This is a genomic window from Streptomyces sp. NBC_01298 (genome assembly GCF_035978755.1).
In the GTDB taxonomy this organism is placed as follows: Bacteria; Actinomycetota; Actinomycetes; order Streptomycetales; family Streptomycetaceae; genus Streptomyces.
Window position 1 is genome coordinate 8,758,081 of sequence record NZ_CP108414.1, and the last position, 57,051, is coordinate 8,815,131.

The 57,051-nt window shown below is 71.1% G+C and carries 50 protein-coding genes and 1 pseudogene (2 of these 51 cut by a window edge); 30 read left to right on the plus strand and 21 right to left on the minus strand.

Annotated features, from left to right (window positions below; genetic code table 11):
• Positions 1 to 88, plus strand: partial view of a PRD domain-containing protein gene (locus tag OG730_RS39985; protein ID WP_327308901.1) — the 3' end only. It extends 764 nt beyond the left edge of the window; the window shows 88 of its 852 coding nt (coding positions 765-852); its start codon lies off the left edge, out of view; the stop codon is at positions 86 to 88.
• Between the two features lie 140 nt (positions 89 to 228).
• Here the strand turns inward: OG730_RS39985 and OG730_RS39990 are convergent, their stop codons facing one another.
• Positions 229 to 975 (minus strand): dienelactone hydrolase family protein, encoded by a 747-nt coding sequence (locus OG730_RS39990; protein WP_327308902.1) that lies wholly within the window; start codon positions 973 to 975, stop codon positions 229 to 231.
• 298 nt (positions 976 to 1,273) lie between these two features.
• Between OG730_RS39990 and OG730_RS39995 the strand changes: the two genes are divergently transcribed.
• Together OG730_RS39995 and OG730_RS40000 are read left to right on the plus strand one after the other, a co-directional pair.
• Positions 1,274 to 1,726, plus strand: a complete 453-nt coding sequence (locus OG730_RS39995) for a hypothetical protein (RefSeq protein WP_327308903.1) — start codon at positions 1,274 to 1,276, stop codon at positions 1,724 to 1,726.
• Positions 1,727 to 2,034: 308 nt separating this feature from the next.
• The gene (locus tag OG730_RS40000; RefSeq protein ID WP_327308904.1) at positions 2,035 to 2,901 is read left to right on the plus strand and encodes a TolB family protein; all 867 of its coding nucleotides are present in this window, start codon (positions 2,035 to 2,037) and stop codon (positions 2,899 to 2,901) included.
• Between the two features lie 82 nt (positions 2,902 to 2,983).
• Here OG730_RS40000 and OG730_RS40005 read toward each other — a convergent pair whose 3' ends face one another.
• A complete protein-coding gene (locus tag OG730_RS40005) occupies positions 2,984 to 5,323 on the minus strand; it encodes a M9 family metallopeptidase (RefSeq protein WP_327308905.1) in 2,340 nt (779 codons plus the stop codon).
• A gap of 696 nt (positions 5,324 to 6,019) precedes the next feature.
• On the opposite strand from OG730_RS40005, the gene OG730_RS40010 reads away from it, so the two are divergent.
• Positions 6,020 to 8,947: a hypothetical protein gene (locus tag OG730_RS40010; RefSeq protein WP_327308906.1), complete on the plus strand. Its 2,928-nt coding sequence runs from the start codon at positions 6,020 to 6,022 to the stop codon at positions 8,945 to 8,947.
• A gap of 514 nt (positions 8,948 to 9,461) precedes the next feature.
• On the opposite strand, the gene OG730_RS40015 is transcribed toward OG730_RS40010, so the two are convergent.
• Positions 9,462 to 9,746 (minus strand): hypothetical protein, encoded by a 285-nt coding sequence (locus OG730_RS40015; protein WP_327308907.1) that lies wholly within the window; start codon positions 9,744 to 9,746, stop codon positions 9,462 to 9,464.
• Positions 9,747 to 9,796: 50 nt separating this feature from the next.
• On the opposite strand from OG730_RS40015, the gene OG730_RS40020 reads away from it, so the two are divergent.
• Together OG730_RS40020 and OG730_RS40025 are read left to right on the plus strand one after the other, a co-directional pair.
• Positions 9,797 to 10,504, plus strand: coding sequence for a helix-turn-helix transcriptional regulator (locus tag OG730_RS40020; RefSeq protein ID WP_327308908.1), 708 nt, complete (start codon positions 9,797 to 9,799; stop codon positions 10,502 to 10,504).
• A 32-nt stretch (positions 10,505 to 10,536) separates the two neighbouring features.
• Positions 10,537 to 11,070 carry a DUF3291 domain-containing protein gene (locus tag OG730_RS40025; RefSeq protein WP_327308909.1) on the plus strand — a complete coding sequence of 178 codons (534 nt, stop codon included), beginning with the start codon at positions 10,537 to 10,539 and terminating at the stop codon, positions 11,068 to 11,070.
• Between the two features lie 134 nt (positions 11,071 to 11,204).
• Here OG730_RS40025 and OG730_RS40030 read toward each other — a convergent pair whose 3' ends face one another.
• Entirely contained in the window at positions 11,205 to 11,339 is a 135-nt protein-coding gene (locus OG730_RS40030) for a hypothetical protein (protein ID WP_327308910.1), read from the minus strand.
• 274 nt (positions 11,340 to 11,613) lie between these two features.
• On the opposite strand from OG730_RS40030, the gene OG730_RS40035 reads away from it, so the two are divergent.
• Together OG730_RS40035 and OG730_RS40040 are read left to right on the plus strand one after the other, a co-directional pair.
• The gene (locus OG730_RS40035; protein ID WP_327308911.1) at positions 11,614 to 12,537 is read left to right on the plus strand and encodes an LLM class F420-dependent oxidoreductase; all 924 of its coding nucleotides are present in this window, start codon (positions 11,614 to 11,616) and stop codon (positions 12,535 to 12,537) included.
• Between the two features lie 90 nt (positions 12,538 to 12,627).
• Positions 12,628 to 13,128, plus strand: coding sequence for an SRPBCC family protein (locus OG730_RS40040; RefSeq protein WP_327308912.1), 501 nt, complete (start codon positions 12,628 to 12,630; stop codon positions 13,126 to 13,128).
• A 15-nt stretch (positions 13,129 to 13,143) separates the two neighbouring features.
• On the opposite strand, the gene OG730_RS40045 is transcribed toward OG730_RS40040, so the two are convergent.
• The 3 genes from OG730_RS40045 to OG730_RS40055 are packed head-to-tail and all read right to left on the minus strand — an operon-like array spanning position 13,144 to position 15,580.
• Positions 13,144 to 13,848, minus strand: coding sequence for a response regulator (locus tag OG730_RS40045; protein ID WP_327308913.1), 705 nt, complete (start codon positions 13,846 to 13,848; stop codon positions 13,144 to 13,146).
• Positions 13,845 to 15,038 (minus strand): sensor histidine kinase, encoded by a 1,194-nt coding sequence (locus tag OG730_RS40050; protein WP_327308914.1) that lies wholly within the window; start codon positions 15,036 to 15,038, stop codon positions 13,845 to 13,847. Before OG730_RS40050 ends, OG730_RS40045 begins: the two co-directional genes overlap by 4 nt.
• A gap of 20 nt (positions 15,039 to 15,058) precedes the next feature.
• Positions 15,059 to 15,580, minus strand: a complete 522-nt coding sequence (locus OG730_RS40055; RefSeq protein ID WP_327308915.1) for a hypothetical protein — start codon at positions 15,578 to 15,580, stop codon at positions 15,059 to 15,061.
• A 271-nt stretch (positions 15,581 to 15,851) separates the two neighbouring features.
• Between OG730_RS40055 and OG730_RS40060 the strand changes: the two genes are divergently transcribed.
• From OG730_RS40060 to OG730_RS40070, 3 genes are all read left to right on the plus strand, one after another.
• Positions 15,852 to 16,985, plus strand: coding sequence for a hypothetical protein (locus OG730_RS40060; RefSeq protein WP_327308916.1), 1,134 nt, complete (start codon positions 15,852 to 15,854; stop codon positions 16,983 to 16,985).
• Positions 16,986 to 17,044: 59 nt separating this feature from the next.
• A complete protein-coding gene (locus OG730_RS40065) occupies positions 17,045 to 18,094 on the plus strand; it encodes a Rieske 2Fe-2S domain-containing protein (RefSeq protein WP_327308917.1) in 1,050 nt (349 codons plus the stop codon).
• A gap of 122 nt (positions 18,095 to 18,216) precedes the next feature.
• Positions 18,217 to 18,741, plus strand: a complete 525-nt coding sequence (locus OG730_RS40070; protein WP_327309606.1) for a DUF3291 domain-containing protein — start codon at positions 18,217 to 18,219, stop codon at positions 18,739 to 18,741.
• Here OG730_RS40070 and OG730_RS40075 read toward each other — a convergent pair.
• The 5 genes from OG730_RS40075 to OG730_RS40095 form a co-directional block, all read right to left on the minus strand.
• A complete protein-coding gene (locus OG730_RS40075) occupies positions 18,738 to 20,774 on the minus strand; it encodes a SpoIIE family protein phosphatase (RefSeq protein ID WP_327308918.1) in 2,037 nt (678 codons plus the stop codon). The genes OG730_RS40070 and OG730_RS40075 overlap by 4 nt on opposite strands.
• 148 nt (positions 20,775 to 20,922) lie before the next feature.
• Positions 20,923 to 22,974 carry a CASTOR/POLLUX-related putative ion channel gene (locus OG730_RS40080; protein WP_327308919.1) on the minus strand — a complete coding sequence of 684 codons (2,052 nt, stop codon included), beginning with the start codon at positions 22,972 to 22,974 and terminating at the stop codon, positions 20,923 to 20,925.
• A 142-nt stretch (positions 22,975 to 23,116) separates the two neighbouring features.
• Positions 23,117 to 24,748 carry a hypothetical protein gene (locus tag OG730_RS40085; RefSeq protein ID WP_327308920.1) on the minus strand — a complete coding sequence of 544 codons (1,632 nt, stop codon included), beginning with the start codon at positions 24,746 to 24,748 and terminating at the stop codon, positions 23,117 to 23,119.
• A gap of 160 nt (positions 24,749 to 24,908) precedes the next feature.
• The gene (locus tag OG730_RS40090) at positions 24,909 to 25,538 is read right to left on the minus strand and encodes a class I SAM-dependent methyltransferase (protein WP_327308921.1); all 630 of its coding nucleotides are present in this window, start codon (positions 25,536 to 25,538) and stop codon (positions 24,909 to 24,911) included.
• Positions 25,539 to 25,585: 47 nt separating this feature from the next.
• A complete protein-coding gene (locus OG730_RS40095) occupies positions 25,586 to 27,580 on the minus strand; it encodes a discoidin domain-containing protein (RefSeq protein WP_327308922.1) in 1,995 nt (664 codons plus the stop codon).
• 335 nt (positions 27,581 to 27,915) lie between these two features.
• On the opposite strand from OG730_RS40095, the gene OG730_RS40100 reads away from it, so the two are divergent.
• From OG730_RS40100 to OG730_RS40110, 3 genes are all read left to right on the plus strand, one after another.
• The gene (locus tag OG730_RS40100; RefSeq protein WP_327308923.1) at positions 27,916 to 29,034 is read left to right on the plus strand and encodes a sialidase family protein; all 1,119 of its coding nucleotides are present in this window, start codon (positions 27,916 to 27,918) and stop codon (positions 29,032 to 29,034) included.
• Between the two features lie 144 nt (positions 29,035 to 29,178).
• Positions 29,179 to 30,675 carry an MFS transporter gene (locus OG730_RS40105; protein WP_327308924.1) on the plus strand — a complete coding sequence of 499 codons (1,497 nt, stop codon included), beginning with the start codon at positions 29,179 to 29,181 and terminating at the stop codon, positions 30,673 to 30,675.
• 226 nt (positions 30,676 to 30,901) lie between these two features.
• Positions 30,902 to 31,999 carry a MerR family transcriptional regulator gene (locus OG730_RS40110; protein ID WP_327309607.1) on the plus strand — a complete coding sequence of 366 codons (1,098 nt, stop codon included), beginning with the start codon at positions 30,902 to 30,904 and terminating at the stop codon, positions 31,997 to 31,999.
• A gap of 54 nt (positions 32,000 to 32,053) precedes the next feature.
• On the opposite strand, the gene OG730_RS40115 is transcribed toward OG730_RS40110, so the two are convergent.
• The gene (locus OG730_RS40115) at positions 32,054 to 32,785 is read right to left on the minus strand and encodes an SDR family oxidoreductase (protein ID WP_327308925.1); all 732 of its coding nucleotides are present in this window, start codon (positions 32,783 to 32,785) and stop codon (positions 32,054 to 32,056) included.
• A gap of 103 nt (positions 32,786 to 32,888) precedes the next feature.
• Between OG730_RS40115 and OG730_RS40120 the strand changes: the two genes are divergently transcribed.
• From OG730_RS40120 to OG730_RS40150, 7 genes are all read left to right on the plus strand, one after another.
• The gene (locus OG730_RS40120; protein WP_327308926.1) at positions 32,889 to 33,386 is read left to right on the plus strand and encodes an RrF2 family transcriptional regulator; all 498 of its coding nucleotides are present in this window, start codon (positions 32,889 to 32,891) and stop codon (positions 33,384 to 33,386) included.
• A gap of 223 nt (positions 33,387 to 33,609) precedes the next feature.
• On the plus strand, positions 33,610 to 34,188 hold the full coding sequence (locus OG730_RS40125) for a hypothetical protein (protein ID WP_327308927.1): 579 nt from the start codon (positions 33,610 to 33,612) through the stop codon (positions 34,186 to 34,188).
• Positions 34,189 to 34,440: 252 nt separating this feature from the next.
• The gene (locus OG730_RS40130; RefSeq protein WP_327308928.1) at positions 34,441 to 34,641 is read left to right on the plus strand and encodes a hypothetical protein; all 201 of its coding nucleotides are present in this window, start codon (positions 34,441 to 34,443) and stop codon (positions 34,639 to 34,641) included.
• A 53-nt stretch (positions 34,642 to 34,694) separates the two neighbouring features.
• Positions 34,695 to 35,486 (plus strand): class I SAM-dependent methyltransferase, encoded by a 792-nt coding sequence (locus OG730_RS40135; RefSeq protein ID WP_327308929.1) that lies wholly within the window; start codon positions 34,695 to 34,697, stop codon positions 35,484 to 35,486.
• A 186-nt stretch (positions 35,487 to 35,672) separates the two neighbouring features.
• Entirely contained in the window at positions 35,673 to 37,742 is a 2,070-nt protein-coding gene (locus tag OG730_RS40140) for an MMPL family transporter (protein ID WP_327308930.1), read from the plus strand.
• Positions 37,743 to 37,862: 120 nt separating this feature from the next.
• On the plus strand, positions 37,863 to 39,029 hold the full coding sequence (locus OG730_RS40145) for a sensor histidine kinase (protein WP_327309608.1): 1,167 nt from the start codon (positions 37,863 to 37,865) through the stop codon (positions 39,027 to 39,029).
• Positions 39,026 to 39,688, plus strand: coding sequence for a response regulator transcription factor (locus tag OG730_RS40150; RefSeq protein ID WP_327308931.1), 663 nt, complete (start codon positions 39,026 to 39,028; stop codon positions 39,686 to 39,688). Before OG730_RS40145 ends, OG730_RS40150 begins: the two co-directional genes overlap by 4 nt.
• Before the next feature lie 42 nt (positions 39,689 to 39,730).
• Here OG730_RS40150 and OG730_RS40155 read toward each other — a convergent pair whose 3' ends face one another.
• The 4 genes from OG730_RS40155 to OG730_RS40170 form a co-directional block, all read right to left on the minus strand.
• Entirely contained in the window at positions 39,731 to 40,906 is a 1,176-nt protein-coding gene (locus tag OG730_RS40155; protein WP_327308932.1) for a hypothetical protein, read from the minus strand.
• Between the two features lie 179 nt (positions 40,907 to 41,085).
• The gene (locus OG730_RS40160) at positions 41,086 to 42,693 is read right to left on the minus strand and encodes a phospholipase D-like domain-containing protein (RefSeq protein WP_327308933.1); all 1,608 of its coding nucleotides are present in this window, start codon (positions 42,691 to 42,693) and stop codon (positions 41,086 to 41,088) included.
• Between the two features lie 196 nt (positions 42,694 to 42,889).
• Positions 42,890 to 43,507, minus strand: coding sequence for a nucleoside/nucleotide kinase family protein (locus tag OG730_RS40165; protein ID WP_327308934.1), 618 nt, complete (start codon positions 43,505 to 43,507; stop codon positions 42,890 to 42,892).
• A gap of 20 nt (positions 43,508 to 43,527) precedes the next feature.
• Positions 43,528 to 44,445, minus strand: coding sequence for a hypothetical protein (locus OG730_RS40170; RefSeq protein WP_327308935.1), 918 nt, complete (start codon positions 44,443 to 44,445; stop codon positions 43,528 to 43,530).
• 289 nt (positions 44,446 to 44,734) lie between these two features.
• Between OG730_RS40170 and OG730_RS40175 the strand changes: the two genes are divergently transcribed.
• Both OG730_RS40175 and OG730_RS40180 read left to right on the plus strand, forming a co-directional pair.
• Positions 44,735 to 45,895 carry a sensor histidine kinase gene (locus tag OG730_RS40175; protein WP_327308936.1) on the plus strand — a complete coding sequence of 387 codons (1,161 nt, stop codon included), beginning with the start codon at positions 44,735 to 44,737 and terminating at the stop codon, positions 45,893 to 45,895.
• On the plus strand, positions 45,892 to 46,599 hold the full coding sequence (locus OG730_RS40180) for a response regulator (protein WP_327308937.1): 708 nt from the start codon (positions 45,892 to 45,894) through the stop codon (positions 46,597 to 46,599). Before OG730_RS40175 ends, OG730_RS40180 begins: the two co-directional genes overlap by 4 nt.
• A 179-nt stretch (positions 46,600 to 46,778) precedes the next feature.
• Here OG730_RS40180 and OG730_RS40185 read toward each other — a convergent pair whose 3' ends face one another.
• Positions 46,779 to 47,306 carry an NUDIX hydrolase family protein gene (locus OG730_RS40185; protein ID WP_327309609.1) on the minus strand — a complete coding sequence of 176 codons (528 nt, stop codon included), beginning with the start codon at positions 47,304 to 47,306 and terminating at the stop codon, positions 46,779 to 46,781.
• A 233-nt stretch (positions 47,307 to 47,539) separates the two neighbouring features.
• Positions 47,540 to 50,017 (minus strand): MFS transporter, encoded by a 2,478-nt coding sequence (locus OG730_RS40190; protein WP_327308938.1) that lies wholly within the window; start codon positions 50,015 to 50,017, stop codon positions 47,540 to 47,542.
• 376 nt (positions 50,018 to 50,393) lie between these two features.
• On the opposite strand from OG730_RS40190, the gene OG730_RS40195 reads away from it, so the two are divergent.
• The 5 genes from OG730_RS40195 (at position 50,394) to OG730_RS40215 (ending at position 55,272) form a co-directional block, all read left to right on the plus strand.
• Entirely contained in the window at positions 50,394 to 50,846 is a 453-nt protein-coding gene (locus tag OG730_RS40195; RefSeq protein ID WP_442815158.1) for a hypothetical protein, read from the plus strand.
• Positions 50,847 to 50,874: 28 nt separating this feature from the next.
• Positions 50,875 to 52,275 (plus strand): SMI1/KNR4 family protein, encoded by a 1,401-nt coding sequence (locus OG730_RS40200; RefSeq protein ID WP_327308940.1) that lies wholly within the window; start codon positions 50,875 to 50,877, stop codon positions 52,273 to 52,275.
• Positions 52,276 to 52,980: 705 nt separating this feature from the next.
• Positions 52,981 to 53,793, plus strand: a complete 813-nt coding sequence (locus OG730_RS40205; protein ID WP_327308941.1) for a hypothetical protein — start codon at positions 52,981 to 52,983, stop codon at positions 53,791 to 53,793.
• Between the two features lie 151 nt (positions 53,794 to 53,944).
• Positions 53,945 to 54,952, plus strand: a complete 1,008-nt coding sequence (locus tag OG730_RS40210; RefSeq protein WP_327308942.1) for a hypothetical protein — start codon at positions 53,945 to 53,947, stop codon at positions 54,950 to 54,952.
• A 167-nt stretch (positions 54,953 to 55,119) separates the two neighbouring features.
• Complete coding sequence (locus tag OG730_RS40215; RefSeq protein ID WP_327308943.1) at positions 55,120 to 55,272, plus strand: hypothetical protein; 153 nt, start codon at positions 55,120 to 55,122, stop codon at positions 55,270 to 55,272.
• Between the two features lie 82 nt (positions 55,273 to 55,354).
• Here the strand turns inward: OG730_RS40215 and OG730_RS40220 are convergent, their stop codons facing one another.
• Positions 55,355 to 56,164, minus strand: a complete 810-nt coding sequence (locus OG730_RS40220) for a class I SAM-dependent methyltransferase (protein ID WP_327308944.1) — start codon at positions 56,162 to 56,164, stop codon at positions 55,355 to 55,357.
• 125 nt (positions 56,165 to 56,289) lie between these two features.
• Here OG730_RS40220 and OG730_RS40225 point away from each other — a divergent pair.
• Positions 56,290 to 56,553, plus strand: a pseudogene (locus OG730_RS40225) (transposase); the annotation flags it as partial.
• Between the two features lie 36 nt (positions 56,554 to 56,589).
• On the opposite strand, the gene OG730_RS40230 reads toward OG730_RS40225, so the two are convergent.
• Positions 56,590 to 56,949: a MerR family transcriptional regulator gene (locus tag OG730_RS40230; RefSeq protein ID WP_327308945.1), complete on the minus strand. Its 360-nt coding sequence runs from the start codon at positions 56,947 to 56,949 to the stop codon at positions 56,590 to 56,592.
• A gap of 59 nt (positions 56,950 to 57,008) precedes the next feature.
• Here OG730_RS40230 and OG730_RS40235 point away from each other — a divergent pair, with 59 nt between their 5' ends.
• A protein-coding gene (locus tag OG730_RS40235) for a putative quinol monooxygenase (protein WP_327308946.1) crosses the window boundary here: on the plus strand, positions 57,009 to 57,051 show its beginning. It continues 290 nt past the right edge of the window; only the first 43 of its 333 coding nucleotides appear in the window; it begins with the start codon at positions 57,009 to 57,011; the stop codon falls past the right edge of the window.

Consider the following 57,051-nt stretch of genomic DNA (forward strand, 5'->3'; position numbering starts at 1 on the left):
GGGGCAGCACCTGAGCGAGGACGAGGTCTCCTACCTGGCGCTCCACGTGGCCCGTATGACCACGGAGCCGGACGGCGCCGCCGTGTAGGACCGGCGTGACCGCACCACGCGCGCGGTTCGGGTACCGCGACCATGCCCCTGCCGGGAGTTCGGCAGGGGCATGGTCGCTGTGGAGGGAGCCGCGGAGGGCCGGCGGCTACCGTTCGCCGTCGCTCGGACGGCTCGGCCTCACTTCAGGTGCCGGGTGAAGAACCGGGCCACGGCGTCCCCCGCGAACTGCGGGACGCCGGTGTGTCCACCCATGTTGGCGTGCAAGGACTTCTCCTCGGAGCCGAAGGCGTCGAACAGGTCCAGGGCCGCCTGCCGGTCGTTCCCCTCGTCGTCCCACTGCAGCAGGACGTGCAGCGGAACGGTGACCTGCCGGGCCTCCTCGAACATGGCGCGAGGCACGAGGCTTCCGGCGAAGAGACCGGCGGCCACGATGCGCGGCTCGACCACCGCCAACCGGATGCCGATGGAGATCACTCCTCCCGAGTACCCGACGGGGCCGCCGATCTCGGGCAGCGACAGGAGGGCGTCCAGGGCGGCCCGCCATTCCGGGACCGCCTCGTCGACCAGGGGGAGGACGAGGGCGTCGACGATCTCGTCGCCGACCGGCTCGCCGGCTTCCATCGCCCGGCGCAGGTCGGCGCGGGCCCGCTCGATGGCGGGCCGGCGGGGCCGGTCGCCGCTTCCGGGAAGCTCGATGGTGGCGGTGGCGAAGCCGTCCGCCGCGGAACGCCGGGCCCGGTCCACCAGCCGGGGGTACATCCTGCGCAGCCCCAGGGGAGGGTGGCCGAGCAGGATCAGCGGCGCCGGGGTGGAGGGGGACGCGGCCGCCGACGCGGGTGTCCACAGGATGCCGGGGATCTCCCCGAGGGTGAACTCGCGTTCGAGGACGCCGTCGTCGAGGCGCTGCGTGGAAGTGAAATGCATGGTCGTGCCTTTCGGGAGTGCACTGGAACGGCGCTCCCGGACGACCTGTCTACCGTCCGACCGTGACCCCGGAGGGGAGCACCCATGTCGATACTGCGTTCACGGGTACCACCTCCTCGATCTTTCACACGGCCTCCGGGACCGTAACAGCGGCCGCCCCCGTCCGACAACGTGTTTTCGCCCGGGGGAGTTCACACGGCGAACATCTCCCGTTCCAATAACATGTGAAATATCACATACCATAAGACCTGACCGGGAATCCCCGGACGGTGCTCCATCACGAGGAGAACGAACCACGATGAACCGCTTAGCCCTGCTCGCAGCCAGTGCCCTGGGTCTGCTCGTCTGCACGATCACCCCGGCCGTCGCAGCCCCGTCGGCCGACACGATCGAGACGGTCACCTCCTGCGGGAGCTCCGGCCTCCAGGCGGGTCTGGCCACACGGGTGTGCGCGGAGATCACCGGTACGTCCGTCACGTTCTACGGGAAGGTGGGACTGGCCGGCCCGCCCTCCCCGGGCAGCCCGCTGCCCGTGACCAAGGAGCTGCTCACCACCCTGACCGTGGAGGTCGTCGGGTCCGCCGCACCGCAGACCCAGGTCAAGCCGGTCCTCTTCACCGCCGCCACCGTCGAGGTACGGGCTCCCGCCGGCAGCGCTCCGTGCGGCTCGACCGTCCGTGGCACCTTCGGCGTGGCCTCGTACCCCCGCGCGGCCAGTCCCGTGGTCCACGAGATCACCCTCACCTGCTGAGACCTCCCGCGCGCACGACGCCGAAGCCCCGGGCCGCGGGCCCGGGGCTTCGGCCGGACCGGAGCCCGGTCGTCGCCGTCCTGCCGCCGGGTGCCCGGTCGCTTCCCCCCTGGCCCCGGCGGTGGGATGTTTACGGGCTGGAGCGGCCCGCAGTCGCAGCAGGGCCTCGGAGAGGGAGCGAAGTGGACACCTCGATACGCCGGCAACGCCACACGGGCGACGGCAGAACCGCCGGAACAGCGCGGAGGGCCGGCGTACCCGGCGCGGCACGGCGCCGCTGGGCCGCGGTGACCGCCGCGGTGGCCGTCATGACGGTACCGCTGACCCTCGGGGCGGCCGCGGACGCGGGTGCGGCGGGCGACCGCTCGATCGTCTTCGCCCGCTACACGGCGACGGCGCCCACGGAAGACCTGTACGCGATCTCCCCGGGCGGCGGCACCTCCGTCAAGCTCACCCACACCCCGACCGTCAGCGACGTGATGCCGAGTTGGTCCCCGGACGGCAAGCGCGTGGCCTTCCTCCGCTACGGATCAGGTGGAGCCATCGACGGCATATGGACGATGACGGCCGCGGGCGGCGACCTGAAGGCCGTCCCCGGCACCAAGGGCGCCTCCGATCCGGCGTGGTCCCCGGACGGCAAGCGGATCGCGTACGCCAAGCCGGTCGGTTCCCAGCGCGAGATCTACGTGGCGTCGGTCGCGGGCACGTCCGCCACCCGGCTCACCCACACCGCGGCGGACGACCTCCACCCGACGTGGTCCCCGGACGGGAAGTACCTGGCGTTCAACCGCGCGGACGCGAGCGGCCACAGCAGGGTGATGCGGATCCGGCTGTCCACCCTGACCGAGACCGCGGTCACGGGTGCGAGCTCCCACGACTGGACGCCCGACTGGTCGGCGGCCGGCCGGATCGCCTTCAGCCGTCGGGACTCCTCCGGCTTCGCGCGCCTCTACCTCGTCCGCCCCGACGGCACCGGAGTCCACCGCATCACCGCGGCCCGTTTCAACGACAAGAACCCGTCCTGGTCCCCGGACGGCAGCCGGCTGGTCTTCACCAGGGGCGGAGGGGACGACGCGGATCCCGAACACCTCTACCTGGTGAACTCGGACGGCACCGCACTCACCCGGCTGACCAAGACCGCCTCCCATGACCTGGAGGCCGACTGGCGTCCGTAAGGCACCCGCCGGGCCGTCCTCGCCGTCCGCGATCCGGAGGGCAAGGACGGCCGTCACGTGCGGGATCCGGTGGTGAACCGGCCTACTTGGACTGCGTGGAGACGCTCACCCCGCTGAAGTCCTGCGCGGCGGCGAGGCTGAAGTACACCCACCCGGAAGGCGGGTTGTCCACCGTCAGGGTCTCGGCGTTGCCGGCGTTGGTGGACTTCGCCAGGTAGCCGCTCGTGGTGGCCCAGCTGCCGCCGCCGTAGTACAGGTCGGCGTTGCCGGAGCCGCCGGCGCTGGTGATGGTCAGCTGCTTGACGCCGGCCGGCAGGTACACGAAGTGGTAGCTGTAGTTCCCGGTGTTGGCGGCGAGGTTGTCCCGGCGGCAGTTCCCGTCGAACTGGCGGGGGTCGCTGATGGTGCACAGCGGGGTGGACGGCGCCTCCGGCAGGGGACCGCAGTCACCGGTCGCGCAGGCGGTCGTCAGCCAGGTGGCGAAGCCGGCGTCGTAGCTGGTGCCGATGGTCTGCTTCAGGACGGCGCGAGCACCGTTCCAGTCACCGGCGCGGTACTTGCCCAGCACGGTCTGCACGTCGGCGGGGTGGGCCTGGAGCATGTAGCGGACCGCGAGCCAGCCCCAGCGGTAGACCCGGTTCGAGTTGACCTCGGGGTCCGCGTCCTGGCCGTAGACGGTGTCGAAGAGCTCGCTGAGCTTGTAGGTCCGCTTGCCGGCCTCGGCGATCGCGTCGGCGTTGCGCTCGCCCCGGTAGCCGTACGAGATGTTCTCGGCGATGCCCTCGACCCACCAGATGGTCGGCGTGGTCAGGCTGGCCTCGAAATCGCCGGCCATGTTGTAGCGGCCGTCGAGGTAGTGGGTGTACTCGTGGTTGAGGTTCCAGATCTGGAACTCCGGGCGTAGCCAGTGCGCCTCGTGGGCGATGAAGCGGGCCTGGTTGCCGGCGACGGCCGGGTTGCCCTCCTCGTACATCCCTCCGTTGTCGACGTCGATGTCGTAGATGGCCCAGGCGTACAGCGAGTAGTTGGTGTAGTCGTCGAAGACGACGACCTCGAGGCTGGTGTTCACGTCGCCGGGGATCGCGCCCTTGTCGCCGATGACCCGGTGGAAGTAGGCGTCCTGGTTGACCAGGCTGGTGCAAGTGCCCTCGAGCTGCCCGGGGGACATGTCCTGGGCGCGGATCTTCAGGCCCGGGGTGCACGTGTGCTGGATCGGCAGGATGGCCGGGAGCACGCGTGCGCCCAGGTCGCAGATGGCGTAGGTCGCGCAGTTGTTCCTGTCGTACTGGCGCGTGTACCAGCCCAGGTTCATGGTGATCGGCGCGGTGGGGCCGACGTTCGGGTAGCGGTTGATCAGGTCCTTCAGCAGCGGACGGACCCGCTCCTTGAGCTCGGGGACGTCCAGGGCGTATCCGAGGAAGCGGCCGACGTTGCTGACCACGTCCAGGCGGTTGAGCTGCGCGCTGTTGCGCGTGATGAATCCGGCCCAGGTGTTCAGGATGGCGGGGTCGGCCTTGAGGGCGGCCCGCCAGCCGCGGTCGTCGTTCTTCGCCTTGAAGCCGTTCTCGACGACCCACTCGACGTGCTGCATCGCCAGGTTCATCTGGCCGGGCCACGTGCCGTCGTAGCTGCCGAGCATCCACTTGACGACGCCGGCGTAGCGGCCGGCCTCGTGGGTGCTGTCGATCAGGGTGACGACCTCGTTGAAGATCTCACCGTTGGCGTCCGTGACGTCCTTGCTGCGCGGGGAGGCGAAGAAGGCGTCCAGCGCGCCGCGCGCGGCACCGTCGAGCGCCGTGCCGTAGGGGCCGACGACGTCCCCGTTGTTGTCCTGCACGTAGTAGCCGGCCCGCAGGAACAGCACCAGCTGCCCGACGGCCGCGCTGTTGCTGCCCGAGTAGGTGGCGGAGGCGTCGCGCAGCGCGTTGGCGACGGTCACCATCTGGGCTTCGTTGAAGGCTCTGCGGGCGTTCTCTCCGGTGAGGCTGAACAGCGGGTACGTACAGGAGATCCGGGGGAGCGCCTTGAGTTGCTGGACCAGGGCGCCGCCGGTCGCGTTGATCACGCCGGAGAGGTCGCCGCACTCGTCGCCGGCGGCGGCCGAGGACTGCGCGCGGTCCTTGCCGGACTTGGCCGGCTGTACGGGCTTCACGGTCGGGGCGGCGGCGGCGGACTCCTCGGTGCTGTCCTGCGAGGAGATCCGGAACCGGGCGCCGTTGCTCATCGCGTCGGGCGACTTGGGGACCGGGATCGACCGGGGTGCCTGGGCCGTGGCTTTACGTGCGTGCGCGGCGGCCGGGGTCGTGGCGCCGGCGGAGGCGGCCTGGCTCTGCGGCGCGAGCAGGCCGAGCGCAAGGAAGGCGGCTGCGCCCAGCGCGGGAAGTCTGCGCGTATTGGCCTTCGATATCCGGAAGGGATGCATCTGCGGGGGCCTCCGGGGCCGTTGTGGCCACGTGTGGGAAACACGGGCGTTTGATGTGTGACATGTAAAATTTCACATGTCGCACCGCACCGGAAGTCTTTTGGCCAGATTGGCACCTGGCGCGATGAGAACGTTGCCGGCCGCCGACCACCCTGACGTTCCGACAGCTCCGTGCAGGCGGTGTTCTGCCTGGTGAGCGGGGGTGGCCGTGCGGGGCCCGTCCCGAGCTGACCGTAAAGTGTGACGCCCGTGTGGACGTCCACATCGGAAACATCGCTCCGGGGGGAACGAAATGCTCAACTCCGCGCGTCCGCGCGTCGGGTCCAGATCCGCGAGACGGATGCTGGTCCCCGCTCTACTGGCGGCCCTGTTGGTGCCCGTCGTACCGGCCGGGAACGCGCTCGCCGCGACGCCGCCGGTCACCGCACCCACGATCACGGCACCCGCACCTGCGCCCGTGGCAGTGCCCGCACCCGCACCCGTGCCAGTGCCCGCACCCGTGCCGAAGGCCGAACCGGCCCGGCCCGCGGCGAGCCCCGCCCGCGCGGACAAGGCGGCGGAGAAGGCGCCGGCCCCGGCAGTCGCGGCCGCCGGACCCTGCGCGCCGCTCGCGCTCGCGCCCCTCGGTGATCCGGGCGGCGCGGTGTCGGCAGCGCCACCATCGAGCCCCAGGGCACAGCCTGCTTCGAGGTCGTCGTGAAGAAGCCGGGCCTGCACCGGCTCCTCGTCTCGGACCAGTACGCCTACGCTTCGCTCACCTCCGGTGGGAGCCAGGCCGAGTGCGGGGACGGCTCCTGGTGCGAGCTCGCGGCCGGAACGTACACGCTCTCGGTCTACAACAGCTTCTGGGAGCCCATCCAGAACCGGGTCTCCCTCGTCCCGCTGATGGCCGGCCCCGGGTGCCCGGCCGTCGTAGGCACCGGCTACGACTCCGCCCCGACCACGGGGCTCGCCGTGGACCGCCTGGGCATCGTCTGCCACGCGTTCACCGCCGCTCCCGGCGACCGGATCACCGCCGACTTCCAGCTGACCGAGTACGGAGACTTCTGGCACTGGATCACCGACGGCACCGGCAAGCGCCTCTGTGACGGTTCCGACTGCGTCCTGCCCGCAGGGGAGGGCGGCTACCGCGTCCTCGCCGAGGTCCGCAACCCCACCGGCGGCTTCCCGGCCGCGTACGGCCTGAAGGTCCGGCGCCTGTCGAACCCCGCGGGCTGTGTGCCCGTCACCATGACGGCCTACGGCTCCGCTCCCGCCCCGGCCGCTCCGCAGGCCGGGTGCAGGACGTTCACCCCGACCGCGACCGGCCGTTACGACGCCCACGGCGTCGATGCCGAGGGCGGCGTCTCCGGCATCGCGGTGTACGCGGCGGACGGATCCACCGTCTGCGCGAACGGGCAGGACTGCTCGCTCGTCGCCGGCACCCCGTACACCCTGCTCACGGACAGGGCCGTGCGCATCCTGTCCCGCACCGCCACGGCGGGCTGCGAGAACGTGATCACGCTCGCGCGCGACCACAAGGGCACGTTCGCCGTCCCGGGCGAGGTCCACTGCCTGAACCTGCCGGTGCCCCAGGGCGCCCACGTCGCCGTCCTGTCCGACGGTGCCGCGTCGATCACCGTCGTAGACGCCAAGGGGACCGCCTTCTGCGCGGACCAGCTGACGGACGGCACCTGCGTCCTGGGCGGCACGGCCCCGTACCGCGCCCTGGTCACCAAGGCGGACCCGTCCGACGAGGGTGACGTCTACCGGCTGGTCGTCCACCGCACGGACGCGCCGAGCGCCTGCCGCACCTTCCTGCCCGGCGACTTCACGGGCAAGCCGGTCCGGATGAGCGTGAAGAGCAGCACGGAGGTCTTCGCCGACTGCCTGTCCATCGCGGCCGGCGACCACTCCGCGCGCGAGATCTTCCAGATCCAGCGGATCTCGGGCGACTCGCACGCGACGGTCTACGTCCTGGACGAGAAGGGCAAGCCGGTCTGCTCCGTCAGTACGGCCTACGGCTCCTTCGCCACCTGCGCCCTGACGGGCAACGCCGCGCACACCGTCCTCGTCCGGGGCCGGAACGCGCCCGCCGAGTTCGCCCTGACCCGCCTCGACGTCACCTCCACCGCGCGCGGCTGCGTCCCGACCGCGGCCGTAGCGGTGGGCGGCCCGTCCACCGGCGGCGTACCGGCCAAGCCCGGCACCTTCCTGTGCCATCAGGTGACCACGGCCGCCGCCGGGGACACCCTGCACCTGAACGCCCGTGACGCGCAGGGCTCCGCCCGGCTCCTGGCGTACCGGGCGAACGGCGACGTGGTCTGCGACTACTTCGCCGCGGGTTGCGCCGTCACCGGCTCCACCCGCTACCAGGTCCTCATCCAGGTTCCGGAGGGCAAGACCGCGGCACCCGCCTACCGGCTGGACGCACTGCGCATCGGCACGGCGGCCGGGCCCGCCCCGGAGTGCGTCAAGGTCCCGAACGTCAGCTACGGGTTCGGGCCGTTGACCGACACCCTCAGCGAGCGGAAGACGGCGATCTGCGCCGTGCTCCCGACCGCGACGGGCGACCGCTTCGACCTGCGGTTCACGCCCGCCGGGACCTTCGAGCAGTCGCCGACACCCTGGCTGTACGACCAGGCCGGTCTGGCGAACGGCTGTTCGGGGTGGTATTCCAGCGAGGGTCAGACCTACACCTGTTCCCTGCCGAACGCCTCCCCGAAGACCTCCCGGCCGAGCGTGTTCGTGATCGGCCTTCCGGAGAAGCCCGCACAGGCCACCACCGCGGTACGGGCCGAGGCGACGTGTGACGCCCTCCTGTGCGGTCCCGACGAGCGGACCGTCGGCACGGTGGGCCCGTCCACGGTAGGCCGGGGCAAGATCACCATGACCGTCACGGGCAGCGCCCTGCGCGAGGACGGCGTGGTCGAGTTGACCAACGGCGGCTTCAAGGCCCGCTCGACGAAGACCTTCGTAGCTCCCGACCGGCGCCGCATGACGGTCTCCCTGGACCTCACGAACGCCCCGCTCGGCCCGCTGTCCGTGAGCGTGTTCGCGCACGGCATGCAGTACGGCATGGGCTCGGTCACCGTCGTCGCCCCGATCCGTTCCACCGCCGCACCCACCGTCGGCGGTACCGCGGTCGTCGGCGGCAAGGTCACGGCCACGACCGGTTCCTGGTCGCCGGTCGCCGACTCCCACACCTACCAGTGGCAGGCGGACGGGAAGACGATCACCGGGGCCACCTCCGCCTCGTACACCCTGCCCTCCACCCTCCAGGGCAAGCAGCTCACCGTGGTCGTGACGGCCCGCAAGGCCGGACACCCGACGGTGAAGGCCACCAGCGCCGCCGTGCTCGTCAAGGGCGTCGCACCCAAGGCGACGACGGCCCCGACCCTCACGGGAACGGCCAAGGTCGGGCGCGTCCTGACCCTGAGCCGCGGGACCTGGACTCCGACGCCGACCTCGTACACCTACAAGTGGTACGCGGACGGCAAGCTCATCACCGGCGCGACCAAGTCCACCTTCACCCTGACCAGCGCACAGCGCGGCAAGCGCATCACCGTGAAGGTAACGGCCACCCGAACCGGCCACCTGACCGGCACCGCGACCACCCGCGCGACGGCAACGGTCGCCGCCTGACCCACCCGCACGAAGCAAAGCCCCTGGGGCGGCCGCCCGGCCGCCCCGGGGGCTTTTCCGGTGTTGCCATCCGCATCGCTCCGTTCCTCGCCACGGTCTGGCCGCTCTTCGCCCGGCGACAGCGGACCTTCCGTCACCGGTGCCGCCGTCGCGGTGGGTGCCGCGGGCCTCATCACGGCGGGTGCGTGCGTGATGTTCGGCAACGTCCACGCGGGCCCGGCGGGTTATTCCGTCGAGTTCGCCGGGGCGCGAACGACATCACGGGGGGAGAGAGACGGCCTGAGCGCAGCGACGAGCGTCAGCAGCGGCCCCTCGGGAACCCCGGGCCGGACCCGGCTGACGATCACGTACCACACCAGCCTTTTCGGTGACGAGCGCAGGGAGCTGCGCGAGTACCCGGAGAGCCTCCCCGACGCGGGCCCGTCGAGGACTGCGGCCGCGGCCCCTGCCGCTGAGCCCCGGCTCGTCGTCGGTGACGTAGGCCCTGGCGGAACGGCGGACGCCCTGACGCGGTTCACGTCCGGGGCAGGTGGAAGTCCAGCCAGTCGACGGGACCGTCGCCTTTCTCCCGGACCGCCATGCGACCGCAGGCCACGATGTGCCCGGTCGGGAGCCGGACCCGCCCCAGTACGTGCCCGAACTCCGTCAGCGATGAGACCGTGCACGTCACGGCATCCTGCTCCCCGGGCGCGCGCCGCATGTCGCCGTAACAGCCCCGGACGCCCGCCGCGGACCACACCGCCGTCAGGGCCCGCCGCAGCCGCACTTCGCCGGTGGGGCGCCGGGCCGCCGGGACCATGGGCGGCCCGCACTTCTATCTCCAACCCGCGTTGTTTCTAGAATGGCGGGGTGGAGGACATCGATGTGATCGCGGCGTTGCAGGACCCCGTCCGGCGCCGCCTGTACGAGTACGTGGTGGCGCAGGACCGCGAGGTGGGCCGCAACGAGGCCGCGGAGGCGGCCGGGGTGACGAGGACGCTGGCCGCGCACCATCTGGACAAGCTGACCGAGGTCGGCCTCCTGGATAGCGGCAGCCGGCGCCTCACGGGTCGCTCGGGCCCGGGCGCCGGCCGTCCGGCCAAGGTGTACACGCGGACGCGGGCGGAGTGGGGGGTGTCGTTGCCCGCCCGGGACTACCGCACCGCCGCCGAACTGCTCGCCGAGGCCGCCGAGGAGGCGGGTCTCGACGCCGGCCTCTGCGCCGCCGCGCGCCGCCGGGGAGAGGAACTGCGCGGCTCGGCGGCGCCCTGCGGGGGCCTCGAAGAGGCCGTGGAGATGCTGACCGCCCGTGGCTACGAACCTCATCTGGAGGCTGCTCAGGGGCCGGGCGGCGCCACCGGCGCCACCGGTGCCGGCGATCCGGCCGACCGGATCATCCGCATGCGCAACTGCCCCTTCCATGCCGTCGCCGAACGATTCCCGCCGCTGGTCTGCGGCATGAACCTCGCCTTGATGGAGGGGATGCTCGGCGCGGACGGTCCCGTCCGCGCCCGTATGGACGCCCGCCCCGGGCAATGCTGTGTGGTGCTGGAAGTTTCTAAAAACAATGAACATTGACATAGAAAACCCGGACGTGTTGGGATGAGGCCATGACCGCATCCCAGCACCCGGCCGTGTCCCCTCTCCCGCAGGCTCACCGTCTCGCCCAACTCAACGTCTCCACGCTCCTCCACCCCCTCGACGACCCGCGCCTGGCGCCGTTCGTCGAGATGCTCGACTCGGTCAACGCCGCTGCCGACGGTGCGCCCGGCTTCGTGTGGAGGCTGGTGGGGGAGGGGGACGCCGACGCCACCGCCCTGCGCCCCGCCGGGGAGGACGTCATCGTCAACCTGACGGTGTGGGAGTCCCAGGAAGCCCTGTGGGACTTCGCCTACCGCAGCGGGCACCTGGAAGCGATGCGCCGGCGCCGCGAATGGTTCGAGCGGCACGTGGAGGCGCACCTGGTCCTCTGGTGGATCCCCGCCGGACACATCCCGACCGTCGAGGAGGCCCTGGAGCGGCTCTCGGACCTGCGGACCCACGGGCCGTCCCCGCGCGCCTTCACCTTCGCCTCCTCCTACGACGCCCCCGCGGCGGCCGCCCAAGCTCCGGCCCCGGCCGGGCAGGCGGGCGGGTCGCGGTGACACACCGGTCAGCCGCGGGCTGACGCCGAGCGGCTCGGCCCCACGAGGGGACGCTCGACGGTGCGCACCCCGGCGCACGAAAGGCCACCTCCTCCCGGAGGCGGGAACGTCCACCGGCCTGCGGCGGGCGGCCCTCACCGGACCCCGTCGGCGAGGGCGTTCACGGCGATCCGCCCGTGCCGGACCAGCGTCGGGCCGACCTGCACGATCGTGGTGTCCGCGGTGAGCGGGGCCTCGTGTCCGTCGCCGTCCAGGACGCGCCGGGCCATCCCCGGCCGGGCTCCGGGCCGCGCACGCGCGACCAGCCATGCGGCGCTCTCCCTGATCGACCGGAGGCCGGAGCCGCCCGCGGGGGCTTGGCCCCGCAGCGCGTCGGCTACGAGAACCCCGGGACGTTGCGCGCGCTTCCGCGCCGACGGTGAGGCCGCCGCCCCTCGACCCATCGCCCTCGGGGGCAACCACCTGGTGCGTGTACACACAGCCGACAAGAGACCGTCACACAGGAACGGAATCGGCAGCCGCCCGAAGGCCGTTGACGCTTGCATGACTGTCGGAGTAACTCTTCACGCGACCGGCCCCGGGAACCAGATCGACGCCACGGTGCGTCTCGCCGAACAGGCCGCGCGGGCGGGCCTGCGCTCGGCCTGGTTCGGGCAGACCTTCGGGGCCGACTCCCCGCAGCTCGCCGCCATCGTCGGGCGGGAGGTACCGGGACTGCAGGTCGGCACGTCCGCCATTCCCGTCTTCGGCCGCCACCCGCTGATCGTCTCCAGCCAGGCCCAGACGGCCCAGGCGGCCACGCACGGCCGCTACCACCTGGGACTCGCCCTCGGTACGAAGCTGCTGACCGAAGCCGGCTTCGGCCTCCCCTTCGAACGTCCCGTCGCCCGCCTGCGGGAATTCCTCACGGCCCTGCGCCAACTCACCGAGACCGGCACCGCGGACTTCCACGGCGAACTGCTCACCGCCACCACGCCGATTCCGGGGCGCGTACCGGGAGCCGATCCCCCGGTGCCGCTCCTCGTTGCCGCGATGGGCCCCCAGGCCCTCCGCGTCACCGGCGAGCTGGCCGACGGCGTACTGCCCTACCTCGCCGGGCCGCGCGCCCTGGCCGAGCACATCGTCCCGGCCGTCACCGCGGCGGCCGAGGCCGCGGGACGGCCCGCACCCCGCATCGTGGCCCTCGTCCACGGCGTGGTCACCGACGACGTGGAGTCCGTGCGCGAGAAGGCGACCGAACAGCTCGCCTTCTACGAACAGATCCCCTCCTACGCCAGGATCGTCGAACTCTCCGGCGGCCGACGGGCGTCCGATGTGGCCGTCATCGGTGACGAGAAGACGGTGGCCGCCGAGGTCCGGCGCTACCGCGACGCCGGGGCGACGGAAGTGGTGTTCTCGGGAACCGACCTCGCCGGCGATGCCGACCGGCTGCGCACCTGGGCCCTCCTGGGGGACCTCGCGAACTGACCTTCCCCAGGGCGGACCGACCACGAAGTTACCGCGGGGTAGTCTCAGGTGAGCCGGAGCGGTAGCATCCGGTCCTGTGAAGGGGGAACCATGCCTCGTACGCTGACGGTGTCCGACAGCATCGTCGTCCGTGCCCGTCCCGCCGAGGTCTACCGGCGCGTGTCCGATCCCGCACGGATGGGGGAGTGGAGCCCGGAGAACCTCGGTGCCAACGTGCACGGCGGCAGCCGCGAACCCGGCGTCGGGATGGTCTTCGACGGCCGCAACAAACGCGGCGCCTTCCGCTGGACCACCCGGTGCACCGTGACGGCGCTCGAGCAGGACAGGCTCTTCCGGTTCCGGGTGCATGCCATCGGTGTCAGGCGGCCGCGGCTGTCGGGTCCCATCGCCACCTGGGAGTACCGCTTCGAGGCCGTACCGGAGGGGACCCTGGTCACCGAGACGTGGACCGACGACCGCCGGTCGTGGCCGGACTTCGTGGCGAACGCCTTCGACCGGGTCGCGACGCGCGGAAGCGTCTTCGCGGACTTCCAGCGCCGCAATATCGCCACGACCCTGCGCAACCTCAAGAAGGCCCTGGAAACCGGCTGAGCCGCCGGCGCCGGATCAGACCAGGCCCGCTTCGATGGCCCGCCGGACGGCGGCCGCCCGGTCCGGGATGGCGGCCTTGGCGAACAGGTTGTTGATGTGGGTCTTCACGGTGGCCTCGCTGATGAAGAGCTTCTCGGCGATCGCCCGGTTGGGCAGGCCCTGGCCGATCAGCGCGAGGACCTCGCGTTCGCGGCGCGTGAGGTCCTCGGGCAGGGCGGATCCGGGCACGGGGCCACTCGTGCCATTCGTGGCCGTCGCGCTCGTGCCCGTGGCCGTGTTCCTGACGGTGGCGAGCAGTCGGTCCTGTACCTCGCGGTCGAGTACGGACTGACCCGCGGCGGCGGCCCGGATGGCGCGGGTGATGTCCTTGCGTCCCGCGTTCTTCGTCAGGTACCCGCGGGCCCCCGCGCCCAGCGCGCCCAGGATCGAGTCGTCGTCGGCGAAGGTGGTGAGCACGACCACCGCCACCTGCGGGTACTGCTCGGACAGTCGGCGGGTCGTCTCGATCCCGTCCATGACGGGCATCCTCAGGTCCATCAGTACGACGTCCACCGGCCCGGCGGCCACGGCCGCCAGCACCTCCGTCCCGTCAGCGGCGGCCGCCACGACGTCGATGTCCTCGGCCAGGCCCAGTACCGCGGCGAGCGGCTCCCGGACGGCGGCCTGGTCGTCGGCGACGATCACCCTCAACCTGCGACGCTCCTCGGTCGGTTCGCTCATCCCGGGATCACTGCCTCCACGTGCCATCCGCCCCGGTCCGGCCCTTCGGTGACCGGGCCGGCGGTGACGGTTCCGTTCAGTAGGGCGACGCGTTCGCGCATGCCGATGAGGCCCATCCCGCTTCCGGGCCCCGCGTTCCCCGGGCGCGTGCCGGGGCCGTTGTGGATCCTCAGTGTCGTCGATGCGGCAGCGAACCCCAGGTCCACGCCGACGGCGCCCCCCGGCGCGTGCCGGGCCGCGTTGGTCAGCGCCTCCTGGGCGATCCGCAGGAGGTTCTGGGTCACTCGGGCGGGGAGCTCGCGCGTCGTACCGGTCACGGTGAGCCCGGCGTGGCGGCCCGCGGATGCGACCATCGCCGTCAAGCTCTCCACGAGCGGCAACGCGTCCTCACGCAGCGCGTGTACGGTCCACTGCGCTTGCTTCAGGCTCTCTTTGACCAGGGCGTGGGCCTTGGCATTGGCTTCCCGTACCTTCTCCAGGTCACCGGTGTCGATCAAGGCGTCGGTCAGTTCCAGCTGCATGTTGATCCCGGCCAGCGAGTGCGCCAGTACGTCGTGCACGTCCCTGGCGATCCGGCCGCGTTCGCTCAGCACGGCCGTCCGCGCCTCGGCCCGGGCGGCGCGTTCGGCGGACTCGGACGCCGCGATCGCGGCCCGCACCGCCTGGCGCTGGCTGCGGTTGAGGATGCCGATCAGGACCGGAGCGCCGGTGGCCAGGCCGAGGATCCACGGCAACTGCTGGTGCCCCGGCCCGAGATCGAAGTAGATGACGCCGGCGCAGAGCGCGCTGCAGAATCCCGCGAGCGTCAGGGCCCACCTGGTCTCCAGCCGGTGCCCGATGTGACCGGTCAGGAAGAACGCGAAGAGGTACCCCGTCCCGCTGCTGCTGACGCCGATCAGCGCGGCTGCGGCGACGACACCGCCGGTCAGCCACACGGGGGCGAACCGCCGGGTCGCCGCGTTCTCGGGCAGGCCCCGGGCCAGCAGGGCGGCCGCGTTGATCACGAAGAGAACGGCGACGGCCAGCCCCTGGCCGCTGAGGCCCATGGGCCGGATCGTCACGGCTCCGACGGCGACGACCGCCAGGGTCAGGGCCCACTGGACCCTGGGGTCCTGCCCGGGAACCGGACGCGCCCGCGCCTCCGGGGACGGTGCCGTTCCCGGAGGCGGAGGGGTCTTCGTCGGGGGCATGCGCCGAACATACTGCACGGTCACACCGTACGGTCGAGCACGGGCGCGGGGCGGGCCACCATGTGGCTGCGGCTCCTGATGAAGATCGTCGCCAGCCGTGTGACCACTTCGGTGAGGGCCATCAGTACGAACGCCGCGACCCAGGCCTTGTCGCTGGTGATCTGGTGCGCGGCGCTGAACCGGGCGACATCGGCGGCGCCGCCGTGTTCGACCCACAGCTGGAAGCCCATCCGCGCTCCCATGCCCACGACCCACAGGGCCGCCGCCACCGCACCGGCCTTGATCAGGACGTGCTCCCCGACGGTCCGGACCCGGGTGTAGACGCCGCCCGCGATGCCGAGCGCGGCGCCCACGGCGACCAGGACCGTGATCAGCACCAGGTCATTGCCGGCGGTGGGGATGGTGTCCAGGTAGGAGTAGGCCACGAAGGTCACGATCCCCAGCGGGATCAGGAAGGACTTGAGGTCGAGCCGGCCCTCCCGAAGCTGCCGGAAGACGATCAGGAGGAGGGCGATGTCGGTGATCCACTCGGTCGTTGTCATGCCCTCAAGCCTGCTGTGCGGCGGCTCTCGACGCCTGGACCCAAGGGTGGAGAGACGGGTGGAGATCGAGGGCTCCCGCCTCTCCACCGCGGCCGCCTCCCGGCCGCCCCTCCCGGCCGCCCTCGCACCGGCCTCGCACCGGCCTCCGATTTATCCAAGACGGTGCGGCCGGCGCCGACGCATGATGGAGGGTCCGGGCTCTGCCCGGATCGAGGGCGGGGCCGTGCCTCCCCCTCCCACAGCTGGACACCGTGTGCCGGGGGGCCTGCCGATGTACCGACCGCTCGCTCTGCTCTTGGCTTTCTACCTGTGCGTGGCGGGAGTCTGGGCCGTGGCCACCACTCCCTGGTCGGGCGGCGGCGGTCCGGCGCCGTCGGCAGCGGCGGCCCTGGTGCCGGCCGGGACACCGACCAGGCCGGGCGCCGTACCCTCCACCGAACCCTCCACCACGCCGTCTCCCGCTGCCCCCACCGTTCCGGCGGTTTGGACGCTGAGCACCCTGCGCAACTACCTGGTCGCCGAGGCCACCGTGAAGGACCCCGGCGTCGCACTCGCCGACCTGGAACGGATCACCGTCAAATCCCCCTATGTGGACGGCTTCTGCCACCCGATCGCCCACGATCTGGGACACACCGCGCTCGTGAAGTACCACGGGGACTTCACCAAGGCGATGAGCTTCCCCAACGACGTCTGCGGCTCCGGCTACTTGCACGGGATCGTGGAGGAGAAGCTGCAGGAGATGCCGAATCCGGCCACTGCCGTCACCACCCTGTGCGGCCCCGCGCAGACCCCGGCCTGCATCCACGGCATAGGCCACGGGACGATGTTCGTGTCGCACCTGGACGTCCCGGCCGCCGAGAGGATGTGTGACCGCTTCCCCAAGGACTACCAGGTGACGGCCTGCTCCGAGGGCATCTTCATGCAGCTGTTCGAGCCGGACGAGAGCGACCCCACTGCCCTGGCCAAGCTCCCGGACGACAAGCTGGCCGGCGAGCCCCAGTACCCGTGCGCCGAGCAGCCGGCGGATTACCAGAGCGCCTGCTACTTCTACGCGCCCATCTACTACTTGCAGACCCACGACTACACCGTGCACCCCGAGGCGTTCGTCCAGGGACTCGCCTGGTGCCTCAAGGCGCCGACCAACGACAGCCGTTCGGCCTGCTCGCGGGGCATGGGATCGAGGACGATGAAGTACAACATCGACCGCCCCGTGTGGGTGGGCGAGCAGTGCCAACGGGCCCCGGCGGCCTGGCAGCGGCAGGACTGCGCCGCGGGAATGGTCAGTTACTGGAACGTCAACTACGGGGACAGGACGGCGGCCAGGACCAGTCTCTGCCCGAAGCTGAGCGGCGAGGCCAACGCGAACTGCCGACGGTCCGCCCCCGGCAGCAGCTCCGCGGACTGACGCAACGGCCGGCCGCACGGCTCCCGCCCCCTCCCCGCCGCACCGATCGGACCCCCGCCATGGACCAAGCGCCCGACACGACCGCTCCCATAGCCGTCGGAGCTCGCCCCCGCCCCCGCCCCCAACCCCACCCCGCCGCCGACGCCGATCGCGGCCTCAGCCGGTACGCGCTGCTGCCGCTACGCCTCTTCCTGGGTGCCACCTTCCTCTACGCCGGTCTGGACAAGCTGGCCGATCCGCACTACCTGGGCGGCCTCACCGACCCCGCGTCCATGGCCGCACAGGCCCACGCGCTGGCGGCACACAGCCCGATCGGCGCCCTGCTGGACCGGGCCGCCGCCGCGCCCGTGCCCAGCGGACCGGCCATGGCCTTCGGCGAGCTCGCGGTGGGCTTCGGCACCCTGCTGGGCCTGTGGGGAAGGACCGCCGCACTCGCCGGGGCGGTCCTCAACCTGACCCTGTGGCTGAGCGTCAGCTGGGGCGTCCACCCGTACTACCTGGGCAACGACCTGATCTACCTGGTGGCCTGGCTGCCGCTGATGGTCGTAGGGACGCCCCACCTCTCCCTGGACGCCCTTCTGGCCCGACCGTCCCACCGGCTCCGCCCGGCCGCCGCCACCGCAGGCCCCCGCCTCCACCCGCGCCGTCACGTCCTGCTGGACGGAGTCATCGCCACCCTGGCCGTCGCCGGAGCGACCCTGCTGACCGGAGCGGCCGCAGCCCGCAGCCGCCCGCGCACCGGGACCGGGGCCGGGCGGGCCGATGCCGCCGCGCCCCCGGCTTCCGCCAAGCCCTCGGTCCCCGGGTTCGCCGCCGCCTCGGTTCCGGTGGGCGGAGCGCTACGGGTCTCCGCCCCGGGGAGCGGCGACCCGGTCTATGTCCAGCAGCCGAAGGCCGGGACGTACACCGCCCTGTCCGGGCTCTGCACCCACTCGGGCTGCACCGTGAACCCGCCCAAGGACGGCCGCTTCCTCTGCCCCTGCCACAACTCCTCCTTCGACGCCGCCACCGGCGCCGTCCTGCAGGGCCCGGCCACCCGGGCCCTGGCCCGGTTCGGCATCACCCGCACCGGCGACCAGTTGCACCTGGCACCGAACGCGGACTCCTGACACGGCGGCACGTACGCGGTCCGCGGCGGTTCGAAGGAGGTATCAGAGGCCACTTGGGCAGGGAAAACGCAACTTCGACAGGAGCAGCCGAGGCCGTTACCTTCACCTGGTCTTCGGCGCCTCTGGCCGATCCCGCTGCCCTCACCCGCGAGCTGTACGCCACCGGTGAGGTCGTCTACCGGGAGATCGGTGAGCGCCCCGGATACCTCGCGCGTGCCGAACCGGCGGACGGTGACCGGGACGTGCTCTTCGAAGCGGACTGGGGTGCATGGGGAGAGTTCGCCGTACCGACCTGGTACGGCAAGGGCCGGACGGTGGAAACCACCGCCCTGGCCACGACGCTCTCGCTCTGGACCGACCTGCACTCCGCCTTCGACGCCGTCTGCACGGGCCCGCACCGTGCGGCGCTGAACAGGCGCCACGACTGGTTCGAGAGGACCGAGCACCCGAACTACGTGTGCTGGTGGGTCACCGAGGGCGTGATACCCACCTGGCGGGCCGGGGTTTCGAGGCTGGACCACCTCCGCGAGCACGGCCCCGTGCCGCACGCCTTCACCTTCCAGCACTCGTTCGACCCGGAGGGAACTCCGGCCAGGACCCAGGGCATCGGGCCGAAGGAAGACCGGTTTGGCGGAGCCGACCGCTAGGCGGCCACCGCTCGGCGCACGACGAGAACGGCCCGGTCGTCGTCATGCCGCGTGGCCCCGGCACAGGACATCAAGGCGTCCGCGATCTCCTCGACCGGTGCGCCCCGGGACTCCTCCAGCGTCCGGCAGACCAGCGCCGTGCCGTCGTCCAGGCTGAGGCGCGGCCCTTCCACGATCCCGTCGGTGAGCAGGGCGAGGGTCTCGCCCTGCCCCAGGCGGCCCTGTGTCAGCGGGTACGCCGTGCCGTTCTGCACGCCCAGCGGGAGTCCGCCGGGCGTCTCGGGCGCCGATGTGCCGGTGTCCGTACACAGGACGGGCATTACGTGGCCCGCCCGGGCCGAAACCACCCGGCCGAGCGGATCGAGGAGTGCGTAGAGGCAGGTCGCGAAACCGGACGCCCCCATCTGGAGCATGAGTTCGTTCGTCCGCTCCAGAACGCGGTCGGGCGAGGGGTCCTCCCAGGCGTAGGCGTGCATGGCGGTACGGACCTGCCCCATCAGCGCGGCCGCCTGGATGTTGTGGCCCTGGACGTCACCGATGATGCAGGCGACCCCGCCGTCCGGCAGGGCTATCACGTCGTACCAGTCACCACCCACCTCCAGGCCCTCGTTGGCCGGCAGGTAGCGCGCGGCGATCTCGAATCCCCTGATGGCGGGCAGCTCGGCGGGGAGCATGTCCCTTTGGAGCGCCCCGGCCAGCTCCAGGCGGGCCGTGCTCAGACGGATCCGCTCCCAGGCCTGGCCCGCCAGCTCGGCGATCACCCCGAGGAGGGTGCTCTCCTGTTCCGTGGTGCGGTGGGGGGCGTCGTACGTGATGACCCAGCCGCCCAGAGGTCTGCCGCGCTCGGCGGCGAACGGCACCATGAGGAAGGACTGCGCGGTCGTCGCGTCCAGCAGGCCGTGCGCCTTCGGCCAGGCGGCGCGGTAGGCCTCCCTGGAGGCGATGGCCTCGGTGCGGCCGGTACGGATGGCGTGGGCCAGGGGTTTCGGCGAGTCCAAGCTCATGCCGTGCAGGGAACGCGCCATGGCGGGGTCGATGCCCTCGCCGAAGGTGACCCGGAGCCGCTCGTTCTCGACGAAGGCGAGCAGCGTGCCCGTTCCGGCGAACGCGGGCGCCACCTTGTGCAGGATGGCCTCGGTGAGCTCCTCCTCCGTCTTGGCCGCGACGAATGCCGCGGCGAGTTCGCGTACGAGCCGGTTCTGCCGGGTGTGCTCGCGGGCCACGGCCCGTTCGTGCTCGTCAGCGTCCGTACGGTCGGCGGTGGCCCCGACGATCCGGCGCGTCCCGTCGAAGCCGATGCGCATGATGCGGGCGACCGAGTGCAGCGCACGGTAGCCGCCTTCCCCGTCGGGATGGCGGAAGCGGATGTTCACCACCTCGCGCTCGCCCCGGCGCAGGGCCCAGAAGGCGTCCTCGACGTGAGCCGTGTCATCGGGATGCAGCTGGTCCAGCACGTTCTGCAGGGCAAGCTCCGCGGCGCCGTGGTGCCCGTTGTGCTTCAGCGAGTTCTCGACCCACCAGAACCGGTCGTGCTCCTCGTCGTAGGCCCAGACAGACTCCCCCCGGAGCGCGGCCATCGCGTGCAGCATCGCCCAGCTGCCGGAGTCGGCGGAGAAGGACCGTTCCAGCTCGACCACGGCGGCCGGGCGGCCCTCGGGACCGTCGACGGACCAGGCGGACACCAGGCACAGCACGTCTTCGTCCCCGCTCCGCAGCAGCAGCGGGCTCCGGGTCACCGGGGGAACGGCCACCGCCGTACCGGTGACCGGCGGGTCCGTCGGCTGCGCGTGGGCGACGTCGAGCAGGAGCCGGGACACCGACCCCGCATGGCCACAGGGGGCCAGCGCGGCAAGGGGGAGTCCGACCAGCTCGAGAGGGGCCGTGCCGAGAAGGGCGGTCGCCCGAGGATCGGCGTCGAGGATCAGCCCGGTTTCCCGGGAGCCGCCTTCGAGGGCCACCAGAAGGCGGCCGGACCCGTCGGCAGCGGGCCGCGCGAGGGTGGGAGGAGCGGGTTCTGCGGGCCGCGGGTTCATCTCGGGCGGTCCCCTCCAAGTAGATGGCACGGCTTTCCAGCCAAGCGCGGGGGAGGGGGTACGACCACTGGCCGGACGTCTGCTCCGTGGGGACCGAAGGGCCCGTGCACAAGGGTCGGCAGTCCCGTGTACGCCCGGCTCCCGGCTGCTACCCGGCCGAGACGGGTCGTGACCGGTCGGGCGTGGGATCGCCGAGCCCGGCGGGGTCGGCCGACACCACGATCACCTCGTCCTCGGAGCTCCAGCGGTGGCGTGCGGCCTTGTGCGGGTTCAGCCGGAGCCCGTGATCCGGCGACAGGGTGCGCCGCTCGTGCAATCGGTACCCGATGGCGCATTCCCCCCGGGCGCGGGCCGCGGCGACGACGGTGGCGAAGTTCGCCTCGCTGCCCGGGCGTACGTAGGTTCCCGCAGGGCACAGTCGCACCGTGCTGCCCTCGGCGGAGAACAGCTCGCCGAACACGGGTGCGAGGTGCCGGTTCTGGGTGATCTGCGCCATGAGCAGCCCGGTCAGGTTGCCGCTGACGATGACGTCGGAGCCGGGATCGACCGGCGCCAGGGGCCGGTTGCGGTCGTCCGTGAGCTCGGTGACCACGCGCAGCTTCCGGGCGGTGCTCTCTTCCAGAAGACGCAGTCCCAGCAGCGTGACGAGCGTCCAGTCGTCGGGACGGTCGGGGCCCTCGCCCGGTTCGGGGCCGAGGACCACCAGCCCGTCGTACCCGGAGAGGTCGAGCCCCAGCAGGGTCTCGGGGTGGGACAAGGGCGCGGACCGGAAGTGCACGGCGAGTGGAGGCGAAGCCGACGCGTCCCGCCCCGGCTTGTGGTCCGGCTCGTATCCCGTCCCTGTTCCTGTTCCTGTTCCTGTTCCCGTTCCCGGAGCCGTCGCCGGGGTCGGGGTCGGGACCGACGTCCGGGGCCCGGGCACGGTGACGTCCGTGACCACGTCGAGCACGGAACCGGGCCGGGCCATCCGGCGGAGCTGTCCGACCACGAGGGGTGCCCGGCGGTTCCATCCGAGCAGGAGCAGCCGCGAGGCCTTCTCGGGCGGGGGCGCGGCCGTACTGACCGCCGAGGGATCGACGAGGTGCTCGCACTCCTCCGGTCGCGCCGAGTCCTCGTCGCGGGAAAGGACGATCAAGTGGCTGCCCGGTTCGACAGGGGTGCCGGCCGGCGGGTTCAGCACCGTACGGGCGTCCGCGGTGAGCAGCCCGATGACGCAGGCGTCCGCGTAGCCCAGCAGCGCGGCGCCGAAGGGGCGGCCTTGGAAGGGGGCCGCGTCGACGACGTGGAACTCGGATCCGGCGAAGTCGAGCAGGTCCCGCAGGACGAGGGAGAGGCCGGGGCGGCCCACGCACTGGGCGATCAGCCGGGCCGTGACGGTGTCGGTCCGCAGGACCGTTCCGCGCGGGCCGGCGGCGAGCCGCGCCGGTGCGAGGTACCTGTCCTCGCGCACCGCGGCCAGCACCGGCGGCCCGTCCGCGGCCGTACCGAGGACGGCTCGCAGCGCGAGCAGGATCCGCAGGACCTCCGCGTCGGCGGCCGGTTCGTCCGAGGACAGCACCAGGACCGTGCTCGCCGTCTGCGGGCTGACCAGCGTGAGCACACCGGGGTCGCTCGCGGGCCCGCTCCGGCAGATCACCCGCGGTCGTCCGCCGCCCGGGCCCATGCGCGCGGCGAGCGCCCGCTCCATCTCGGCCTTGTCCCGGTCGGCGAGCAGCACGATGGCCCTCGGCCGGCCGGGGGCCTGAGCGGCGGCCAGCTCGCTCACCACCGTGCCCGCCTGGTCCGACCAGCCGAGCACCACGATGTGGCCCTCCTCCAGGACGGTCGACCGCCCCCGGCTCAGCTCGGCCATCCGGTCGGCCAGCCCCGTGGTGATCACCCCGACCAGGGTCGACACGCACAGCAGGGCCACCAGACCGAGCAGGGCCGCGAGCACCATGCGCAGCGGTGTTCCGGTCACGGCTCCCAAACGCAACGTCTCGGCGCTGGTCCGCCAAGCAGCTGTCAACCGGCCCGACAGCGAGCGCGGGGACCCGGGGTCCGTCCACACGAGCAGGGTGCTCACCGGGACGACGACGGCCAGGCAGGTGATCACCAGCCAGCCCATCAGGGTCCCGGTGCTGCGGGCCAGGGTCCGGTCGAACCGATAGCCCGCCCGGTCCCGCACCGTAGCCCGCCGCTGCCCCTCAGGTCGTCCCACGCCCATCCGGCGCCCCCGCTTCCGGCCCCGACCGCATCCCCCTGCGCGGTCTCCACATCCCTGAACGGTGCGGTGTGCGGTGCCGGTTCGCGGAGAGTTCCAGAGCTAATCCACCCGTTCGGGCGGCTCGCGCGGTGGCGGACTACGGAGCGTCCAACTGGGCCTTGCTGTGGGCGTAGAGAACGCGCTCGCACACGAGGCCCAGGCAGGGCGCCGACTTGCCGTCCTCGATGGCATCGGCGTTCACCGCCGGACCGTAGTGCTCGGAGACCGACCACAGGCGCTGTGCGCCGCGTTCGTAGTAGAGGTCTTCGGCGCCCGTGGCGGTCTTGATGGCGGTGCCGTTGGAGACGAGCACGCCGTTGCTCCACTTGTAGCGCCACAGGTTGCCGGGGTCGGTGTGGCCGGCGCTCTGGTTGACGTACAGGTTGTCGCCGATCGCCAGGGCGCCCTGGGCGCCGCCGTTGGACATCGGCAGGTAGTTGGCCCAGCCCTGGGCCGGTACCTCGCCGGAGCGCTTCTCCAGGTCCTTGACGGGGAACGACGCGATGCGGCCGGGCGACGGGTAGCCGCTCTCCGGGCGGCAGTACTCGCCCATGATCAGCCGGTCCGGGGTCATGCTGCGGTCGAGCGATACGTAGGACGCCTTCGGAGCTCCGGTACTGACGCACTTGAACGACCCGGAGGGATTGGACTGGTCGGCCTTGAACTTCCAGGCCGCCACCTGCGGCATCACGTAGCGGTAACCGAAGCTGTACCAGACGTTGTTCTGGCGCCCGATCTTCGTCTTGTCCTGGACGTTGGACGTGGTCTTCACGCCGTCGGTGTCGGCGCCCATCTCGTCACCGGCCTTGCCGTCCCCGTTGGGATCCAGGTCCATGATCTTCTCCATGTCGAAGATCCGGATGCCGTTGCGGGTGTCGGCGACGTAGAGGTAGTGGCCGTACCAGACCATGCCGCCGGCGTGCAGGCCGTTCTGCATGTCCACGTTCGGGTCCGGCTTGGTCGAACCCTCGGCGGAGTGCACCCCGTCGAAGGAGATGTGCTGGGAGTTGTTCTCGTAGGCCCAACCCAGCAGTACGTGCCGGTACTTCACGGTGCCGTCGGCACGGCGCTGCACGAAGGAGACGCGCACGCCCTTCTGGTTGCAGGCGTCGTTCGCCTCCAGCTCGTCGGGGTTGCAGTCGCCGACGTCGTTCCCGTTGCTGTCGCGGCCCGGGTCCCAGTTGTCGTAGGACGCGTAGAGCTGGATGTTCGTGTCGTTGCCGACGCCGTACTGCTCGCTTTCGGCGGCGTCGGAGACGCCGGTCATGGCTTGCGGGATCCACTCGCGCGAGGTCGAGTCGTCGTTCTCCAGGCACCACTTGAGGGCCGGATCGGGGGCGGTTCCGAACGGATCGCGGCTGCACGACGTGGTGTTGACGGTGCGGTTGGCCTCGGCGAGGAGCTTCGAGACACCCGATGTGGGCAGTACGCCGTCGAGGCGTGCGACGCGGTCGGCGGTGGTCCCGTTCATCGTGCCGGCCTGCAGGGTGAAGTCCGCGGGGTCGGCCTTGCCGCCCGGGCTCGTCCATCCCAGGGTCCCAACGGGCGCCGCGCCGACGTTCGTTGTCTGCGGATCCTGTTGCCAGGATTCGGGCAGCGGGGGAGGGGTTTCCGCTGCGTGGGCCGGGGCCGACAGACCGGTCAGGGCAAGGGCGGCCGCGGTGGTGGCCGTGAGCCACGCCCTGCGTATTCGGGTGGGGGACGTGCGCCGGGACATGCGTGGGGACATGCGTATTGCCTCCGTTGGTGCTGCTGCGACAGCTGACTCCAACGAAGACTTTCAGGACGCTCGAAAGGAAATCAAGGGTGATCGGTGGATCAACCACGTACCCCCGTACGAGATATGCGGCGTTGTCCCGGAACCTCCGGTTCCGGGGTGACGCTCCAGCTCAGGCGGGTCGTGTCGCGTAGCAGAAGAAGTGCTCCTCGGGCCCCGCGAGGGGATCCGCGGGTACGAAGGACGACGTGTGGTGGTGGAGCACTTCGAGCCCGGCCGCCGTCAGTTGACGCAGGTGCTGGTCCGCGGACAGGCTGCTGACGGTCACCGGGTGGCCCATCCACTCGATGTCCAGCCCACGGATGTCTCCCGGGACCGTGGCCAGCACGAGGTACCCGCCCGGCGCGATCCAGGACGTCATCCGGTCGAGGGCGGCCGCGATGTCCGACTGGTCCATGACCAGGAGCGGGAAGAAGGAGCAGACGGCGTCGAAGCCGACCGCCGGGGGGACGTACGTGCGTACGTCGGCCTGCTCGAAACGCGCTCCCGGAACCCGGGCGCGGGCCGTCGCGACCATGGCCGCCGACACGTCGATCCCGGTCACGGCATGTCCGGCGCGGACGAGCACCTCCGCCGTGGGCCGGCCGGTGCCGCTGCCGACGTCCAGCACCCGGGCTCCGGCGGGCAGCCGCCCCACGAGCCAGTCCAGGGCCTCCACCTGCTCGGGCACGGACCCGAACAGGTCGTCGTAGCGCTCTCCCAGCGCGTCGAACACCTCGGCCGCGCTCTTGCGTCGGGTCATGTCCCCTCCTCCTGACGGTGGTTGCCACGCTACCGGCCCCCCGGTGATCAGGCGCCGTACACCCGGAACTCGGCGACCTGGCCGGCGGGCCAGCCCGTATTGGAGGTGAAGACGAGCCGCAGGTGGCGGGCCGCGGTGCCGGCGGGCAGGGCCAGGGTGGTGGTGTTCCCGGTCGACGGGTCGAAAGTACGGGCCGATGCGCCGAGCAGTTGGCTGAAGGAGGCGCCGTCCGCGCTGCCCTGGACGGCGACGGTCTGAGTGCGGGTGGCCCATGCGGTGGCCGGAGGGAGGGCGAGGACGATGCGGCGCACTCCAACGGAGTCGCCCAGGTCCACCTGGAGCCATTGGGGGAAGGCGTTGTTGGCGCTCTCCCAGTACGAGTTCGCCTGGCCGTCCACGGCGTTGCCCGATCCGTACACCTGGGTGTGGCTGCTCTCGGCGGTCGGCCGGTTCAGGGCCAGGTCGATGGTGGGGGAGCCGCCCGCCGTGGTGGTCGGGGTCACCTGTCCGGACGGCTGGGAGACGGAGCCCGCCGCGTCGAGGGCCTGTACGTCGAAGGTGTAGGACGTCGAGGCGGTGAGCCCGGTCACCGTGAACGTGGTGGCGCTCCCCGGGGCCGTGCCGATCGGGGTGGCGCCGGCGCCGGTGATCCGGCGGATCCGGTAGCCCGTCACGCCGATGTCGTCGGTGGAGGCCGTCCAGGCCAGCGTCACGGTGGTATCGGTCACGGCGGTCGCGCGCAGGCTGCCGGGGGCCGTCGGCGCGGCCGTGTCCCCGCCGGCGACCGGCGGGGTCGGACGGACGGCGGTGAGGGGGATCTGCCCCTTCAGCATCCGGGCGCCGTCGCCCGTCAGCCGCAGGTAGTAGTCGGACGAGCAGGCGGTCCCGTCCTCGTCGAGGGCCGCGAGGCCCGATCCGGCCGGCACCCAGAGTGGGGACTCGGCGGTCTTGGCGATCTGGTTGCCCTCGTTGTACTCGTCGAACATGGAGATGTACGCACTCGCGGCCCCGGCCCGGCCCATGTTGTAGAACTGCCGCCACATGAAGTCGCCATGGGCGCGCTGCCGTTCGGTCACCCCGCCGGGCAGGACGCACGGCTGGTAGTCGATGCCGTGTGCGGCGCACTCTGCGAGGTCGGGCACGGTCGCGACGTTGTAGAAGTTGTCCGCGTCCCCGGCGTTGCCGATCCGGCCGACCATCCACGGCGAGAGCATGTCGAAGGCGTGGTAGACCCCGGAGAATCCGGGACGCGAGTCCCCGCCTCCCGTCCGCCACCAGGTCGGCACTCCACCGATCACGTAACAGCCCTGCTGCTTGAACCAATTGATGACATCCAGGCAGGCGTCCGGGGTGAACGGCCGCTGGTTGTCGTTGAAGCCGAAGCCCCAGACGCACACCACGGGCTTGCCGTTCTGCCGGGCGTACGCGGGCGAGCCGGTGTGGGCCCGCATCTTGTTCACCCAGTCGGCCTTGATGTCCGTCTGCATGGACGTCCAGTCGGAAACGTCGTACATCACATAGAACTTGACGCCCTGCGACTCGGCCGCGCCGCGCACCTTCCCCGCCATCGCGTCGCGGGTCGGACCCTCGCCGCCGGTGGGGTTGAAGCGCTGGAGCGCGGCGGTGTCGATGCCGTACTCCTTCATCCAGCGGAAGTGCACGTCGACGGTCGACTGGTCGTACGAGGAGAACAGTGAAGCGGGCTGTCCGTTGCCCAGGTTTCCGAAAGCGGTGCGGTAGGTGGTCGGGTAGTCGCGGACATCGGGCCACGCCACGATGGCCTTGTTGGACGTGGACGGCGACTGGCCCCAGTTCTGGGCCCAGTGCCACCAGCCGTTGATCGGGGCACCGTCGCCGGCGCACGCGAACCAGCCCTGGTAGCCCACGGTGACCTTGCCGACGACGTCGCCGGGTGCGCTCGCCGCGCGTGCGCCGGCGGCGAGCGCGATCTGGGAGGCTCCGACGACTCCGCCAACTCCGGCAACTCCGGTGGCCCCGGCGGCGGTAACGGCCCGCAGGACCGTTCGGCGCGTGACACCCATCTGGATCTCCTCCGACTGCGTCGCATCAGTGCTGGCCTTGACGCGGCAGAGCGTAGGGAGATGCGCATGGGGATGCAATAGAGAGGCATGGATCCGCAAAAACAAAGAAGAAGAACGCAACAAGCAGCCTGTTGCGGGGTGCTGAGGGTCCGCCGGAATGCCGCCACTTCGAACTCGCGGTCCGTTGCCAGGCGCGACGCGCGACACGGAACGCGCGACACGGAACACGCGACACGGAACACGGACCGCTGGAACGACGGCGCCGCCCGCGGCCTGGTGGCCTCCTGGACCACCGACGGCCACACCTTCCACCGGAGCACGCTGCCGTTCAGCCTGTGCGCCCCGGGCGGCGCGGACTACGAGCGGGCCTCCGACCCCTGGGCGAGCACCGGCCCGGACGGCACGGTCTACGCGAGCGGGGAAGGCGTCGACTTCACCAAGAGCACGCGCAGCGCCCTCCTGACCGCCACGTCCCACGACGGCGGCCGCACCTGGCGGAACCTCACCACCACCCACGTCGACGAGCACCGTTCTTCAACGACAAGCCCTCGCTCACCGCCGACCCGATCCGCGAAGGCACCGCCTACCAGGTCTGGGACCGCCTCGACAACGACCCGCCCGGCCCCAGTTCCCTCGACGGTCCCGGCTACATCTCCCTCACCCGCGACGGCGGCCGCACCTGGAGCGAGGCCCGGCGGTTCGTCGACACCAGCGCCGTGCCCAACACCCAGACCATCGGCCATGTGATCGTCGTCGACCGGCGCACCGGCACCCTGTACGACTTCTACGACCGGATCACCCTCACCGCCGACCTGAGCGCCGTCTCCGAAGCCCACTACGAGGTGGTCACCTCCACCGACGCCGGAGAAACCTGGAGCGCCCCGGCCACCGTGGCCCGCGACACCTCCGTGCCGGAGGCCGACCCGAACGACCCCGCCAAACTGCCGCGCGCCGCGGCCACCTTGCCCAGCCCGGCCGTGGATCCCACGTCGGGCGCGCTGTACATGGCCTACGAGGGCTCGGACTTCTCCGGCGGCAGGTTCGACTCCGTCCAGCTCGTCCGCTCCACCGACGGCGGACACACCTGGGGGACTCCCGAGCTGATCAGCCCTGAGGACGTGCCGGCCTTCTCCCCGTCGATCGCGGTCGACGAGCGGGGCACGGTCGCGCTCACCTACTACGACCTGCGCTTCCTCAAGCCGGGCGACACCACCACCCTGCCCACCGCCTATCAGCTCGCCACCCTGCCGCACGGAAACCCGCAGCTCCGGACCGAACGACGGATCTCACGGATCTTCGACTGGCTCCAGGCGCCGTTCGCCGGGGGCTACTTCCTCGGCGACTACCAAGGTCTCGTCGCAGACGGCAAGGGCGTGCGGGCCGTCCTCACCGAAGCCAACACCGACGCACCACAGAACCGTACGGACGTGTACACCACCCGTCTCCACAAGTGAACGGGTGTCGGCGGGGAGGCCCGAGAACCTCGCGGGGTCCGGAATGCTGTGATCCACATCGCATTCGGCCGCCCGGACCGTTTGCGAACACGATGATCGCGCAGACGGGATGGCTGGAGCACCCATCGAGGAAAGGACCGGCCCATGGTGGCCCCCAATCCCCCGCAGGTGGCCGATCCCGAAGCGGTGAAGCGCCATCCCATCCTCTTCCGCGCCATCAGGCAGCGCAGGAATCCCAGACTCCGCAGGACGGACATCACCGTCACGGACCAGGCGACGGTCATGCGCGCCGTCAAGGCGGCCTCGCTGGGCAACGCCATGGAGTGGTTCGACTTCGGCATCTACTCCTACCTGGCCGTCACCCTCGGGCACGTCTTCTTCCCGTCCGGGAACGACACCACCCAACTGCTGTCCTCGTTCGCCACCTTCGCCGTGGCCTTCCTGGTACGGCCGCTGGGCGGGATGTTCTTCGGCCCGATGGGCGACCGCCTCGGCCGCAAACGGGTCCTGGCACTCACCATGATCATGATGGCGGTGGGCACGTTCGCGATCGGGCTCATCCCCTCGCACGAGACGATCGGCCTCTGGGCCCCCGCCCTGCTGATCCTCTTCCGCATGGTCCAGGGCTTCTCGACCGGCGGTGAGTACGGCGGCGCCTCCACCTTCATCGCGGAGTACGCGCCCGACAAGCGCCGCGGGTTCTTCGGCAGCTTCCTGGAGTTCGGCACCCTGGCCGGGTACGTCGGCGCGGCCGGCCTCGTCACCACGCTGTACGCCCTGCTCGACGACGGCCAGATGGAGGCCTGGGGCTGGCGCATCCCCTTCCTCGTCGCCGGGCCGCTGGGCCTGGTCGGCCTCTACATGCGGCTGCGCCTGGACGAGACCCCGGCCTTCCAGAAGCTGGAGGGCGGCAAGGCACTCGCCACGGACGCCGGGGACGCCGTGGAGACCACCACCAAGGGCGACCTCGCGAAGATCTTCCGCGACCACTGGCCGACGCTGGTCCTGTGCGTCTGCCTGGTCGGCGCGTACAACATCAACGTCTACCTGGTGCTGTCGTACCTGCCGACCTACCTGTCCGACGAACTGGGCTACAGCGAGACGCACGGCCTGCTCGTCCTGCTGGGCATGATGGTCTTCCTGATGCTGGTGATCAGCCGGGTCGGCACGCTCTCCGACCGCTTCGGCCGCAAGCCGGTGCTGATGACGGGCATGGCGGGGTTCTTCGTGCTCTCCCTGCCCGCGTTCCTCCTGATCCGCCAGGGCAGCGTCCTCGCGGTCGGGCTGGGCATGCTCGTGCTGGGGCTGTCGCTGGTCTGCATGCTCGCGACGATGTCCGCCGCCCTGCCCGCCCTGTTCCCGACGCGGGTCCGATACGGCTCCCTGTCGGTCGGCTACAACCTGTCGACCTCCCTCTTCGGCGGGACGACCCCCCTGGTGGTCACCGCCCTGATCAGCTGGAGCGGCTCGAACCTGATGCCCGCCTACTACTCGATGGGGGCGGCGCTGGTCGGCATCATCGCCGTGGCCTGCATGAAGGAAACCGCGCGCAAACCACTCGACGGTTCCCCTCCCTCCGTCGAAACACAGGAAGAGGCCGCGGAACTGTGCGAGGCCCAGTCCCCGCACCCGAAGTTCTGAGCCTCCCCCCCCGGCTCACAAGGGATCGACGTCGACCGTCACCCACCCGGCCGACGTGGCCTCCGGCCGACACCCATCGAGAAGCTTTCGGGTGTCGGCCGGCGGATGCACGAGATGGCCGTGCGCGGTGGGCAGGTCGTGACGTCGTTCCTCTACCACCCGGCGCCTACTTGACCCTCACGTGGCGTCAGGCCGCATAGTCGGAGCCGTGGAAGATCACTGGACCGTGGGACGCGTGGCCGGGCTGGCCGGTGTGAGCGTCCGGACGCTGCATCACTATGACGAGATCGGACTCGTTCGGCCGTCGGCGCGGACCCTCGCCGGGTACCGGGCCTATTCGGCGGGCGACCTGGAGCGGCTGCGCGAGGTACTGGCCTACCGGCGGCTGGGCTTCGGCCTGAAGGAGGTTGCGGAACTGGTGGGTGACCCGTCCACCGACGCGGTCGCGCGACTGCGCCGGCTGCGCGGCCTGTTGCTGGATCGCCGTGATCGCGCCGACGCCATGGTGGCGGCGATCGACAGGGAACTCGGAGTACGGGCGAAGGGGCTGAAGGTGACGCCGGAGGAACAGCTGGAGATGCTCGGCGCACGGCTGTACGACGCGATCGGCCGTTCCTACAGCGCGACACGGCGTACCGAGCCGCGGATCGCCGCGCAGATCTGGGACGCGCTCGGGGACGCGCGGACCGTACTGAACGTAGGAGCCGGCACCGGCTCCTACGAGCCCACCGATCGTGAAGTGACCGCGGTGGAGCCGTCGGCGGTCATGCGAGGGCAGCGGCCCGCCGGTTCGGCGCCGTGCGTGGCCGCCGCCGCGGAGAGCCTGCCGTTCGAGGACCGCTCCTTCGACGTGGCGATGGCCGTTTCCACCGTCCACCACTGGGGGGACCCGATGGCGGGGCTGCGCGAGATGCGGCGCGTGGCCCGCCGTGTGGTGGTGCTCACCTTCGACACCGACGAGCCCGGATGGCAGGACCGGTTCTGGCTCACCCGCGACTACCTGCCCGAGTTCGCCGGCGTCCTCGCGGACTTTCCGTCGCTTGCCGCGATGGCCGACGCGATCGGCGGCCGCGCTGAGCCCGTGCCGGTCCCGTGGGACTGCGCTGACGGCCTGTTCGAGGCGTACTGGCGCCGACCGGGCGCGTATCTGGAGGATCAGGTGCGCCGCGCGATGTCGGTGTGGACGAGGGTCGGGCCGGAGGCCGAGCGGCGGGCAGTGGGAAGCCTCGGCGACGACCTCGACTCCGGACGGTGGGCCGAGCGCAACGGCGAACTCGCCGGCCTCGACGCGGCGGATCTCGGCCTCCGCCTGCTCACGGCTTGAACCGCGGCGACATCACCCGCGGCTTTGAGACGGCGGCGGTCGCCCTCGTGCGGGTCAGCCGCTGAGCCAGTCCTGGTAGCGGGTGGTCGCCAGACGGGCGCCGGCGCCCGGCGTGAGGACGTCTCCGTGGACGGCGGCGAACAGGCCCGCCTGGTCGTCGACGACGACGGGGCGGCGGTCGCCCCGCGCGGCCAGCGTCATGCGGCCGATCTCGTCGAGCGTGAACGTGTCGGGACCCGCGACCTCGAGGATCCCGCCGAGCGGCGTGCCGGTGGCCACGTCCGCGAGGGCGTTGACGACGTCGGCGCTGGCGATCGGCTGGAGCGGCGTCGCGGGCAGGCGCACCGCGCTCTCGTCCGAGGTCCACGACATGGTCGGCTCCATGAACTCGAAGAACTGTGTGGCGCGCACGATCGAGTAGGGCGTCGGGCCGCCGCGCAGCAGTTCCTCCTGAAGCGTCTTGGCGCGGTAGTAGTCCAGTTCGGCGACCTGGTCCACGCCGACGATGGAGAGAGCGACCTGGTGGCGTACGCCGGCCCGCTCACCCGCTGCGAGCAGATTGCCCACCGTGGTGCGGAAGAACTCGATGGACTGCTCGTCGAACGTGGGGGAATTGGTCACGTTGACCACTGCGGCGGCGCCGGCGAGCGCCGTGTCGAGGCCGGCTCCGGTGAGCAGGTCGACGCCGGACGACAGTGACGCGGCGGTGACCTCGTGGCCACGCGCGGTCAGCTCGGTGGCGAGCTGGGAGCCGATGAGTCCGGTGCCGATGACGGTGATCTTCATGGTGTGCCTTCCTTCGTGTGCCGAGCACCCCTGCCGCAAACTCGGACAGGTTGTGTCCGAGATGATACTCGGATAGACTGTGTCCGAGTCAAATGGAGGTGGAATGAAGCTGTCGGGTGGCGTGGAGTGGGCGCTGCACTGCTGCGTGGTGCTGACCGCGGCCGGTGATCCCGTGCCGGCGGCCCGGCTGGCCGCGCTGCACGACGTGTCGCCGAGCTACATGGCGAAGCAGATGCAGGCGCTGTCCCGCGCGGCCCTGGTGCACTCGATCCAGGGCAAGACCGGCGGGTACGTCCTCACCAAGAAGGCCGAGGACATCACCCTGCTGGACGTGGTGCGGGCCGTCGACGGAGCGGGCCCCGCATTCGTCTGCACCGAGATCCGTCAGCGCGGCCCCCTGGGGACGCCGCCGGAGCAGTGCACGAAACGGTGCCCCATCGCCCGGGCGATGGAAGCGGCCGACGCGGCGTGGCGCGCCTCGCTGGCCTCCGTCACGATCGCCGACCTCGCCGCGTCGGTGGAGAGCGACAGCGGCCCCGAGGCACTGCCCAGGATCGGCGCCTGGCTGGCCGGAAGCCCGGGTGTCGACGGGGGCGCCTGACCGCCACCCGGCACCCGCCACCCAGCACCGCCACTTCCCCGGCCGAGGGGTGACTTCGGGCGGGCGAACCCCCGCGGTGGACGCTTTTCTGGCGTTTTCTGCCCGGGCGCCGTCGTGGTTGGGCATGCTGGGCGAGGGCGTGATGGCGTCCGCGCCCGTCGTGTCCGGGAGCGTTGCGAGGCTGCGCGAGGGCGACTGAGCCGGCCTGGAGGCAGGAGGGGTCATGGGGTGGGTGCCGGAGGAGTTCGGGTCTTCGCATGAGGGCTGGGCGGGGGCGGTGCTGGCTGATGGGAGTGAGCCGGGTCCGGTGTATCTGGATCCCGGGAGCGGCGCGAATTTTCATGAGACACGTGAGTGGTGGGCGTACAGCGGGATCCTGAACCGGCCGCACGCGGAGCGGGCCCGCGCGGCGTGCGCGTGTGGCTGGCGGGGTGCCAGGACGTACGCGATCGACTGGACCGACGTCGACGTCGTGAGCTTGTACGAGCCGGTCATCGACGGTCCCGAGGACGACTGGGCCCTGCACATCGCGGACGTCGAATCCCGGACGGTGCCGCTGCCCGTCGAGCTGGCCGCGCTCCTGGACCGCGTACAGGAGCAGCTGCTCCACCTGGCCACGGATGCTCCGCTCGCCGCGCTCAGGGCTGTGGCCGCCCTGGAACGCACCACGAAACGAGCGGCCAGAAACGCCGCCTGCAACGCCAAGGACGACGAGCTCTCGGACGAGGCGATCGGGACCGCCCTCGGACTCGCCGCGGACAAAGCCGGCTCCCGCTTGATCCACTACGCGCTGCGCCACTGAACCGCCCGGCCGGACTCGGATCCAGGAGCGGGTCGTCGCCGGCCCATGAGTAGGCGCGAATTCGGATGCTTCAGGTATTTGGTCCCTACCGTACGGGGCTACGTTGGTTGGATGATCTTTCCGAGGGGACCTGTCGCCGTTCCGATGGCGACCCCTCTGTGGCTCCCCGGGTGAAAGTTCCTCCCATGCCACCCCCTTGGGACCCCGGGGAGCCCCCTCCAGGACGGGTGGGATGTCACCGACCCGACAGAGGTGGCCCCGGAGGCGGAGAGCATCTTCCTCGGCGAGGTGGTCAGGGACTCCGGCGTGGAGACCGTCTCCGACGTCGATTCCCGCACCTACCGGTTGAAGGTGAAGGAGCTGATCCGGGGTACCTGGGGCCGCTCCTACCCGCCGACGACTCGGCGGCCGGGCGGTGGCGCGATGCCGCGACGCTTCCCCGGGCCCCGGTAGACGGATGAGGAAAGGTACGGCGCCGAAGACCCGCGGCTGTCAACAATGTTCGTATGACGATCACCGCACAGGCCCGCTCGTTCGACACCGCCGCCGCCGGCTACGCCGCGAACCGTCCCTCGTACCCGTCCGAACTCCTCGACGCGGTCGAGGAACTCACCGGCTTCCCCCTGAAGGGTGCCCGCGTCGCCGACGTCGGGGCCGGCACCGGACTGGCGACGACGCTGCTCCGGGACCGCGGTGCGCGCGTCATCGCGGTCGAGCCGGGCCCGGGGATGGCCGCCCAGTTCCGCCTCGGCCTGCCCGAAGTCCCCCTGGTGATGGGGGACGGCAACAACCTTCCGCTGGCCTCCGCCTCCATCGACGTCATCACTTATGCCCAAGCCTGGCACTGGACCGACCAGCGGGAATCCGTCCCGGAAGTTCTCCGGGTCCTGCGCCCCGGCGGTGCTCTCGCCCTCTGGTGGAACGACTCCGACAGCACCGTTCCGTGGATTGCCGACCAGGACGCCCGCTTGCGCCGACTCTTCGGTGCCGATGGCGCTGATGGTGCCGACGGTGCCGATGGTGCCGATGGTGCCGACGAGAGCCCGCACGACCCCACGGCGCGGTTCCGCGGACTGCCGCCCAAGCTCGGTTTCGTCCACCGCCACGTCCCGTGGACCCGGAGCGTTCCTCTCGGCATGCACCTCGCCAACCTCGCCAGCTACTCCGACTTCCTCGTCCTCGGCAAGGAAGCGACGAACACCTTCATGGCGAGGGAACGCGACCTCCTGACCGAGGTCTTCCCGAACCGGATGGTCGAGGAGCGCTACGTCGTCAGCCTGGCCGTCGCCACCCGCTGACACGCCGCTGCGGCGCGTTGGCGACCGCCGACGGACGCAGGCGGCTACTCCCGCGGGAGTAATCCGCTCGCCCGGGCCGCCCACGGCAGTACCCGCGAACTCGATCTCAGGCGCGACGATCCGGCCTTCGCCCGCCGGGAGTCTTGGAAGCACCACAAGACGCCCGGACCGGAGGGAGGCCCGATCATGGGGGCCGGACTTACACAGAGACGGCGACGAGCACTGCCCTGGCTGGTGCTCGCGCTGTGGGTCGCCGTGCTCGCGGTCGCCGCGCCGTTCGCCGGGAAGCTCGCCGACGTCACACGCGACCGCGTGACCGACTATCTGCCCGCGAACGCCGACTCCACCCAGGTGGCCAAGCTCCAGGAGCGGCTGCCCGGCGGCGAGAGCACCCAGCTCGTCCTCGTCTACCAGCGCGACGGGGCCCTCACCGCCGCCGACCGCGCGACCGCCGAGCGGCAGATCGGGCAGATCGCCGACGACCACGAGCTGACCGACACCCCGAAGGGCGTGCCCTCCCAGGACGGCACGACGCTCATGTACCCGGTCAGCAGCATCGAACCCGGTGACGACGACGAACTGCGCAACGCGTTCGTCGACGACATCAGGGAGACCGCCCGCTCCGCCGACGGCCTCACCGTCGAGGTCGGCGGCCCCGGCGCGGTCACCCGCGACTCGAAGAAGGTGTACGACTCCCTCGCCGGCCCCCTGCTCTACACCACGGTCGCGGTCGTCGCCATCCTGCTGATCCTCATCTACCGCAGCCCCGTACTGTGGCTGATCCCGCTGGTCGTCGCGGGCATCGCCGACTACCTGGCCATGGGCGTCGCCTACGGCCTCAACCAGGCCTTCGGCACCTCCATCTCGGGCGCGGGCACCAGCATCATGACCATCCTGGCCTTCGGCGCCGGCACCGACTACGCCCTGCTCATCGTCGCCCGCTACCGCGAGGAACTGCGCCGCGTCGAGCGGCCGTACGAGGCCATGGCGGCCGCCCTGCGCGGTTGCGGGCCCGCCGTGGTCGCCTCCTCCGGCACCGTCGCCGTCGGCCTGCTGTGCCTGCTCGCCGCAGACCTCAACTCCAACCGCGCCATGGGCCCCCTCGGCACCGTCGGCGTGCTGTGCGCGCTGATCGCCATGCTCAGCCTGCTGCCCGCCCTCCTGGTCCTGCTCGGCCGCCGCGTGTTCTGGCCGCTCATCCCGGCCTTCGGCAGCGCACCCAAGGAGCGCCGCTCGCTGTTCTCGGCCATGGGCAGCTCCGCCGGACGCCGCCCGGCGGCCGTCCTCGTCGCCGGCGCCTTCGCGCTGGGGGCGCTCGCCCTCGGCGCCCTGAACCTGCCCGGCGACCTCAAGCAGGAGGACGCCTTCGTCGACCGGCCGGAATCCGTCTCCGCCATGCTGACCCTGGCCGACGCCTACCCGGGCAGCTCCAGCCAGCCCATCACCGTCATGACTCCGGCCGACCGCGGCGAAGCCACCCTCGCGGCGGCCACGTCCATCGAGGGCGTCGCCTCCGCCCGTATCGGCCGGACGGGAGAGGGCTGGACCGAGGTGTCCGTGATCGCCTCCGCACTGCCGCAGACGGACGCCGAGACCCGCACGATCAAGAACCTGCGCGACGAGCTGGACGGCTCACTCGTGGGCGGACCCAGCGCCCAGCAGATCGACCTGGAGAAGACCAACGCCCGTGACCAGAAGGTCGTCGTACCGATCGTGCTCCTCTCCGTCCTGCTCATCCTGATCGTCCTGCTGCGCTCCCTGGTCGCCCCGTTGATGCTGGTCGCCGCCGTGGTCGCGGTCTGGGGCGCCTCACTCGGCATCGGCGGCCTGGTGTTCGAGCCGCTGTTCGGCTTCCAGGGCACCGATCCCGCCCTCGGCCTGCTGTCCTTCGTGTTCCTGGTGGCCCTCGGCGTCGACTACGGCATCTTCCTGATGCACCGCATGCGGGAGGAATCCCTGGGCGGCGCCGAACCCGCCACGGCCGCGCTCACCGCCCTGCGCACCACCGGCGGTGTCATCGCCTCCGCGGGCCTCATCCTCGCCGCCACCTTCGCGGTGCTGATGAACATGGGCCTCGTCTCGCTGGTCCAGCTCGGCTTCGTCATCGCGGTCGGCGTGCTCCTCGACACCTTCCTCGTCCGCACCTACCTGGTCACCAGCGCCAGCGTCGCCCTCGGCAGGAAGGTGTGGTGGCCGGGCCCCATGGCGAAGGCGCCGCTTCCCGAAGCCCCGCTCCGGGAGCCGGAACGCGTCTGACGCCTTCCCGACCCCGTCTGATCTCCCTGGGCGCCCCTCCCTTGCGGGACGGGCGCCCATGTGACGGAGGATGAGCACGTGCCCGAAGCTGAACTCACACCGCGTCTCGGCGAGCGGATCATGACGGTGATCAACCGCGACCCGCGGACCGCCCAGCACGCCACCCGCGAGTACGTCCTGCTCGCCCTCGCCGTCACCGTCCTGGCCGTGCTCCTCGCCCTCGTCACCGACCCGGCCCGGCGACCGGACGCGCTGGGCTGGCTCCTGCTGCTCGCGGCGCAGCTGCCGATCCTGTGGCGGCGGCGCCATCCGCTGGCGGCGCTGGCCGCGGAGGCCGTCCTGCTCCTGCCGTACCACGCCCTCGACAACAACCACGCCGCCGCGTTCCCGGTCGGGGCAGTCGTGTTGTACAGCCTCGCCGTCATCTGCCGGCCGCTGTACACCCTGCTCGCCACCGGCACGGCCATGACCCTGGCGCTGAGCGTCATGATGGTCATCAACAGGAAGCAGGCCGCCGAGGCGCTGCGGATCTCCGGCTGGGTGTTCGCCGTGGTCTTCATCGGCGTCGCCCTGCGCTTCTACCGGCAGTACGTCGCCGCGGTCGTCGAGCGCGCCGAGCGCGCCGAACGCACACGTGAGCAGGAGGTCCGCCGCCGGGTCGCCGAGGAACGACTGCGCATAGCCCGGGACCTGCACGACCTGCTCGCGCACAGCATCACCCTGATCGGCGTGCAGACCTCCGTCGCCGCGCACGTCCTGAACGCGGACCCCGAGCGCCTGGACCGCAAGGCGGTCGCCAAGTCCCTCGACGACATAGCCGAGACCTGCCGCACCGCCCGCAGTGAACTGCGCACCACCCTGGAGGTGTTGCGCGAACACGGCACGGGCGACGCCCGCGACCCCCTGCCGGACCTGCACGGCCTGGTAGGTCTGGTGGAGGCCGCCCGGGTCTCCGGGGCCGAGGTGGACCTGACGGTCACCGACGAGGTGCCGCCCGCCGCCGTCGGCGCGGCCGCCTACCGGATCGTGCAGGAGGCCCTGACCAACGCCGTACGCCACGGCGGCAGGCGGGACCTCGGCATCCGGGTCGCAGTGCGCGCCGGGAAAGGCTCCCTGCGGGTCACCGTCACCGACGACGGAACCGGCGCGGGCGGGGGCACGCCCGGGTTCGGGCTCGTCGGCATGCGCGAGCGGGCCCGCAGTGTGGGCGGAACGCTGGACGCCGGGCCGCTTCCCGGCAAGGGTTTCGAGGTCAGTGCCGTACTGCCGCTGGGAGGCAACCCGTGACCATCCGCGTTCTGCTCGCCGACGACCAGGCGCTCGTACGGGCCGCGTTCGCGATGCTCCTCGAGTCGTCTCCGGACATGACGGTCGTCGGACAGGCCGCCACCGGCCGGGAGGCCGTGGAAATGGCCCGCGAGGAACGCGCCGACCTGGTGGTGATGGACATCCGCATGCCCGACCTCGACGGCATCGAGGCCACCCGGCTGATCGCCGCGGACGAGGACCTGGCCGGGGTGAAGGTGCTCGTGCTCACCACCTACGACACGGACGAGAACATCGTCGAGGCCCTGCGCGCCGGGGCCTCCGGCTTCCTGGTCAAGGACACGCGCCCGGCCGAACTCCTGGAGGCGATCCGCACGGTGGCCGGCGGGGAGGCCCTCCTCTCGCCCGGACCGACCTCCCGGCTCATCGCCCGCTTCCTGCGCAGCCCCACGGCGGCGCCGCCCGAGGCCGGCCCCGAATGCCTCACCGACCGCGAGCGCGAGGTCCTCACCCTCGTCGCGTGCGGACTCAACAACACCGAGATCGGCGAGGCCCTCGGTCTCAGCCCACTGACCGCCAAGACCCACGTCAGCCGCATCATGGGCAAGCTGGGGGCACGGGACAGGGCGCAACTGGTCATCGTGGCGTACGAGTCGGGGCTGGTACGACCGGGGGTGTGAATCGGATCGTCTTCGGGCTCGGTCTACCCGTCCCGGGCGTACCTACTGGGTGCAGCCCGTGACGGGGGCGTTCGAGGGAGTGCAGTTTCCGGGGTTGTTGTTCGCGATGGTGGCGTGGTTCAGGGTGACGCTTCCGCCGTTGTTGTGGAGGCCGGCGGGGGCGTAGGCCGCGGTATTGCGGGTGACGCGGGAGTCGTTGAGCGTGAGGTCGCCGTGGTTGTGGATGCCGGCGCCGGTTCCTTGGGTGACCGTGTTCCCGTCGATGACGGTGTTGCGGGTATTGAGCGTGCCGAAGTTGTAGATGCCGCCACCGGAGAAGCTCGCGGTGTTGCCGCGGATGCTGGTTTGGACGTTGATGTTGAGCGCGCCGAAGTTGGCGATGCCTCCGCCGGTTCTGGCGTCGTTGCGGCGGATCTGGCTGTCGGTGATGGTCGCCGAGAAGCCGTTGGTGTGGACGGCGCCGCCCAGGCCTTGTGCTTCGTTGCCGGTGAGGATGCTCGAGGTGAGGGTGAAGGGTGAAGAGATGCTGCTGTGCGAGATCGCTCCGCCGTTGCCACCGGTGACGGGACCGGTGGAGTTGTTGGTGAAGACGCTGAGGTCCACGCGCGTGGTGCCGGTGCTCAGGATGGCGCCGCCATGGCCGGATTCGGTGTTGTTGCCGTTGAAGTAGGAACTTACGACGCGGAGGCTTCCGTTGTTGTTGTTGATGGCGCCGCCTCCGTTGCCGGAGGTGTTGTTGGTGAGGCGGACGTTGTTGAGGGAAGCGACGGTTCCGAACCCCAGCTGGACGGCCCCTCCCTGGGCGACTCCCGCGACTTCGGCGTTGTTGAGCACGAGGTCTCGGAGCGTCAGGTTCGCGCCGGTGGTGGGAGGGAGGTTGAAGAAGCGGAATTCGTTGTCGGTCTTGTCCTCGCGGGCGATGGTGGCGTTGCGTCCGTTGAGGGTGATGGGGCTGGTGATCTGGGGGAGCGCGGCCTGGCCGGGCCCGGCGATCTGCTCGGTGTAGGTATAGGTGCAGTCGCGGGCGAGGTTGAGGGTGTCGGAGGTGGTGGGGGTGCTGTTGGCGGTGGTGATGGCCTGGATGAGGGCGCCGGGGGAGCAGGTGACGTCGATGGTGGCGGCGTGAGCGGGGGTGGCGACCAGGCCGGCGAAAGCGAGTGCGCATGCGGGCGCGGCGAGCAAGGTAGCGGCCTGGCGGGGGCGGCGCAGTGGCCTCATTGTCTGATCTCCTCTTTTGGGGGAGGCGCCGGGGCGATCCGATCATTGTCTACAGCAGATCAATATCTATCCTTTTCGGGACACGCCGGGCATATATCCTGGGGTGCTCCGGCCTGCTCTTCATCCCGGCCGTGATCCCGGCGCCGTCCCGCGGCGTGCCACACCGCGGGACGGGGACGTCAGCCCTTGCAGAGGCCGCGGGCGTGGTCGTACGTCGCGGTCGCCTGGGAGTAGCGCCACTGCGGGTCCAGCAGGTCGCTCTTGAGCTGTGCGGCCGCGGCCGGGCTCTCGATCACGTAGCCGAAGTCCTGCAACCAGGAGGGGTAGAGGTTCTTGGAGCCGATGTAGAAGGCCGCACCGTCGACCGAGACGAGCTTGTGGTGCTGGGCGTACGGCTTGCCGTCGGCCCAGGCCGGCGCGTCGGAGGCCCGGAACGTGGCCAACTGGAGGTTCTCGCACAGGGCTGTCCGCGCCCGGGCGCCGTCACCCGTCAGGGCGGCGACCCGGCCGCGCAGGGCGTCGCTCACCTCGGAGAGGGACTTGATCTGCGAGTAGCCGCCGCTGCCGATCGCGCCGCGGTTCGCCGGATCGCTCACGACGATGCGGACCTTCACGCCGGAGACGAGCTTCGCGGCGAGGGCGTCGTAGAGGCGTACGTCGTAGCGGGGCAACGGCGGGCACGTGGCGTGCACGTCCTGCTGGGAGATCTCGATGTGGGAGTTCGCGCTGGAGACGAGGGCGCGCAGCGCGCTCTCCTCCGGGTTGACCGTGTCGTAGTCCCGGTCGGCGTTGGTGTAGTCGTGCAGACCGAGCCCGCACTTGGTGTCGCCGGCCGCCGGCAGGACCGGGCGGAAGGAGGAGGCGGGGTCGTTCTGGCGGATGCCCACACCGAGTCCGCCGACGGCGAGCGCGGGCACGTCGCCCCCGCCCTGTGGCGAGGCGGGCCGGGGCAGGGTGGGCATGCAGTCCGCGCCGGGTGAGGCGGCGAACCAGACCGCGCTCCAACTGGTCTTGTTCCGGCAGGTCCAGTCCCAGAGGGAGTCGAGGTAGCGGCCCGCTGAGCCCGCCGCGGGTCCGGAGAGCGCGAGGTCGACGTCGCTCACCGGGTGGGTGGTGTCGAGGTAGTCGTCCTTCCAGCTGTTGATGCCGCCCGTGATGACCGAACCGCCGTCCACGACCACGAGCTTGGAGTGGTTCCAGGAGAAGGCGGTCTTCGAGGTGGTCATCGAGGCCACGTTGAGCGTGATGCTGCCCGCGGCGCCCGGGCCGAGTCGCGCGAGCAGCTCGTCCCGGTAGGACGAGGGGAGCACCGTGGAGTGGTAGAGGGGTGCGGCGCCGACCAGGACGCGCACCTTCAGCCGGTTGCCCTTCCGGGTCGATTCCCTGAGGCCGGCGATGATCGCCTCCTGGTAGCCCCCGTCGGGGAAGGGGGCCAGTGACGATATGTCCACTGTCTGCCGGGCATCGGCTATGTCCTGACGCGTCTTCTCCAGAAGGCGGCGCGATCCGGGCCGGTCGGCGCACGTGGCGTCGCCCCAGCAGCCGGGCGTTTGGAGCAGCCAGTCGGCGCCCCCGGGCTCGGACGAGCCGAGCCGGTTGCCGGAGGTGCGTTCCCACACCGAGCCCTCCAGGCCCGGCGAGACCTGCCGCAAGGTCTGCTCGACCGAGTCCAGGTGGGGTGTGGGCGCGTCCGCGGCGGCCGCGGGGGCGGCGGCGCCGAGGAGGGAGAGGGTGAGTGCGACGGCGGACGTGGAGACGAGGGAGGTCGTCCGGGCGGTACGTGTCAATGTGGTTCCTTGACCGAGGGGCGGCGCGGCGCGGCGCGGGCCGGGGGCATGACCGACCGTGGCTGCGAGCATGATCAACTCGCGCAAATTACCAGTTGGTACGCAAGTGATCGGCGACCTCGGACGAGTTCCGGCCACCCGGGACGGGGCATCCGCAGCGGGGTACCGCGGCCTGCTTGCCGCCCTGCCCCCTTGGTCAGCCGACGCCGACTACGAGGTCTGCGCGGTGGCGGCCGCGCGCGACGAGGAGGGCGTTGGGGCCGTCCGAGCGGGCGACCCAAGCACGGGCCGACTCCGGGTCCTTCCCGTGGCGCACGTGCCGGTCGACGAGGCGCCGCACGCGCAGGCTCTCGTCGGGCGCCACGTACCAGGCCTGGTCCAGGAGTGACCTCACGGGTGCCCATTCCGGCGCGTCGTGGAGCAAGTAGTTCCCCTCGGTGATCACCAAGGGCACGCCCGGGTCGACGGGGATGCTGCCCGCGATCGGCTCTTCGAGCGAGCGGTCGAAGGCCGGTGCGTAGACGGTGCGCTGGCCGGGCTCCCGCAGCCTGCGGAGCAGGCAGAGGTATCCGGCACTGTCGAACGTGTCGGGCGCGCCCTTGCGCCCGGCGCGCCCGAGCCTGTCCAGCTCGGCCTGCGCGAGGTGGAACCCGTCCATGGGCACCACCACTGCGCGCTCCGGTCCGAGCGCGTCCGCGATCAGCGCCGCCAGGGTCGACTTCCCGGCGCCGGGGGGCCCGGCGATGCCAAGGATCCGCCGGGCGTCCTCATCGGCCAGTGCGGCAGCCCGCGCGATCAAATCCGATGTCTGCACCCGGCCATCCTGCCCGAGTCTCAGTGCCGCGTACGCCGCGTACGCCGCGTGGTGAGGGCGAGGCCGCCCGTGGTGACGGCGACGGTCAGCAGCGTCAGCGCGGTGAGGGTGATCAGCGTCAGCCGGTCCGGGTGCGCGACCGACTGCCCGCGTCGCGCCTGCCAGGTCAGTACCGCGAACAACCCCGTGTACCAGCACGCGGCCGCGCTGACGATCAAGGTCCTGACCCCGTCGTCGAGCCGCCGACGGGAGTGGGTCCCGTACAGGTGCATCACGGCGATGAGCAGCAGGAGGACGTGGATGGCGTGCATGCTGACCAGGTGGGGCACGCGGAGGTCTCCGCCGGTAAGGCTCCAGCCGGTGAGCGGCATCCCCCGCCCGTCGGGATCGCCGATCCCGTGGGCGCCGCTCAACACGACCGGGTTCCCCGACGCGTCCGGGACGGTACGGGGCTCGCTGGAGACGGTGTTGAGCCAGGCCGCCACGGCCATGCCGGCGGCAGCGAGCGCGAGCCCCGCGCCCAGGGCTACGGTGAGCGCCCGGTCGGTGCCGGGCTGGAACAGCACCAGCGTCGCGATGACCAGGGTTGCCACGAGGAGCGGCATGACGCCGATGGAGAAGGCCGCGGAGACGTTCCGGGCGACGGCGTCGGTGTTCTCGTTGAAGTGGCTGTAGGTGCCGTGGGCGGCGGCGTAGACGACGGCGCAGACGTCGATCACCCCGGCCGCGGCGATGACGGTTCCGGTCCACCAGCCCACCCGCCTGGCCTTGTTGAGCCTGCTCAGGAGCCAGGCGAGCGTGACTCCGTAGATGCCGAAGGCCACGCCGAACTTCATCGGTTTGAACCAGATTGATTCACCCAGGAGTTGACGGTCATCGACCAGCGCGGCGACGGCGCAGAGCAGTGAAACGGCAAACATCAGCGTGGAGTTCAGCATGAGTGGGCGATGCCATGGTGACGATGCCGGTGAGCGGTTCACGGGTCCTCCTGGAGCGGGCGCGGTTCGTGCTCGCCACGCTAGGAAGGGAGCCGCCTCGGCCGCGTCCCCTGCCTGGGGCATCCGGGCGGACCCCGGTAGGGGTGGCGGCCGGGGCCCGCGTACCCCACAGGGACGATGCGCACCCCGCGGTCCCCGGCTAACGTGCGGAACAGGGCAACAGGCCAACGGGCCAACGGGGGACAGCCGGCTTCCGGAGCCCGCCCCCGGCTGGAAGGACCTGGCAGCGATGCGCCGACCCGCGTACCACCCGAGCACGTGGTGGCCGCCCCGTGCGTGGCGGATCCCGACGGGCCGCCCGCTGCTCGCCCGCCCCCTCGCCGCGGACGCCGTACTCGCCGCGGCCTTCTTCGCCGTCATGCTCGTCGAACAGTGGGGGCCGGCCGCGGGAGCGGACAGGGGCACGACGCGCGCCGTCGTATGCGCCGCGGCGGTCGCCGGACCGCTGGCCTGCCGCAGAACCGCGCCGCTGGCCTCGTACCTGGTCGGCACCGCGGCCCTGTCCGTCGAAGCGCTGTGTGGCCTGGAGAACCCGCTCTCCCCGTACGCGAACCTGATCGGCCTGTACTCCCTCGGCCTCCACGCGAGCCGCACCCGGGCCTGGACCGGTCCGTTCGCCGCATTCCTCGGCATGATCGCCTACTTCACCGGACAGGAGGAACGCGACGTCTGGTCCGTGGTGCCGGCCGGGGTGCTCTTCCTGTGGCTCCTCGTCTGGGCCATCGGCTTCGGCGCCGCGCGGCGTCTGGAGGAACGCGATGCGACCCAACTCCGTTTCCGCGAGGAGGTGATCGCGGGGGAGCGCGCCCGGATGGCACGCGAGCTGCACGACCTCGTGGGCCACACCGTCAATGTGATGCTGATTCAGGCGGGCGCCACCCGGCGACTGCTCGACCGCGACCCGGAGCGCGCCCGCGAGGTGCTCGGGCAACTGGAAGATTCCGGCCGCGATGCCCTGGAGGAACTCGACCGGGTCCTCGGCCTGTTGCGCCGCACCGAACCGGCCGGATCCCGGCCGAAGCTCGGCGACCTGAGCCGTCTCACGGACCGGATGGCCCAGGCCGGGATCAGCGTGGCGGCGCAGGTGGATCCGGGCCGGGACGAACTCCCCAGCAGCATCGACATGTCGGCGTACCGGATCGTGCAGGAGGCGCTCACCAACACGGTCAAGCACGCCCGCGCCGGATCCGCCGACGTGACCGTCCGCCGGGTGGGGGACCGCCTCGACATCGAGGTCAGCGACGACGGCCAGGGCGCGGGCAACGGCTACGAGCCCGGGCGAGGTCTGCTCGGCATCGCCGAACGCGTGTCGATCCTGGGCGGCAGGCTCGAGCACGGGCAGGGCGAGCAGGGCGGGTTCCGCCTGCGCGTCTCGCTCCCGGTTCGATGACCTGGCCCGCCGAAGGAGCGGCCCGCGACGAGCGACCGATCAAGATCGTGGTGGCCGACGACGACGCCCTGCTCCGGGCCGGCCTCGAACTGATCCTCGGGACCGAGGACGGCCTGGAGGTGGCCGGGCGGGCAGCGGACGGCATCCAGGCCGTCCGTCTGTGCCACGAACTCGTCCCCGACGTCATCCTGATGGACGTACGGATGCCCGGCATCGACGGGGTCGAGGCAACCCGGCGGATCGTGGCCGCGGGGCTGCCGACCCGGGTGCTGGTCCTGACGACGTTCCACCACGACGCGTACGTCTGGAGTGCGATCCGGGCCGGCGCGAGCGGCTTCCTCCTCAAACGCGCTTCTCCCGAACGTCTCGTCGAAGCCGTACGGACCGTCGCGGACGGTCAGGCCGTGCTGGATCCGGCCGTCACCCGCGACCTCCTGACCCGGCTCGCGGCCCAGCCCGCACCCACGCGCTCGGGGGACCTGCGGGCACCGGCCGACGCACGCCTGGAGCGCCTCACCGCCCGTGAACGCGAAGTGCTGCGGCAAGTCGCCCACGGCCTGTCCAACACGGAGATCGCCGAACTGCTTTCCCTCGCGGAATCCACCGTCAAGACCCACGTGAAGCGGATCCTGGCCAAGCTCGACGCCCGCGACCGAGCCCAAGCGGTGGCGATCTCGTACCAGAGCGGCCTGATGCCGAACTGAGGGGGCGGATGACGGGAGAGGGCGGGCTCCAGCAGCCGGCAGAACGGCGGCTGGAGCCCGCCCTCGAGGGCGAGATGACGTGTGAACGGGTGAACGGGTGCGCTGGTTACATCGGATGGGCGTCAGCAGGGATGTGATGGCTGTCCCTGCTCATGGTGCGCGGACCGCGTGCGCGGTTCTCAGTAGGTGTGTCCGGTGTGCGCGAGCGCTTGCTTCAGGAGCACGCCGTGGCCGCCGGGCATCTCGTCGTGCACGGCCAGGTCGGCGGCCTCCTGGGGACTGAACCAGACCAGGTTCAGAGCGTCCTGCCGGGGCCGGCAGTCGCCGGCCACCGGTACGACGTAGGCGAGCGACACCGCGTGCTGGCGGGGGTCGTGATAGGCGGTGATGCCGGCGGTGGGGAAGTACTCGGCGACGGTGAAGGGCTGGAGGGAGGCGGGGACACGGGGCAGGGCCACGGGCCCGAGGTCCTTCTCCAAATGGCGCAACAGCGCGTCACGGACCCGCTCGTGGTGCAGAACGCGTCCGGACACGAGGGTCCGGCTGACCGTCCCGTCCGGACCCATGCGCAGCAGCAGCCCGATGCCGGTGACTTCGCCGCTCTCGTCCACTCGCACGGGAACCGCCGTCACGTACAGGATCGGCATCTGGGTCCTGGCCACTTCAAGCTCGTCCGTGGTCAGCCAGCCGGGCGTGGTTTCGGTCATGTCAGACATTGCTTGATCGTACTTTCCAGGTGGCGCAGCCGCAGTACCCACATGCCGGTTCACACGTGCAGGTCTCCATTCCCGCTGCCGCGCGCGGTGACGTCGGGAGGGTCCGCGCGATGAAGCGGGTGATCGCGCGGGGCGATGCCGCCCGACCCGGTGGGCCGAGACTCCGGGAGGGAGAGGGCCGGGCTGCCCCGTCGGAGCAGCCCGACCGCCTTCATGACGGTTCGTCAGTCCTTGTGCCCGAGCCGTACGTCCCGCTCGGTGCGGCCGCCGCCCGCGACCTGGAGGACCGTCGCCACCGGCGGATAGCCCGCGGTGATGACCGTGTACTCGCCGGACGGCAGGTCGATGAACCGGAAGGTTCCGTCCGGACCGGTGGTCAGGGTGTCCACCACATTGCCGGCCGCGTCGAGCAGGGTGACCCTGGCATCCTCGACGGGCCTTCCCGCGCCCGCGCGCACCGTGCCGCGCAGGACCGCGCCGCCTGCGAGCTCCACGTCCTGGCGGGTCTCGCGGGAGGCCTGCACGCTCACCGGCAGTGCTGCCGGCCGGAACGCCGGGGCGCTCGCGGCCAGGGTGTATTCGCCCGCCACCAGCTCCGAGATGAGGTACGTGCCCTCATGGCCGGTCCGGGTGGACGAGACCACCTCGCCCCGGACGTCGGTGAGGGTGACGGCCGCGTCGCGGACCGGGGTGCCGTCGGCCGTGACGACCGTGCCGGCCAGCCGCCCGGCGCCGCCGAGCACCACGTCCAGCTCGACCGGCCGCTCTCCCACGGTCACGCTGACGGCCTGCGGCTGGTGGCCGCCGGCCGCCGCGATCAGGACGTACGAACCGGGGCCGCGCACGCTCAGCGCATAGCGTCCGTCGGCTCCGCTAGCGCCCCGGCCGACTTGATGGCCGCTCACGTCGATCAGGGTCAGGGCGGCGCCGGGGACCGTGCTGCCGTCGGGGTGCTGGACGGTTCCACAGACCGGCAGCCCGCCCGGTTGGGCGGCGTCGGTCGAGGCCCGCGCGGCGGGTACCTCGCCGGGGAGCGGCTGCGGGAGAGCCTCGGAGAGCAGCGAGTCGGCTGCGGGGGCGTTGTGGGACACCAGCGGTTTCTCCTTGAGGAAGCAGGCGATGAGCAGGCCGAGGACGAGCACCGGCACGAGGTAGAGGAAGATCCGCGGCATGGCCTCGGCGTAGGCCGCGACGTACGCGTCCCTGACGGTCGGAGGCAGGGAGCGCACCAGCTGCGGAGTGATGGCGGAGGAGTCCGGGAGCCCGGCGCCGACGGGCAGCCGGTCGGCGAGGGCGTCGGTCAGCCGGCCGGCGAAGACCGTGCCGAAGACGGCGGCGCCGATGCTGCCGCCCATCTGCCGGAAGTAGTTGTTGGCGCTGGTCGCGGTGCCGAGGTCGGTGGGCCGCACCGAGTTCTGCACGGCGAGGACCAGCACGGGCAGCACCAGCCCGATTCCGATCCCGAGGACGGCCATCCACACGCTGTACGCGAGCTGGGTGGTGCCGGTCTCCAGCCGGGACAGCAGCCACATGCCGAGGGTGGACAGCGCCCCGCCGAGGACCGGGTAGACCTTGTAGCGGCCGGTCCTGCTGATCAGCTGGCCGGAGGCGATGGAGGCGACGACGACCCCGCCCATCATCGGCAGCATCAGCAGCCCGGACTCGGTGGCGGTGGCCCCCTCGACCATCTGAAGGTAGGTCGGCAGATAACTGGCGGCGCCGAACAGCGCGATGCCGACGACAGCCCCGACCAGGCTGGTGACCGTGAAGACCGGGTCACGGAACAGCCGCAGCGGGATGATCGGTTCGGCCGCGCGGTGCTCGGCGACCACGAAGAGCAGGGACGTTCCGGCAGCGCCGACGGCGAGCCCCAGGATCATCCGCGAGCCCCACGCGTACTCGGTTCCGCCCCAACTGGTCAGCAGCACCAGGCAGGTCGAGGCCGCGGCCAGGAGTACGGCGCCGATCACGTCGAGCCGGGGCCGGACCGTGGGCTTGGGGAGCTTCAGCACGACGGAGATGACGGCCATGGTGATCAGCCCGAACGGGACGTTGATGTAGAAGCACCAGCGCCACGACGCGTGGTCGGTGAAGAACCCGCCGAGCAGGGGCCCCGCGACGGACGCGAGGCCGAAGGCCGCGCCGATCAGCCCCATGAAACGGCCGCGCTGCCGGGGCGGCACGATGTCCGCGATGATCGCCTGCACACCGATCATGAGCCCGCCGGCGCCGATGCCCTGGACCGCGCGGAAGGCGATGAGCTCGTTCATGGTGCGCGACCAACCGGCCAGCGCGGAACCGATGATGAAGACCACGATGGCGAACTGGAAGACGCTCTTGCGGCCGAAGAGGTCGCCGAGCTTCCCGTAGAGCGGCAGCCCGATGGTGGAAGTGAGCAGATAGGCCGTGATGGCCCACGACATCCGGTCCAGGCCCTGGAGTTCCCCGACGATCTTCGGCAGCGCCGTGGCGACGATCATCTGTTCCAGCGCGGCGAGCAGCAGCGCCAGCATCAGCCCGAAGAACACGAGCCGGACCCGACGCGGGCTGAACTCTTCCGGCTCCGAACCCATTTCGGCCGCGGGCGGTGGCGCACCCGCGGTGTCCCGGCCGGCCGGCTCGGGACGGCTCCCCTTCTCGAAGCGGACCGGAGCCGGCCGCGGGGCGGCCTGCTCGTCCGTCACCAGAGTGATACCGCCCACGTCCTGCTCCCCTCGTTGCCCCAGGCAATCGCACCTGGCCGCCCTTTTCTCGCATTCGGCAACAACAGGAGCAAACGCGCGGATTGACGACCCGAACCTGCCCGACGGGCATACGGGCCGGTGGGAGGGGGTGCCGCGAACAACCAGCGCGTACGGAGAACCACCCGAACCGGTGAGAGCCCGGACCGGCCCGTGACCGGACCCTCACGGTCCGATCCCCACAAGCACCGTTGACGTGCCCGTAGACCGCGCGAACCGACTTGGCGCTCTAGTTGGCCCTTGGCGTCGTAGTTTGCCCCTGAGCGTTCTGGCTGTCCCGCAGGAGTACCTGGCCGGTCCGATGTCGGTGGCTCCCCGCCCCTTTCCCGTTCGACGCGTGCAGGGTCGCTGGCGCTGGGAAGGGGACGGCGCCGACCTGGCCGACCTGGCCGTGCTCGCCCAGCCCTTTCCTGAGCACGGCCCGGACCCCGAAGCCCTCGGCGCACTTCTCGCCGCGCGTCCGGAAGAGGGGGACTTCGAGGAGATCGAGGACTTCGACGACGCCATCGAGGCGTGGGACGAACGCTGGGAACCTCTGATGTTCGCCCCCGAGCGCACCGCCGGCGCCATCGTGATCTCCCACCTCGGCTGCGCCCAGCGGGAGTGGCTGATCATCAGCGGTGCCCACCGTGGCACCATCTGGTCCGACTGCCGGGCAGACGACGTAGACCTCGTCCCGCTCCTCGACCAGGCCGGGAAGCCGGTCCCTTCACCCGCTGGTACACCGACTGGCTGGAGGCAGCTGAGCTCACCGCACACTAACCGGCTCCGTGGGGCCGGTGCCTTCTGATGTCAGCGGCCCGGCGTACGGTCTGCGCATGGTTGATCAGAGGCTCTCCACTGCATCGATAGGCGACTTCGCGACCTGGGAGCCGGTGCTGCGGCTCCTTCTGGCCGAACAGGCGCGGGGGCACGTTGCCAGGCCCGTTCGAGTGGCCGGGCGTATAGGGCGAGGGGGCTGGAGTCTGGCTCTGACGCGGCGGATGCCGCAGCCCGGCCGGGCCGCTCAGGTAGCGGACATGCGGGAGGAGCTCGACGCGGTGGAGCGGGTGCAGGGCGCGCTCGCGGCCGCTGGAGTCGACGACGTCTCGTTCACGGCGCAGGTACACCAGACCGGGAAGACCGTGCTCCGCCTGCTGGGTCCCAGCCCGGCCGTCGAACCCGGCATAGGTACCCCGCACCCGGGGGCGCTCATCCTGGTCGATGGCGCTCTCCCCGAGCCCTGGCGCCGTCTGCCTGAACCGGCTCTCGGGGCGGCGCCGGCCCCTTCGGCGGACCTGGCGTTGTTGGAGCGGACACTGCGGGAACGCTTGCCGCACGCCATCGGCGCGACGGAGGAAGAGATATCCGCCGCCGAATCACGCCTGGGCGTCCCGCTCCCCGACGAACTCAAGGCCCTCTACCGGGTGACGCGGGCACGGTGGGAGGATCGGGGTGACGACTACGAAGCAGCGATGAGCGAGTGCGAAGCGGTCGGATGCGAACTGTTCGATCTCGACAGCTTGTACGTCGCCGACGCGGCGTCGCGTGACTGTCGCTGGGAGTTCGCGGCGACGAAGGCGGTCGTCACGCGACCCGACGCCATGGTGCAGGGGCTCGTAGGCTCACCGGGCTGGATCGCCTTCGGCGACAACGGGGGCGGAGACCGGCTGGCCGTCGATCTGACACCCGGCCCCCGCGGACACACGGGCCAAGTCATCATGCTCTCCCACGAGGAAAGCATCGGCGCCGAACTCGTCGCCCACTCCCTCACCGACCTGGTGCTGGGCCGATTCGACTCGGAGCCCAGGCCCCGAGAGAACCGGCCACCCGTCGTCGCCAGGGTCAACATCGCAAGCCTGAACAGCATCCAGGCCGCCGCGCACCCTGACCTGGAGGCCCTGTCCATAGGCGTGTGGGACGGTGCGCCGCTCAGTCTCGCCCTCGTCGCCGGGCTGCCCCGCCTACGCACCCTCACCGCTTACCCCGGCACCCTGGCCGACCCGTTGGAGATCGCCGAGCTCACGGGGCTGGAGTTCCTGGAGCTCGGCCCAGAGGAGTGGAGGGTTCTCCTGGACGCTGGAGCCGTACCGCGCAGCCTGTCGGCCGCGGCCATCGAGGTGCACGCCGACCAGGACCCCCTGCCGATCGTGGCCATCGCGAACGAGATCCTGGCCCTTTGGGACCGGCCCCAGATCATCCAGACGGTCCTCGAAGGAGATCTCGGACCGCTGGCGTAGCCAGGAGGCCAAGCGACTGGCCGCAAGGCCGCACCTCGGCCGCCGCCCATCCGCCCATCCGCCCAAGGATTGTTGTCCGCCCCGAACCGGTCTTCCCGCTGTGCGCCGTGGTCGGCCGGAGGGGCCGACTGCGGCGCCAAGTCACATTGTGGGTGAGGCTGAGCGCTCTCGTTGGCCCTTCAACGGAAGATCCGAGGCCGCGACGCGGTCTGGTGTCTGTTGCCTTCCCTTGAAGTCACCAACGGAGAGGACAGCTCGCCGCAAGGCATGCGGCAGGATGCGGACGTGACCCTCTCATCGCGTTTCACCCTGCCGGGCCAGATCTGGGCCGTGGCCACGGCGGACCCCTCCGGGCCGCTGACGGTGACCGGCTACGGGGCGCATCCCCTGGCGACCGTCATCACGAGGGTCGACCTCTCGGGCAAGGTGGCGTGGCAGCGGACGTACCCGGGGACAGGCAGGCCGCGATCGCGTATGTCCACGGACGGGACCCTGTGGGTCGCTTACCCGGATCGTGCGGGCCGGCTTCTGCAAGGTGTACTGCCGGACGGATCCACCGGCCCCACCGCCCACCCGGAGTGCCGCCCTGACGAGGAGGTCGGGGCGTTTGTCCTCCTCGACGATGGGTTCGTCATCTCTTGGGTCAGTGCCTCCCGCCTGGTCCGTGGGGAACGAAGCCGGCCCACGTCTGTACCGGAGCCTCGCGTGGCCCGGTACACACGCGAGGGCGAGTGCCTCTGGTCTGCGCCGATCGTGCTCGGTGCGGTGTCGTTCCCGGGTGTGGTGGAGATGGGAGACCGGACCGGATGGGAGATCCGGCCGCGTAGACCTTGGGTCCCGGAGGAGATCGGCGTAGACCACTGGGAGCCACTGCTCGTCTCGGCCGACCGTCTCGCGGCCAGCTTCACCGACACACGGGGCGGCATCGGGCGGACGTTCTTCCTCGACTTGGACAGCGGCGAGACCCTGTCGGCCACCACTCCCGCTCCTGCAGGCCGAAAGGCGATAGCCGGCCCTGGCCAGTTCCTGATCGGGTCCCAGGGCTACGGCGCGTTCACGACCGGCCTCTTCGGCGGCGACGGCGCCGAGACCGCGCGCTGGGCGACCCACGGGGCCATGCTCGTCGACAAGAACGGCAGCGTCAGCGGCCCCGAGCTTGAGAACTGCCTGCCGTCGCAATCACGCTTCCGGCGGCTCGCACCGGACAACAGCCTCGTGGACGGGCCGGCACTGACCGGCTACTACACGTCCGACCCCGCGATGGACCGCGAAGGAACCGTCGTGTTCTGGCGCGACGGCAAGCTGCTCGCCGTGGACAGCGACCTCACCGGACACGAGCTGTTCGCCATGGACGACAGCCGAGCAGTCATCGGGCGTGCGCTACTGCTGAGCGAAGGCAGCGTCGCCGTCTCCCTGGACGACGAAGTCCTGGTCTTCCGAACACCACTGGGCCCCCTGGCCGAGGGCCCCTGGCCGTGCGGGGAAGCGAACCTCCGGGGCAATCCTCTGCTGAGCTGAAACCGCCGGCTGTGCGACGGCGGAATCTGGCCAACTGTGCACGAGCGAAAAGAAGATGCCGGCTTCGGGACCGCGCCCTGAACCGCCTGCCCTGCTCGGTGCACACCGCCCCGGATCCTGAGCGTCCCGACCTGGGCGTTAGCCTCGGCGGATGATTCCTGAGCCGCCGCCGAAGGTCATCACGCGTCTCCGCGACGGGCGGATCCACGCCTACGTCGTGGGCGCCGGCGGCTACGGCACGCTGGAGCCCGCAGCGGTTTTCCCGCTGGGGGCCGGCGACGAGGTCGTGGCGTCGGTGGTCACGCAGGATCTGGAGCGGGTCGTGTACACGACGCTGAACCGCGTCGTCTGCGTCACGCGTGCCGGCGAGCTCATGTGGGCCTCGGACTTCGAGCCGCACTCCGACGTGCGCCATGGCCACCGGCCCGGCTGTGGGCTGTCTCTGGACGGCCGGACGGTGTGGGTCTACCGCCCGGACGCGATGGCGGGACGCGGGGGCGGGGACCAGTGGGTCGTGCACGATGCCGGTACCGGTGCGGTTCTCGCCCGCCAAGAGCTGGAGACGGTCGGGCACGGCGCCGGCCACCACGTGCATCCGGTGGACGGCAGCGTCTACCTCGACATCGGTGAGGGCCAGGACGGCTCCGTCATTCTCCGGGGCACGGTGGGGGCGGACGGTGAGCCGGAGTTCGTGACGTACCCGTGGCCGGACCGCTGCCTGATCGACCTGGCCCCGTCCGGGCAGCAGTTCATGACCGTAGACCACGGGCAGGCGGACGTCGCCTTCCACGACCACCCCAGCGGGGACGTGGTCTTCGCCCTCCGCGTCGAGGCCTTCGGGTATGACCCGGAGGAGGCCTTCGTGGAATGGAGCGGCGGCTACCTGACCGAGGACACGGCCATCGTCACCCTGGGAGGTGAGAGCGAGGACGAGGAAGAGTGGTACCGCTACCACCTGGTCGACGTACGCACGGGCAAGCCCAGCGGCGAATTCACCGTCCAGGCGAGCAACCCGTACGAGCTGGTGCCCCTGGGCGACGGTTCCTGGCTCACCGGCGGCCCCGGCGACGACCCCGTCCGTTGGTCCAGCGCTCCTGAGCCGTCCGCACCGCCGCACCCGGCCGCACCGACCTCCCCCTGCGAAGGGCAGCAACCGTGACGGCAGAGCACCGGGGACCGCTGACCCCGCAGGCGTCTGAAGGCTTGAGCCGACGAGCTCGGGATTTCGTTGAGGTGCACGGCCTGCGTGTTCCCCACCGGGACCTCACGCCCTTGCGGGAAACATGGCTTGAACACGGGATTCCCGCTGCGGAGATCGACCGGTCCGTGGCCTTCCAGGGCCTCGCCGACACCTGGTGGCGCGGCAAGGACTCGCTCATCGCCGTCTACCGAGGGGAAGCCGCAGGCTTCGACGCCCCCCACTGCCTCAGGGCCCGCATCTACGGCGGGCTCGACGCATGGGCCCTGGGCGGCACCTGACTCCGCGGGCCAACCTCTTCGGTCCCGCCAGCTCAGCGCGCTACTTGGCGGCATAGGCCAACTACGCCGCCAAGCTGGTTCTTTAAGGTCTGGCCTCATGTGTCCCGTTCCACGCGGTCAGCTGGAAGAGCCGCGCGGTGTGCATGTAGGGCGGACGTGCACTGGCGGCGAGCTCCAGCTGCTCAAGGTCGGCGTAGAACGCCGGATCGTACTTTCGCGCGTCGTCGGTGATGTAGTCACAGAAGCTGCGGATGCCGTAATGCCGTACGTCGAGACAGCCGAGGCTTTGCAGGAGCGGGATGATCTCCTCGGCCGTATGGAGCGTCAACGTTGAATCGAACATCTGGGTCCGGAGGCGATCGGTGCCGAGCGCGGCCAGCGCGGCGGCCGGGTCCATCTCGCGAACGGCGACGTTCAGGGCCGCCGAGTGCCGGTTGATCGCCATCACCGAGAACAGCCCGCCGCGCTTCAGCGGCGCGAGAACCGTGGCGAGCGTGCCCGGGACGTCGTCCACGTACTGAAGGAGGTTGTGGCACAGGACCACGTCGAATTCCCCGTCGGCGAGGTCGGCGGGCAGAGCGGTCACGTCGGCCCGCACGCAGGTGATCAGCTCCGTCAGGCCGGCCGCCGAGGCCCGCTCGGTCGCCGCTGCGAGCATGGCGGGCGCATAGTCGACGATGGTGACGTGGTGTCCGCGGCTGGCGAGGCGCATGGCGTCGCCGCCGTCGCCGCCGGCCACGTCCAGTATGCGCAACGGCCCGCCACCGAGGCCGTCGAGATGACGGGCCAGGTTCGCCTCGGCGATTGCGTACCGCAGGCGGCCCCAGGGGGCGTCCTGCCATTCCTGCCAGGTGGTCATCGCGGTGTTGAACTTCTCGGGTACTTCAGGCATCTGGTGACGATAGCTCGAACAATGTCCCGAACGGGTTCACTCGCAGGGGAGTTCGGCAGGCGGGGGCGGCGGTCTTGGCGCGATCCTGCGTGCTGTCCAGGGCGCGTTGCACCTTGTCGAGATGACGGCTTGTCCTGGCCGTGGATGTGAGTAACTGGCTGCGGCCCGACGCCGAGTGCTGCGCGGACAGGTTGTTCTGCCATACCTTCGGACGCGGCCGGGACCGGCACCTGACGATCCCCGGGTGGCCGTACTCGTTCGGCGCCGTCCTCGAAGCGGGACGCACGTCGTGGTGCCAGTTGCTGGACGCGGTCCGGCTCGGGCCCGAGGACAACGTCGCCGAGGTCACCGCCGCCCAGGTCCGACGCGTGGTCGAGGACCTCCCCGAACGGAAGCTCCGGTGTCGATGAGGCGGTCGGCCCGTCCTACACGAGTGACGGTTCGTGGGCCTGGGTTGCGGAGATGACCCCGGCCAGGGAGCTGCGGGTCTCCGATAGCGCGGCGATCCGGTCGTCCAGACCCTGCAGGTGTTCTTGGAGGGTCTCCAGCTTGCATGCGGCGACGGTGCCGTCTTGGCGAATGCACGGCTGCAGGTCGCGGATGACCCGGGTCGGCAGGCCGGCATCCAGCAGCGCGCGAATACGCCGGACCACGGCGGGGGCGCTTTCGTCATAGCGGCGGTGGCCGCTGTCGAGGCGGTCGGAGCCCAACAGGCCCTGCTCCTCGTAGTAGCGCAGCAGTCGGACGGAGGTGCCCGTGGCGGTGGCGAGTTCGCCGATCTTCATGTGGTGCTCCTCACAACTCCTTGAACCTCACATGGATGTGAGATCTTAGCGTGAGGGCCATGACGAACACAGATCGCCCCATAGCCCTCTACGGTTTCCTCC

Excerpts from the sequence above, each read along its gene's own strand:
- OG730_RS40115 (WP_327308925.1), bottom strand. The coding sequence starts at position 32,785 with ATGAAGATCACCGTCATCGGCACCGGACTCATCGGCTCCCAGCTCGCC.
- OG730_RS40140 (WP_327308930.1), top strand. The coding sequence starts at position 35,673 with ATGGGGGCCGGACTTACACAGAGACGGCGACGAGCACTGCCCTGGCTG.
- OG730_RS40210 (WP_327308942.1), top strand. The coding sequence starts at position 53,945 with ATGATTCCTGAGCCGCCGCCGAAGGTCATCACGCGTCTCCGCGACGGG.
- OG730_RS40135 (WP_327308929.1), top strand. The coding sequence starts at position 34,695 with ATGACGATCACCGCACAGGCCCGCTCGTTCGACACCGCCGCCGCCGGC.
- OG730_RS40030 (WP_327308910.1), bottom strand. The coding sequence starts at position 11,339 with ATGGCCCGGCGCGTCCTGGACGGCGACGGACACGAGGCCCCGCTCACC.
- OG730_RS40220 (WP_327308944.1), bottom strand. The coding sequence starts at position 56,164 with ATGCCTGAAGTACCCGAGAAGTTCAACACCGCGATGACCACCTGGCAG.
- OG730_RS40090 (WP_327308921.1), bottom strand. The coding sequence starts at position 25,538 with ATGACCCGACGCAAGAGCGCGGCCGAGGTGTTCGACGCGCTGGGAGAG.
- OG730_RS40170 (WP_327308935.1), bottom strand. The coding sequence starts at position 44,445 with ATGCTGAACTCCACGCTGATGTTTGCCGTTTCACTGCTCTGCGCCGTC.
- OG730_RS40145 (WP_327309608.1), top strand. The coding sequence starts at position 37,863 with ATGACGGTGATCAACCGCGACCCGCGGACCGCCCAGCACGCCACCCGC.
- OG730_RS40125 (WP_327308927.1), top strand. The coding sequence starts at position 33,610 with ATGGGGTGGGTGCCGGAGGAGTTCGGGTCTTCGCATGAGGGCTGGGCG.
- OG730_RS40025 (WP_327308909.1), top strand. The coding sequence starts at position 10,537 with ATGACCGCATCCCAGCACCCGGCCGTGTCCCCTCTCCCGCAGGCTCAC.
- OG730_RS40085 (WP_327308920.1), bottom strand. The coding sequence starts at position 24,748 with ATGTCCCCACGCATGTCCCGGCGCACGTCCCCCACCCGAATACGCAGG.
- OG730_RS39990 (WP_327308902.1), bottom strand. The coding sequence starts at position 975 with ATGCATTTCACTTCCACGCAGCGCCTCGACGACGGCGTCCTCGAACGC.
- OG730_RS40015 (WP_327308907.1), bottom strand. The coding sequence starts at position 9,746 with ATGGTCCCGGCGGCCCGGCGCCCCACCGGCGAAGTGCGGCTGCGGCGG.
- OG730_RS40060 (WP_327308916.1), top strand. The coding sequence starts at position 15,852 with ATGTACCGACCGCTCGCTCTGCTCTTGGCTTTCTACCTGTGCGTGGCG.
- OG730_RS40055 (WP_327308915.1), bottom strand. The coding sequence starts at position 15,580 with ATGACAACGACCGAGTGGATCACCGACATCGCCCTCCTCCTGATCGTC.
- OG730_RS40045 (WP_327308913.1), bottom strand. The coding sequence starts at position 13,848 with ATGAGCGAACCGACCGAGGAGCGTCGCAGGTTGAGGGTGATCGTCGCC.
- OG730_RS40075 (WP_327308918.1), bottom strand. The coding sequence starts at position 20,774 with ATGAACCCGCGGCCCGCAGAACCCGCTCCTCCCACCCTCGCGCGGCCC.
- OG730_RS40035 (WP_327308911.1), top strand. The coding sequence starts at position 11,614 with ATGACTGTCGGAGTAACTCTTCACGCGACCGGCCCCGGGAACCAGATC.
- OG730_RS40180 (WP_327308937.1), top strand. The coding sequence starts at position 45,892 with ATGACCTGGCCCGCCGAAGGAGCGGCCCGCGACGAGCGACCGATCAAG.
- OG730_RS40105 (WP_327308924.1), top strand. The coding sequence starts at position 29,179 with ATGGTGGCCCCCAATCCCCCGCAGGTGGCCGATCCCGAAGCGGTGAAG.
- OG730_RS40095 (WP_327308922.1), bottom strand. The coding sequence starts at position 27,580 with ATGGGTGTCACGCGCCGAACGGTCCTGCGGGCCGTTACCGCCGCCGGG.
- OG730_RS40175 (WP_327308936.1), top strand. The coding sequence starts at position 44,735 with ATGCGCCGACCCGCGTACCACCCGAGCACGTGGTGGCCGCCCCGTGCG.
- OG730_RS40000 (WP_327308904.1), top strand. The coding sequence starts at position 2,035 with ATGACGGTACCGCTGACCCTCGGGGCGGCCGCGGACGCGGGTGCGGCG.
- OG730_RS40120 (WP_327308926.1), top strand. The coding sequence starts at position 32,889 with ATGAAGCTGTCGGGTGGCGTGGAGTGGGCGCTGCACTGCTGCGTGGTG.
- OG730_RS39995 (WP_327308903.1), top strand. The coding sequence starts at position 1,274 with ATGAACCGCTTAGCCCTGCTCGCAGCCAGTGCCCTGGGTCTGCTCGTC.
- OG730_RS40065 (WP_327308917.1), top strand. The coding sequence starts at position 17,045 with ATGGACCAAGCGCCCGACACGACCGCTCCCATAGCCGTCGGAGCTCGC.
- OG730_RS40005 (WP_327308905.1), bottom strand. The coding sequence starts at position 5,323 with ATGCATCCCTTCCGGATATCGAAGGCCAATACGCGCAGACTTCCCGCG.
- OG730_RS40040 (WP_327308912.1), top strand. The coding sequence starts at position 12,628 with ATGCCTCGTACGCTGACGGTGTCCGACAGCATCGTCGTCCGTGCCCGT.
- OG730_RS40050 (WP_327308914.1), bottom strand. The coding sequence starts at position 15,038 with ATGCCCCCGACGAAGACCCCTCCGCCTCCGGGAACGGCACCGTCCCCG.
- OG730_RS40185 (WP_327309609.1), bottom strand. The coding sequence starts at position 47,306 with ATGACCGAAACCACGCCCGGCTGGCTGACCACGGACGAGCTTGAAGTG.
- OG730_RS40200 (WP_327308940.1), top strand. The coding sequence starts at position 50,875 with ATGGTTGATCAGAGGCTCTCCACTGCATCGATAGGCGACTTCGCGACC.
- OG730_RS40230 (WP_327308945.1), bottom strand. The coding sequence starts at position 56,949 with ATGAAGATCGGCGAACTCGCCACCGCCACGGGCACCTCCGTCCGACTG.
- OG730_RS40155 (WP_327308932.1), bottom strand. The coding sequence starts at position 40,906 with ATGAGGCCACTGCGCCGCCCCCGCCAGGCCGCTACCTTGCTCGCCGCG.